The organism is Nocardia sp. NPDC050630, from assembly GCF_044457245.1.
Classification (GTDB): domain Bacteria; phylum Actinomycetota; class Actinomycetes; order Mycobacteriales; family Mycobacteriaceae; genus Nocardia.
In genome coordinates this window covers 168234-223230 of sequence record NZ_JBITGN010000007.1, presented here as the reverse complement: position 1 = coordinate 223230, position 54997 = coordinate 168234, and the positions used below count along the sequence as shown (strand labels likewise).

Sequence of the window (54997 nt, the reverse complement as noted above, 5' to 3'; positions counted from 1 at the left end):
TACTTCTCCGACGAATTGGCCGCCGACATCGCCGAGGTCATCGCGAAGGCCGTGGGCCGCAGCCCGACGGTGGCCGACCTGGCCGGGGTCGACCCGCGGCGACTGCCGGATGCCGGTGCGGCCGTGGGCGCCGCGATGCGTGAGTACGCCGAAACCTGGGGTTCGGCCGCGTATCTGCTCGCGCCCTTCGCTCCCGTAGTGGACGGTGAAGTCCTGCCGACGACACCGTGGCAGGCGATCGCGGACGGTGCCGGCCGAGATATCGACCTCATCATCGGACACAACCGGAACGAATGCCAGCTCTTTCTGGTGCTGACCGGAGAACTGGAAGCGATCGATGACGAGCGCGCCGAATTCGACCTGCGGCGCTACGGCCCGGGGCCTGACAGCGAGCGGGCCTATCGTGCGGCATTCCCGGATGCCACTGCGGCGCAGTTGTGCGAACTGGTGCAGTCCGACAACCAATACCGCATGCCCGCAGTACATCTCGCGGAGGCCCAGGCTGGGGCCGGCGGACGCGTCCACATGTATGAACTCACGTGGGCGGCGCCCAACCGGCGCGGGGTTTTCGGCGCATGTCACGCACTCGACGAAACGCTGCTGTTCGGTACGTACGAAACACATCTCGGGCCACTGCTGCTGGGTTCCGAGCCCTCAGCCGAGGCGCTCGAGCTGTCGGTCCGGATGCGCGCCGCCTGGGGTCGCTTCGCCGCGACGGGCGATCCGGGCTGGCCCGCTTACGAGCCGGGTCGGCGGCTGGTTCAGCTCCTCGATGCGAAGCCGACCGTAGCCCCGTATCCGGAGGAGGCCTCCCGGCGGCTCTGGCAGCAATACACTTTCGGCGCCCTGCCTCTGCTGCAGCCGTCGCGGTAGCGACAGTGCCGAGCGCGACTCGGCGAAGGACGTGCAGCAGGCCCGAACGGCTCGATCGGTACATGCAGGCACCCGCAAACCACGACCGTTTCGAAAGCAACACCGCGGCAGCGCATTCGGGCAATCGGGCGTAACTGGCGGCCTACCTCGGAATCATACTTCGCCCGGCGTAGGCCCCTCGCCCTTGGGCGCGGGTTGGTAAGTGGTGCAGTCGGCTACTGACGTTGTGTCCAGGGCCGGTCGTCCCAGGCGCGGTCGAGCGGTTCCATGCCGCCGCCGAACGGAAAGAATTCGCGCTGTGCGTAGGTTTCCAGCGCGGTGCCTTGGTTCATCTGAGCCAGGAATGCCTGTTTGAGCTGATGAGTGAACAAGCGGCGGGTGTATCGCAGGGTCAGCGGTGGCCGCTTGGCCAGTTCATGTGCCAGCTCCCAGGCGCGGTCGAGGAGTTCGTCTTTCGGATGCACCTCCGCGACCGCGCCCCACTCCATGGCCTCCCTGGCGGTCAGCTTCTTACCGGTCAGCAGGAGGTATCGGCCACGGTTGTGCCCGACCAGGAAGTTCCAGATCACGTGTTGGCCGTCGCCCGGCACCATGCCGCGCGGAAAGTGCGGAACGTCTTGGAACCAGGCGTCTTCGGACGCCAGCACTATGTCACCGAGTAGGGGTACCTCGGAATGGAGGTTGCAGGGTCCGTTCACCGCACTGATCATCGGAACGTCGACGTCGAGTACGTTGAACACCAGATTCTGGCCGTACCAAGCCTTTTCATCGAGCTTCCGTAGTCCGTCCCGGCCCGGCATAGCCTGGTATACCGGCTCTGCGGGCGAGGTGCCGTCGGGGAGCAGGCCCCAGTCGGCGTTGTAGTTGGTGCCCGTGCCGGTGTGGATGAGCACCTTGATCTCCCGGTCACCGGCCACGTCGGCGAAGGCGTCGGCCATGTCGTCGTGCGCGCGCCAGTCCCACACCAGCGGACCACCATTGGTGTGGCACTGCATGAGCAGTACGCCATCGTCGCTCAGCTCGAAGCGGTAGTTGGCGTAGCGGTCCTTGTACTCGGCGAATCTCGAACGTTTGACCACGGCCGCTCCTTCGGAAACGTTGGCTACGCGCTGGGTGTGAAGGTGATGTGCAGTTCGCGGAGTCCGCGCAGCAGGAAGGTGGGTTCGTATTTGTAGCTGCGTTCGCCGCTGGGACCGTGTGCGGTGTCGTCGATGCTGATGTCGTAGGCACGGTCGAGGAGGCGGTTGAGGGTGACCTGGCCTTCGACTCGGGCCAGTGGTGCGCCGGCGCAAGTGTGGATACCGCGGCCGAAGGCGATGTGTTCACGGGCGTTGCGGCGGTCGATGTGGAATTGATCCGGATCCTCGAATTTGCGGGGGTCGCGGTTGGCGGCACCCAGGCACAGCATCACCACGGTGCCCGCGGGGATGTCGACGCCGCCGAGTGTGGTGGTCTTCTTCACGAGCCGGAAGTCGACTTTCGTCGGGCTTTCCATGCGCAGCGACTCCTCGATGAAGCCACCGATCAGGCTGCGATCGTCGCGAACCCGCTGTTGCAGGTCGGGCCGCTCGCCCAGCACCCGAACGGCGGAGCTGAGCAGTTTGGTGACGGTTTCCTGCCCGGCGGCGAACAGGAAAGTGGCGGGGCGGACGAGTTCGATGACCGAGGGGTTGGTCCCGTCGGGGTAGGTGGTCGATGCCAACACGCTGAGGATGTCTCCGCGCGGAGTGCGCTGCCGGTCGGTGATGTAGGCGCTGAACTGATCGTCCAGCCACTGCAGCGGGTTGGTGCCCACCGGTTCGCCGTCGAGCGCACCCACTCGGCTTCCTGGAGTCTTGTGCCCGGCCAGCGTGGCGCGGAATTCGTCGCGGTCGTCGTCGGGGACGCCGAGCAGGTCGGCGATGACGAGGGTGGCGAAGGGTTTGGCGTACTCGGCCAGGAATTCGCACTGCCCGTTGGCGAGGAACTCGTCGAGCTGGCGATCCACCAGCTGCCACATGTAGTCCTCGTTCTCTTTCAGCCGTTTGGGGGTGATCAGTCGGCTCAGCAGCGCCCGGGTCCGTGTGTGGTTCGGTGGATCCATCGTCACCATGAACTCGTTGATCGGGAACTGGTGCCGGTGTTCTTCGATTTGGGCGCTGATGTCGTCGCCTTCGGGTTCGAAGGGCAACGGCGGGAAGGGGCCGCCGATGGAGACGGCGGCGGAGTAGGTATCCGTGTCGCGGAAGACCTCGATGACTTCCTGGTATCCGGTGACGGCGATGACGCCGTAGCGGGGTTCGCGAAACACCGGGTTCTGACTACGCAGGTATTCCAGGTAGGGGTAGGGGTTCTGGGTGACGGCGGGGTCGGAGAAGTAGTCGACTGCGGCCAGATCGGTCATTTTCTCGCCGGCCTTTCGTGGCGGGTGGAGCGCTCGATCAGTCGACACAAGACTGAGCGATCGATCAAACTGTTAGGATGATGCATGCTTACCATGGCTCGAAGTGAGCGGTCAAGGGACACAAATGTCCTTGAAATACCTTGTCTTGGTGTTCTTCTCGAGAGGTTTCACTGATGCCCAACAAGCGTGCGGCCACCGGCAAGGATGCGGGAGCACGTAGCCGACTGATGGAGGCGACCGCTCAAATTATGCGCGAAGAGGGGTACGCCGCGGCGACATCGCGCAGGGTGGCGGCCAAGGCTGGGGTGAAGCCCGCATTGTTGTACTACTACTTCCCCACGATGGACGACCTGTTCCTCGACGTCCTGCGTGCCGGCGCCGAGCGCGAGCTGGCTCGGGTGCGTCGGGTGCTTACCGACGAGGATCCGTTGCGGGCATTGTGGTCGATCAACACCGACTCCCGGTTCATCCAGCTGAATACCGAATTCATGGCATTGGCCAACCATCGCAAGGTGATCGGTGCCGAGCTCAAGGCGTATGCGGAACGGGTGCGTGACATCGAGACCGCCGCCGTCACCCTGGTCCTGCGCGCGTACGGCATGGACCTGGACGAGTTTCCGCCGGTGGTGATGTCGATGCTGCTCACCGGGGCGGCGCGCATTCTCGGTAACGAGAGTGCGGTGGGGGTCGAGCAGGGCCATGCCGAATTGCGTGCGTTCGTCGAACGCTACCTGCGACGTTTCGGCACACCGCTGCCGCCGCGTGAGCCGGCTGTGGCCCTCGCACCAGCAACACGAGAGCCGGTCGGTGACGAGTAGCTGATTGCGGGAACAACGACCGGTTCCATGCCCGCGGTATCGCCGTCGGTCCTGACCGGCGTGAGGCCGGCTCGCCGCCCCGCTCGTAATCCCCAGGTCGATCCGAGTGCGCGGGCTGTAGAACTCGGTGTGCTCACGCCCCAGACCGGTCGTCCCGGGGCGTGATCACCAGTTTCATGACAACCTCCAGCAGACCGAGGGTTTCGCGGGACGGGTCGAGCAGGGATTGGATGCGCAGGCCATCGATCATCGCCAGCACCAGGGTGACCTTCTCGTGGGCCGAAAGGTATTCGCTGTCGTGGGCGGTGGGCAGCGGGCTGTTGGCCAGGTGTGCGCGCAGCCGTTCACGACGACCTGTGAAGAACTCGTGCGCCGGATGCGCCGGGTCGGTCGCCGCGACAGCGAGCGCCATCCAGTTGCGCTGGTAGCCGGGGTCGTCGAACTCGGCGCGGAGCACCTCACCCAGCACGCTCTCCCCGGCCGTTCCGGCCTCGAGGATCTGTGCCGCCAACTTCTCCTCGTCCTCGTCGCGCTGGTTCAAAGCGGCGACGAGAAGCTCATCCTTGCCGGAGAAGTGCCGCAGCAGCGCCGCATGCGTCACCTGCGCTCGCGCGGCGATGTCGCGCAGGGAGGCGCGCTCGTAACCATGCTGGGCGAAGCTCTCCAGCGCGGCGCGAACGATCTGCGCGCGCCGCGCCGGGGTGGCCGCGTTCGGGCCGCGGCGGCGCCGCCTCGGACCAGTCTGTTCGGCGGGGTTATCGGCCTGCGCGGAAGGGGTCACGAGCGTCCTTCGGTCGGTTCTCGGGGCAGAGTCTCTCGATCGCCGTAGTCTAGTATTGCAAAAAGTAACCACCATGGTTACTTTTGCTGCGAAGGTGTCGACTCGGTACAGCAACAGGAGGCCATGTATGTCCATCGCGGACGTATCGAGCAAATCTCTCGTCGACCTCATTTCGTTGCGGGGCAGGCGGGCGGTCGTGACCGGAGGTGCTCGTGGGCTGGGCAAGGCGATCGCGCTGCGCTTGGCGGAGGCCGGGGCCGACGTCCTGATCGGCGACATCGAGGAAGAGCTTGCCGTAGCCACCGCCGAGCAGCTGGCTCGAGCGCACGGCGTGCACGTGATCGGCGCCGCCATGGACGTGACCGACGCGACCTCGGTGGCGGCGGCGGCCGACCGTGCGGTCGCGGAACTGGGCGGCCTGGAGATCTGGGTGAACAACGCCGGCGTCTTCCCGAGCATTCCGCTGCTCGAGATGGGCGAGCAGGACTGGGAGAAGGTGTTCGCTGTGAACGCGTGCGGCGTCTTCCTCGGCGCACGCGAGGCGGCGCGGCGCATATCCGATGCGGGTACCGGCGGCGTCATCGTGAACATCGTCTCGACCGCCGGATTCCGTGGTAGCGCACCGGGTTTGGCCGCCTACGTAAGCTCCAAGCACGCTGCGCGCGGCCTCACCCGCGAGCTGGCGCTCGAACTCGCGTCGCTGGGCATCCGAGTGCTCGGAGTCGCGCCGAGCTTCGTCCCCACGGAGGGCAATATGAAGATGGCCGCGGCCACCGCTCCGGTTGCGGACAGCGCTACGCCGCCCACTCCCTTGATGCTGAACGGGCCGGTCGGCCGTATCGGCGTTCCGGACGACATCGCCCGAGTCGTGCTGTTCTGCGCGTCCGACCTGTCGGCCTTCATGACGGGCAGCACGCTACTCGCCGACGGCGGCAGCACCATCTGATCACGAGCCCGCTGCTGAGATTTTCTGTTGTAGAGTCTTGCACTCTTCGGTATCGAGTGCTAAAACAAATCTATGCCAGATGGCACAGATTATCTGCCTCGACAATGGAGATTGGAGTGAGTTGGAGGTGGCGACCATGCTGATGCGCACCGATCCCTTCCGTGATCTGGATCGTTTGACCCAGCAGGTGTTCGGCACACCGGCCCGTCCGGCGGCGATGCCGATGGACGCTTGGCGCGAGGGGGACGAGTTCTTGGTGGAACTCGATCTACCCGGCATCGACCCGGACTCGCTGGATCTGGATATCGAACGCAACGTGGTGACTGTGCGGGCTTCGCGACCGGAGCTCGACTCGGAGCGGTCGATGATCGCCGCCGAACGCACCCGTGGAGTGTTCGCCCGCCAGCTTTTCCTGGGCGAGAACCTCGATACCGATGCGATCCGCGCCGACTACCGCGACGGGGTGCTGCGTCTGGTGATCCCGGTGGCGGAGAAGGCGAAACCGCGCAAGATCGAGATCGCCCGCCACGACCACGAGCGCCAAGCCATCAACGCCTGACACCCGGCCCGGCGCTTCTCCCTGCAGGAGGCAGCGTCATGATCCACGCCCAGTCGAGCCCTTCCGGCACTGAACCACTCGGTCCCGTGTTGCTCGATCTCGACCCGGACCTCGAGCAGCTTTTCGCAGAGGTCGATCAGATCCTGCGCGAAGCCCTCGCGCGGGTACCGGGTACGCCGCGGGTGCCGGTGCCCAGGCCAGGGCCGCGGGGGCGGCCGGTGAACCGCGAGTACTTCGCCCGGTTGCGGGGCCGGCGCCCCACGACCGGGCGAGCCACCCAGCGCAGCCCTCCGCTGATCGCGGGCCCCTGCGTGGTACCGGCAGCATGGTTACCAGCATGAGAGCGAGGTGATGCCCGTCCTACAACAAGAAATCATTCTCGCTGGGTGGCGGACGCGCGGCCCCGAGCCTGCACACCAGCACCGACCCGCGCCCTGAGGTCCCCGGTTGGTAGGGATGGCCGTGGCCGGGCGTGCACAGCCACCGGATGTGGCAGCCAGGTAGACACCGCGTCGCGCCCGCCCGCGAGAGCGCGTCACATAGTTCCAGACTCCTTCCATCTACGGGTGGGCCCGGTCAGCACCTTGTTCGGGCCCACCCGCCCGTTCGCCAGATGATGACCACGCGACGACGAGAGGCCGAGCGTTATGGCCACAGCCTTTGCGTCGATGATGGCGAACCGAAAGTTGGATTCTTCGGTCTTATCGTTCGGCAGGTCCGTTCTTTTCATTCGTCTGTTCTCGGCCGAGTGGATCGCCGATACTTGATTCGGTCCTGGCTCGAGTGCTGGCCATCGGAGCGATTTGGCCTGGTCGGCACAAACGTAGTATTTCAAGCATGCCCAGCGGACTTTGCCGCGCTATACCGAAGACGCGCACAACTTTCGGAATCAGCGATTAACGCAAGCGGGTATGGATCGGCGAGTAGCCCGCCGCTGCGCCAACAGTGATCGAACCAGGACAAGCCGAAACAACTGTCTCTATCAGTCAGCACGTCAGGAATCCGCACCGACAAAAGGAGCAGAGAATGACACAGAGGACGAAGAGGGACCAGTTCGATGAGATCGACGTCGACGGCGACGGTGTTATCACGGTGGACGAGTTGAAAATGCACCTCCAGAGTGATCCGAAGATCACCGCCGCTGAAGCAAGCAGAATCGTCGATTTCGCCGACGCGAACAGCGACGGTGCACTCAGTTTCGAGGAGTTCGAGGCCTTCACTCCGTAACCGCAGTCCACCGGGATCGCGGGGGCTACCTCCGAAGATCTCCATGGAAGGTTACGAGGCCGCCCGGAGTAATCTCCGGGCGGCCGCTTATGTCGCCGAGGAGTTGTGGTTTCGGTCGCGCGACGGCCACGACGTCACCATGGCGTGGCCGGAGGGCGACCTCTACGGCGAAGAACCTGCCGACGCGGCGGCCCTGCTCACCCATGCGATGCCCACCGTTTCGCAGATTAGGTTTGCCCATGCTGAATGTGCGGTGTTATTTTCCCTGCGCATCGGCCATTTCGGCGTATTGCTGATAGTTTGCCGATAAGGTCGCACGTGAGCTCGAACTTGCTGGTCAAACGGACACCGTGAACTACCCATGGAGGTCATGGTCTTGACTCGTCAGTTTCTTCGCTTTCTCTGCGGCAGGCGCAGCGGTTCGCTCCAAGCCCTGAGTGCGCTCGCCAGCGTGATATTCGGGCTGCTGCTGGTGACGACGGCAAGCGCCGAGCCGTTGTATCCGGAGCCCGATCCGGACCCGTTCTACTCCGCCCCGACGGATCTGGCGGCGCACCGGCCCGGTGATGTGCTCGACGTGCGGGCGCTGCCGCCGGTGGTCCTCTTCCCCGGCGCCACCGTCACACTGGTCTCCTTCCGCTCCACCAACTCGCATGGCGCACCGATCGCGGCGACTACGACGGTCATTACACCTCTCGGCCATCAGCCCGACGGGCCGCTGCTGTCGTACCAACATTTCATCAATGCGCTCGGCACCGACTGCTCGGTATCGCACCAGCTCTACACCGGCGATCCGAATCTGGTGACGACAGCGGCGATGCTGAACACAGTGCTGGCGCAGGGCTGGAGTATCGCGCTGCCGGATCATCTCGGCCCGAACTTCGCTTTCGGGGCTGCGCGTTTGGGCGGCCAGATCGTATTGGACGGTGTGCGCGCGGTGAAACACCTGCCCGAACTCGCCGTGCAGCACAGCCCGGTCGTCCTCGCCGGTTACTCCGGCGGCGGCATGGCCACCGGATGGGCCGCTGCGATACAGCGGTCGTACGCGCCCGAACTGAAACTTGCGGGCGCGGCCATCGGTGGCGCCCCGATGAACCTCGAGCAGATGGCGGAGGCGGTGGGCATGGAGACCCATCCGGCCTTCGGACTGGCCATGGCCGCGGCGATCGGTCTGGAGCGGGAGTACCCGCAGCGGATGCCCGTCAGTGCGTATCTCAACGAGCGCGGCCTGGCTATCCGGGACGCCATGGCCAACAGCTGTACCAACCAGATCCTCGTCACCGGTGTCGGCGGCAGCGCCCGCGAATTCCTCGCCAGCAGCCCTACCCGTGCGCTGCCCGAGGCTCGGGCGGTGTTGAGGGAGAACAGCCTCGAATTCTTTGCGGGGCTTCCGGAAATACCGGTGTTCGAATGGCATTCGCCGACAGACCCCCTTATTCCGATCGACGCGATCGACAATCTCGATGCTCGCTGGTGTGCGGCCGGGGTGCGGTTGCAGACGCTGCAAGTGCCTGCGTTAGAGCATCTGTCGGCCGCGGTGGTCGGCGCCCCCGAGACACTGAGCTGGCTGAACGCCCGGATCCTCGGCGAGCCCGCGCCCGCCAGCTGCTGAGAGATCGCCACTCGTCCGCCCACGTGTGCGCTGCGGCGGCGTAGTACCCGCGGTCGGGCCGCAGTGCTGCGTGTGCTCGTCGGAAAGATCGTGAAAGTGGTTGTGGCCGAAGCGGATTCGGTCCATTGCATAACGATTCGATCGGTGGACAAGAAGCCCCTTCCGACATATTCGGAAGGGGCTTTCTGGTGTTCGAGCGACGAGCGGATGAGACGATGCCATGGCAGGATGGTCTTTTCGCCGGTCGAGGATGAAGGTGTGACGCGGCTAGGTGCGGGTACGACCGAGATGGTGATGGCCGACCGCATCCGGGTTGCGCAAGTGGGTGAGTGATCATGAAGACGAGATCGCCGGAGACGGTGAAATGCCGGGGATGTCGGTGCTGGTGGCCATTGAGCGCGCACAATGTGTGCCACTGTTCGCAATGCCATCAGACGTTCACGGGGGAGAAGGCCGCGACTCTGCACTTGGTTGTGGACTATCGCCACAAACCACACGTCATCTGCCGAACACCGCAGAGTGTCGGCCTTGTCGATGCCGGACGTGATTATCCCTGTTGGGGCTTGCCGCAGCATTAGTGTCAATCGCTGCGGGTGTGCGAGCGTTCGGCGCGAGGTGCAGCGACATCCAATCCCGTTGGGCCACATCCGAGTGCGTGTCAACAGCCTGGGGCGCTGTGCGCCTATCCAGCCATGCCGAGGTGCGAGGGGCTCGTTGTGCGTGGGCGGTTCGCCCAGTTTGCCGGGAATCGGCGATCCCGGAAGGCCTACCTCGGCGGCCAGGAGGAGTGCGGTGGGTACTGGTGCTGCGGGTATTGGGCGGGTGGTTGCTGCCACTGCGGTGGGTACGGCGGGGTCGGGATTCGTGGCGCGGACGACCGAGCCGAGATGATTGCTGTCACCGAAGCGCCCAAGGCGAGTAGTGCGGCGGGGATGCCGAGAGCGAAATCTTTAGCCTCGGTGAATTCCGAGTGACGCGCCATGCCGATCACGAACGAGAGACCGGGGGAGAACAGCGCGCCCGCGGCGACGGCGGCGAGTGCACGGAACGCGCCGTTCTTGGCACCGGCGCCGGTCACCAAGATGATGGCCGCCAGCACGGCGATCGCGGCGATGAGCAGGAACGGGATGTGGTCCCCGAAATCGAGGTAGTCGTTGGTGAACCGCCAGATTCCCATCAGAATCGCGGATACGACGAGCAGTCCTGCGGTGATCCAGTCCAGTGGCGCGGCCCCCGCGCGCGGCGGTGCACCGAACCCGGGGCGCGGATACTCCGGACGCTGCTGCGCATACGGATATCCTTGTGGATCAAGGTAATTCCCTTGCGGCGGAAAGGATTCGGGTTGGTGTGGCGTAACCACGGCGAACTCCTTGCTGACCCCCGGGGCCGACGTGGAATCGATCAGGTCGGTCCAGCAACCATACCGGACGGGCGCCGATGGCACCCGGTTCTAGGGTCCGACGTATAACTCCTCGTTCGGGAGTCGCGGCAGTCCGCGCCCGTCGCCCGGGATTACCGAGACCGAGTCGACATAGTGGTGGGTCCTGTGGTCCTCGATGAACTGCTCGGCGGCGCTGGCCCGGGCTATGAAGTCCAGGATCACTCCACGCAGGTTGACTTGCAGGTGTACATCGGGCTCATGGGGCGGTCTTGCAGTCGTTGGATTTTCCAGCGATGTGCACGCATCGGTAAGCATGGTCGACCGTGGTACGGGGTGCCAGATCATCGTCACGCAAATTCCGAACAGATAGTTTCTCGGGAGGCGGTATTCCAATATTCGCTCAGGCCGGTTGCCTGACCCTTCCCACCGCTGGTGAACGCGATCCGTGTCGAGGCAGCCATCCGGCCGGGGTGGCTCCGGGATGCCATTCTCGGATCGGTTCTGAAACTGGCTGCGCGCCGGCTATCCGCACGGCGTCCCAGCCGAGGACTACGTCGCCTTGCTCGCCGTACTGCATCCGCGAGTTGACCGAGGACGAGGTCGGTGCGGTTGTCGAACAGTTGATTACGGCGGATACCGACGGCGTGATCGACCCCGGTCAGGTCCAGGACGCGATCGGCGAACTCGCGCCCGAAGGGTCTGGCGAGGATGATATGAATCGAGTCGCGGCCCGGCTCGCCGCGGTCGGGTGGCCGCTGGCCCACCCGTCCGACGCCTGAGACCTCCTATGGCCCTATCCGATCTGCTCACCAGAATCGTCGCGTGGCTGCGTGCCGGATATCCGCACGGTGTGCCGGATCCGGACTATGTGCCGTTGCTGGCTCTCTTGTCACGGCGGCTGCCCGAAGCGGATGTGCGGCAAGTGGCGGGCGAGCTCATCCAGCAGGGGGCGATTCCAGCTGACCGGGTGGATGTCGGCGTGCTGATCACCAAGCTCACCAATGAGATGCCGCTCGAATCCGATATCGCCCGCGTCCGAGCGCATTTGTCGGCCGCGGGTTGGCCGATCGATGACGCATGGTCCGATCCGGACGGGGAAGAAGGCTGATCGACCCCGCACAGACGGCCGAGTGTCATGCCAGGTCGGTGGCGATCATTTTTTCGATATTGCGTTCGGCGAGACCGGTAATCGTCAGGAAGGGATTGACGCCGGTGTTGCCCGGAATCAGCGATCCGTCGATGACGTACAGCCCGGAGTAGCCGTTGAGTCGGCCATAGTCATCGGTGGCCTGTCCGAGCAGGCAGCCGCCTAGCGGGTGATAGACGAAGTCGTCGCCCCAGACCTTGTAGACGCCGAACAGATCGGACCGATAAACCGTGCCAGCCTTGGCATTGATGGCATCGAAGACGCGTTTCGCCGCATCGATCGAAGGCTGGGTGTACGAGGCCTGCCAGGACAGATCTACCCCGCCGGTGGCGGAGTTGTAGGTGAACTCGGCGCGGTTGGGGTTCTTGGTGATCGCCAGATAGAGATTCACGCCGTTCTCGGTGCTCGTTGGGAACGGGGCGATTTCGGCGAATACCGGACCATTCGAATCGGCCCAGTTGTCGATGCCCATGCAGGGAATCGCGGATTGGAGCGCGCCGGTCAAATCCAGTCCGGCTCGGCCGACCATTACATTGCCGTTATTGCCCCAGCCCGCGCCGACCGAATCGGCCAGGTTGGGCAGCTTACCCAGCGCCTTCATGGTGACCAGCAGTTTGCTGGTTCCCACGCTGCCCGCCGCGAAGAAGACTTTGTCCGCGGTGACGGTCTTGGTCGCCACCGTATTGCCCAGCACGTCGATCTGGGTGATGACCACGGTGTAGCCGCTCGCGGCCGGTGCCACACTGGTGACCTTGTGCAGCGGGGAGATACTCAGCTTGCCGGTCGCGGCTGCCACCGCCAGATAGGTCTTGTCGAGTGAACGTTTTCCGTAGTTGTTGCCATAGATCACCTCGCCGCCCAGCGCCGAGCGGGTGACAGTATTCGCCTGCTCCTTCTGCATGTAGCTGAAGTCGTAGACGTTGGGCACGAATGTCGTTGTGTAGCCGGCGTTATTGGCGGTCTTGCGACTGACGCGCGCGTATTTGTAGCATTCGGCGGATTCGAACCAGGCCGAGTCGACATTGTTGACGCCGAGCGCGGCCTGTGCCCGGGGAAAATAGGTGGAGTACATCGTCGTCGCGTCGACCGATGGCAGGATCTGTTGGAAGTAGTCCTGTTTCGGCAGCGGAGCCATACCGCCGTTGACCAGCGAGCCGCCGCCGACCCCGCGGCCCTGATACACCCGCGTCGCCGCGAAATGCTCCGAATCGAGCACACCGGCGTCGCTCGGGCTGATATTGCGGTTGATATCCGCCCCGACGAAATAGCCGACCGGCTGCTCGGTTCTGGTCCGGAACCAATATGAGCGCTCGTCGGGATCGAGCATGGTGCAGAATACTTTTCCGTCCGAGCCGGGTGTGGTCCAGTTCTGTCCCATCTCGATCATCGCCACCTGCTTGCCCGCCTGACACAGACGCAGTGCGGCGACCGCGCCGCCGTAGCCGCTGCCGATAATCAGATTCGGCACGTGATCCCCGTTGCCGATGGGTGCCGCCGACGCCTTGGCGGTCCACGCCGCGGGGCTGAGCGCCATCGCCCCGGCCGCGATTGCAGTGCCCGCCAAGAATTTCCGGCGATTCATCCCTTGGCGAACGCCGGTGTTGGCCGAGGGGCGTCGGTCGTACATGAGCGAAACCTTCCGATGTGAGGCGTAGGAAAGTGCCTCGAATCGGCAGACTGTAACAGGTTCTAGTTGAGCATTTGAGTGAATCCTGATGTTGACGTGTCACGCGTGTGCGAGCTCGTTTCGATGGATCAATAGCGTTGGCGCACAAAGAATTCGATAAACCGCTGATATTCGGCCATGCATTGGAAGCGCGGCGGCTCAACTGGCGATTTCGCGGCCGCAACGAACATGGTCACGAGTCCAGGTGTCGCCTACGCAATCGGTACTCGAACACACCGCGAGGTTCACCCGGCCCGAAATACTGGTCATCATGTTCGACGAATTCAAACCCGGCACGCTTGAACAAGTTCGCCGCGGTCTGATTGTCGGGTCGAACCGTCAGATAGACGACCTCGGCTCCATCGGTCCGGCACTGTTGCAGCATCTGGTGCAGCAGAGTGGGACCGTAGCCTTTGCCCTGATGTTGCTCGGCCACCGCGAACGTGAAGAGCAGCGCCCGACCCGCCTTTCGAAGCGTCAGCGCATAGCCGATCACCCGGCCGTCCAGCTCCGCGACCAGCCAATCGGATCCGTGCAGGTCGTAGAGCTGTCGCAGCATCAGATACAGGTACGGCTCGGCGAACACCTCGGCCTCGATGGCCGCGATATCTTCGATATCGGCGAGGCGTGCCTGCCGGTATTGCGGCTGCGGCGCTCTTACGATGTCCATGAGCTTCCTAGTGCCGGGCAAGGTCATCGCGGACCACCAAGAACGATACTCGGCTGACCAGTGTTTATGAGAACGGCAGTAGACCGGATGTGGCGGCAGGGCCGACGTTCATCGGAGGTTGTTTGTGCGCCAGAGGTTTTCGGAAATTTGGGGTCGGCCAGCATGTCGGGCGGGCGCAGTCGTGACAAATCCAAACAGATCCGAGGAGTGATTGCGCCGCGACATAGTCTGGCCTTCGTCGGGGTGTCGAATTCGGGAGGTGTCAGATGTCGAGTCTCCGAGCTGTCGTCGTCGCGAGCATGGTGGGTTGCTCGCTGCTGGTGGGGCAGGTGCCCGCACACGCCGACCCGACCAACGGCCCGGCAGCGCCGGTGTCGCCCGGCCCGTCCGATCTGCAGCGGTGGATCGACGCCCATATCCCCGCGCCATCGTTTCCGCCCGCCGCGTCACCGCCGTCCGGTGCCGTGCCCGCGGACTTGGCGGCGTTGTGGCAAGCGGTGCGGTCCACACCGTCGGGGGATCGGATGTTCGACGCGTGGCCGGATGGGCTCGATGGTCTCGCTCCCGGGGATATCGTCGAGTGGCGTGATGTGACAGCGACTTCCGCACCGCTGGCGATTGTGCCGATTCAGCGTGCGATCCTGATGAAATTCCGGACGACGGACGCATCGGGCGTGCCATCCTTCGGGACCGCGACATTGGTGATTCCCGCCGCCGCATGGACGGGTCCGGGGGATCGGCCGGTGCTGGTGAATGCGTTGCCGATCAATTCGCTCGGGCTGAACTGCACGCCGAGCTACGCGATGGCGCACGGGTTGCACAGCAAGTTCAATGTGGGTGATCTGTTTCCACCGAACACAGGATGGGGGCTGAGTCGCGGCTACGCGGTGCTGATTCCCGACCACGAGGGTCCGTGGATGGCCTATGCCGAACCCAGGGTTGCCGGGCATGTGGTGCTGGATTCCATTCGCGCTGTGCGCAACATATTGCCGACCGAGTTCATCGATAGCCGTTTTGCGATCACCGGATATTCCGGCGGTGCGATCGCATCGTATGCGGCCGCCATGCTGCTCGACGAGTATGCGCCGGAGCTGTCGGGTTCGGTGGTCGGGGCGGCCATGGGTGGACTCGTCACCGATTATCGAATGGTCGCCAGCCGGTTCAACGGAAACTCCGCATCCGGCATTCTGCTGGTTGTCGCGCTTGCAATGGGCCGGGAGCATCCGGAGATCCTCGGCTACCTGAACCATCTGGCGCAGTGGGCAGCGACCTCACCGATCAAGGACACCTGTGGTGACAGCAACGGCCCGCTCGGTGTGGTTGGTGTCCCGATCGACGCCGCCGCGAATATCAGTGCCCCGCTGACCAGCGGTTTCGCGGATCGGATCTTCGGGCAGCTCAACCTGACGGACCGTAAAGCGGGTGCGCCGCTCTACATCTATCACGCCGCGAGCGACTTCTGGATCCCGCACGAGAACGGTGACGATCTCTACCGCGACCAATGCGCGCGCGGTGTCCCAGCGGTGCACCGCACCGAACCCGGCGAGCACATCATCGCCCTGTTCACCGGGTTTCCCGGGGAAATCGGCTGGATCGACGGACGTTTGCGCGGCGAGCCCGCCCCGAGTGAATGCCCAGGGCGGTGAGCTCGGACCAGCGGATCGCGGGCCGAGCCCAGAACCGGCGCAGAGCGCAGCGTCAAGACGGCGAAGCCGCCGAGACCGGCCTCGACCTGCCCTGGTCGGACCAGCTCCTCGCCCAACGGGCCTGATCCTCGGCGCCGCCTACCACTGCGCCGCCGTGATCACCGACGGGGGCACGCCACAGAACGCCGGACGGTACCCGCTAGTGCGTGGCGGTCGCGAAAGGCGTTGCTACCGGCCCTGATTCGGTGCGGTTCGGGTGCGTCCACAGGCCACGGCGTTCCAGGATGGGCAGCACGCCCTCGCCGAACCAGTAGGCCTCCTCGATGTGGGGATAGCCGGAGAGGATGAAATGGGTGATGCCCAGGTTGGCGTACTCGGTCAGACGGTCGGCGACCTCTTCGTGTGAGCCGACCAGGGCGGTGCCCGCCCCGCCGCGTACCAGACCGACGCCCGCCCACAGGTTCGGCGCGATCTCCAGACGATCGGTGCGGCCGCCGTGCAGATCGAGCATGCGGCGCTGTCCTTCGGATTCGCTGCGCGCGAGACTGGCTTGCACACGGGCGATTTCGGCGGGGTCGAGGCCGGACAGCAGTCGATCGGCGACGGCCCAGGCTGCTTCGGAGGTGTCGCGGCTGATGACGTGAATGCGTAGCCCGTAGCTGAGTTCTCGGCCTTCGGCGGCGGCGAGTCCGCGGATCCAATCGAGTTTCTTGCCGACCGCCGCGGGCGGTTCACCCCAGGTGAGGTAGGTGTCGGCATAGCGGGCCGCGACGGGTCCGGCGGGGCCGGAGGAGCCGCCGAAGAATACCGGCGGGATCGGGTCCGGGTGGTTGTTGAGCAGGGCGTCGCGAATCTGAATGTGGGTGCCCTCGAAGCTGATCGGTTCGCGGGACTGCCACAGCTCGCGTACCACGTGCAGGAATTCGGCGGTGCGTGCGTAGCGCTGTTCCTTATCGAGGAAATCGCCGTAGGCCTGTTGCTCATGCGGTTCGCCGCCGGTCACCACATTCAACAGCAGGCGGCCGCGGGAGTGGCGCTGATAGGTTCCGGCCATCTGCGCGGCCAGCGTCGGGCTGAGCAGGCCGGGGCGGAACGCCACCAGGAATTTCAGTGTTTCGGTGGTTTCGACGAGCATGGCGGTGGTCAGCCAGGCATCCTCGCACCAGGCGCCGGTCGGGGTGAGAACAGCCTCGAATCCGTTGTCCTCGGCTGCCGCGCCGATTTGGTTGAGATAGCGCAGCGATGCCGGACGGTCACCGGACATCGAAGTGCCGTGACCACCGGCGATCAGGCCACGCGAATCGCCGTAGGTGGGCAGAAACCAATGGAACGACAGTGACATCGACAACTGCTCCTCGCCGGTTCGGATGCCGTTTTCGGGCACGGATAACGGCGATGCTGCCAGCGTCGCCGAGCCGTGTCACCGGTTGGAATCTGTGTGGTTCTTACCCCCGAGCAGCACGTTTAGATCGCAGTGCGGATAACTGGTGAGCTGACGGTGTCTGCGCGCGATTGTGGTGTGATGACATCCATCGAGGCGAAATCCACCACAGACTCCGACCTGGATGCGATCTTCGGGCCGATCTTCGACCGCATCGCGCAGGGAGCGGTCGAGCGCGAGATCGATCGTCGGCTGCCCTTCGAGGAGGTGGGCTGGCTGCGCGAGGCTAAATTCGGTGCGCTGCGGGTGCCGGTCGAATTCGGCGGTTACGGCGTCACGGTGCGGCAGCTGTTCCGCTTGCTCATCGAATTGGCGGCCGCGGAATCGAATCTGCCGCAGGCGTTGCGGGTGCACTTCTCCTTTGTCGAAGACCAGTTGCTCGCCGAGCCGGGTGAGAACCGTGCGCAGTGGCTGCGTGCCACCGCCGCAGGCACGCTCGTCGGCAATGCGATCACCGAACCGGGCGTCGGTGCGGTCGACCATTACCGCACGCGGCTGACCAAGGATGGTGATCGCTGGCTGCTCAACGGCACCAAGTACTACAGCACCGGCTCGCTCTACGCGGACTACATCCTGGCTGCCGCCGATCGCGACGGTGAGCGGGTGGGCGTGCTCGTCGATGCGAATGCCGACGGCGTCCGCCAGCACGACGACTGGGACGGCTTCGGCCAGCGGCTCACCGCGAGCGGCACAACGGAATTCACCGATGTCGCGGTCGAGCCGGAGCACATTCTCGGGCCCGGCTACGGCGCGCCTGGACCGACCTATGCGACCTCATACCTGCAGTTGGTCCAGCTGTCGGTGCTCGCCGGTATCGCCAAGCGGGCCGAGCGCGATGCCCGCGAGTGGGTGGCGGCGCGCACCCGCGGCTACACCCATTCGGCCGCCGACCTGCCACGCCAGGATCCGTTGGTGCAACAGGTGATCGGACGGCTTTCCGCCGCCGCCTTCGCCGCCGAGGCCACCGTGCTCGCCGTTGCTGATGTACTCGACAAGGTGCTCGCCGGCGGTGCGCAGGACGAAGGGGCCATCGTGGCGGCCGAACTCGCCGCCGCGCAGGCACAACTTTCGGTCATCGATCTCGTATTGCCCGCCACCACACTGCTGTTCGAGGTGGGCGGTGCATCGGTCGTCTCCGAGCGCCTGCGGCTGGATCGGCACTGGCGCAATGCCCGCACCATCTCGGTGCACAATCCGGCCATCCAAAAGGCCAGGGCGATCGGTGATTATCTGCTGAACGGCACGCAACTGCCGTTCGCATGGAGTGCGGGTGAGCGCAAGCCCGCGACAGGAGACCAGCAGTGACGCGCCGCATTCGCTTCAACGCCTTCGACATGAACTGTGTCGCGCACCAATCACCCGGTCTGTGGCGACATCCCGACGATCAGTCGCATCGGTACAAAGAACTGAGTTACTGGACAGAACTGGCGAAGCTGTTGGAGCAGGGGCGTTTCGACGGCATCTTCATCGCCGACGTGCTCGGCACCTACGACGTATACGGCGGCAACGATATCGCCGCACTGCGCCAGGGCGCTCAGATTCCGGTGGCAGATCCGCTGCTGCTGGTCTCGGCTATGGCCGCGGTAACCGAACATCTCGGCTTCGGCATCACCACCGGCACCGGCTTCGAACACCCCTATCCGTTCGCGCGTCGACTCTCCACCCTCGATCACCTCACCGACGGCCGCATCGGCTGGAACGTAGTGACCGGCTACTTGCCTTCGGCCGCAAGGAATTTCGGTGCCGACGACCAGCTGGACCACGACGAGCGCTACAACCAGGCCGATGAATACCTGGAGGTCCTGTACAAGCTGTGGGAGGGCTCCTGGGAGGACGATGCGGTGGTGCGCGATGCCGCGCAAGGCATCTACGTGGACCCGGCGAAGGTGCATCACATCGGCCATCGTGGCACGCACTATCAGGTGCCGGGCATCCATCTCTCGGAGCCGTCGCCGCAGCGCACACCGGTCATCTACCAGGCCGGGGCATCGCCGCGAGGTGTGCGCTTCGCCGCCGAGAACGCCGAGGCGATTTTCGTAGCGGGACCGTCGAAACGGATTCTGGCACAGACTGTTTCCCGGATTCGGGATGCACTGGAGGCGGCGGGCCGGGATCGGTATTCGGCCCGGATCTACGCACTGGCCACGATTATTACCGACGCCACCGACGAGGCGGCACACGCCAAACACGAGGAGTATCTGTCCTACGCCAGCGTCGAGGGCGGGCTGGTCTTCATGTCCGGCTGGATGGGCATCGACCTGTCCAGTTACGAACTGGACGATCCGATCGGCCAGGTGCAGAGCAATGCCATCCAGTCCGCCGTGGCCGCGTTCCAGGAATTCGACGACGACGGCCGGGAATGGACCGTTCGCGATATCGGCCGCTGGGCCGGGATCGGCGGTATGGGACCGGTATTCGTCGGCTCAGGTGTCACGGTGGCCGATCAACTCCAGGACTGGGTCGCCGAGACCGATCTGGACGGCTTCAACTTGGCCTACGCCATCACACCTGGCAGCTTCGAAGATATTGTCCGCCATGTTGTTCCGGTGCTGACCGAACGCGGCGCCTATGCGACCGACTACCCGCCAGGCACCCTGCGAAACGCCTTGTTCGACAAGGGAGATCGGTTGCCGCAGGAGCACCGCGGCGCTCGCTATCGCCTCGGTGGTGCATTATCGACGGCCTTGCCCGATGCCGTATCGAGGCCGGGCGCCAGCGTCACAGCGACCTAGTCGAGCGAATTCAGGAAGGCCTGGGCGATGGATTCCAGGCCTTTTCTGTCGATATCGTCGAAGCGGTTCGCTCGCGGACTGTCGAAATCGAAGACGCCGACAAGGATATTTTCGCGCACCAGCGGGATCACGATTTCCGAGCGGGTGTCGGCATCACAGGCGATATGTCCGGGAAAGGCGTGCACGTCGGGCACCAATTGGGTCTCCCGGACTTCGGCGGCGGTGCCGCAGACACCCTTGCCGATGGCGATGCGCACGCAGGCCGGTTTGCCCTGGAACGGCCCGACCACCAATTCCTGTCCGTCGTAGAAATAGAATCCGACCCAATTCACCTCGGTCAGCGCGTGGAAGACCAGCGCGGCCAGGTTCGCGGCATTCGCGATCCGGTCGGTCTCACCCGCGACCAGCGCCTCGGCCTGCGCGACGAGTTGACGGTACTGTTCGGACCGGTCACCGGTCAGTTCGGAAACAGTGAACGACATGGCTGAATCGTAGGGCAGCTACGATCGGGCGCGTTCGGCGCGATCGCGAATTCCAGGTCACCCCATTGATTCTCGATGATCGCAACACTGCAATCATCGCGGCGGTAGACGGACCATGATTGGCATGACATCGCAGAATACCCGCTCCACACGTTCGGCCGCGGTAATCGGTGCCGGTCAAACCGGCGTCACTGCGGCTCTAGGATTACTCGACGCCGGATTCGACGTCACGCTCTACAGCGATCGCGATCAGCGTTCGTTGCGCGAAGATGTACCGGCCACCGGCACCGCACTCGAATTCGGGGAGACCCAACAGGCCGAATCCGCGCTCGGTCTGGACACCTACACCGGTCGCGCACCCCGGCATACCGGGCTGAGCGTGCGCATTGCCGGACCCGAGCGCGAGGAATTGATCCAATTCGACGGTCATTTCGACGGATTTGTCGGAGTTGCGGTCGATACTCGTTTGAAGGCCGACGAACGGCTGACCGCATTCCTGGAACGCGGCGGACGTTTCGTCGTCGAGCAAGTGACGCCCGACAAACTCGACACCATTGCCGCCGCCGTCGATCTCACCTTGGTCGCCACTGGACGCGGCGGCCTGTCCGATCTGTTCGCGATCGATCAGGCACGCACCCCCTACGACGCGCCACAGCGGTCGCTGCTCACCGTCACCGTGACCGGAATCGGCTATGACGAAAGCGTTTTCGCGCACCGCAGCCGGGCCGGTGGCGCGCACAGCGGCTTCTCCATCTTCGCCGAGCAGGGCGAGGGCTGGTGGGGACCGTATCTGCACAAGGACGCGGGTCCGAGCTGGGCATTCCTCGGCTGGGCGCGGCCGGGCAGTGAGTGGGAAAGTCGTTTCGCCGCAGCGGATTCGGCCGAATCGGCGCATCGGATCGTGCAGGATCTGTACCGCGATTTCATCGATTGGGATCTGCCCGAGGTGCTCGAAACCCGGGTTATCGCCGAGGATCCGCATTCCTGGCTCAAGGGTGCGGTCCGGCCGGTGGTCCGGTCCGGCGTCGGACGTACCGCCGGTGGTCATGTCGTTGCCTCGCTCGGTGATACCTCGGCCGCCTACGACCCGATCGCGGGGCAGGGGGCGCAGAGCGGACTTATCCAGGCGCAACGACTGGTCGCGGCGGCCGCCGTGCACGAGGGGCCGTTCGACGCGGACTGGATCAGCGCACAGTACGCCGCATTCCTCGCCGCGCGCGGGGATGCGGCGAATAAGGTCACCCGCTTGTTCCTCGGCGATCCGGAATTGGCCGATATCGGCAATCAGCTCTTCGCCGCGGCCGCGGTCGATCAGCGCTTCGCGAACGCACTCGTCGGACTGCTGCACGGCCCGCAGCCATTCCTCGGTGTCGATTCGCTCGAAGCGGCCGCCGAATTCATCACCCAGGTCACCGGTGCGGATGCCGAGGCACTGCTCGGACGGTTCACACCGGCCGGTCGATTCAGCCGGTCCGGTTACAGCCTCGCCAACGCCTGATCGCTACACCCATCCGATCGCACAGATTCAAACCCTCCTGTCGGTGGGCTTGCGGTGCTGGAGTGGAAGGGGCGCATGGTGCGCCCCTTCCTGGCGATAGACGGTTCCCCGACACCAATGGAGTAACTATGACCACAGAGCACATCGCCGATCAGATCCGGTTCGCCTACTGGGTGCCGAATGTCAGCGGGGGGCTGGTCACCAGTGATATCGAACAACGCACCAGCTGGGACTTCGAATACAACAAGAAGTTGGCGCAAACCGCGGAGAACAACGGGTTCGATTACGCGCTGTCCCAGGTCCGCTACACCGCGTCCTATGGCGCGGAATACCAGCACGAGTCGACTTCGTTCAGTCTCGCGCTGCTCGGTGCGACCGAGCGGCTGAAAGTGATCGCCGCGATTCATCCCGGTCTCTGGCATCCGGCCGTGCTGGCCAAATTCGGCGCCACCGCCGATCACCTCTCCAATGGTCGTTTCGCCATCAACGTCGTATCCGGGTGGTTCGCAGGGGAATTCACCGCACTCGGCGAGCCGTGGCTCGAACACGACGAGCGGTACCGGCGCAGCGCCGAATTCCTCGAGGTGATCCGCAAGATCTGGACAGAGGATGATGTCAACTACGGCGGCGATTTCTACCGCATCCGCGACTTCACGCTGAAGCCCAAGCCACTGAATACCCCCGAGCGTCCGAATCCCGAACTGTTCCAGGGCGGGAACTCGACGGCGGCACGTCGCAATGGTGGTCGCTACGCCGACTGGTACTTCTCCAACGGCAAGGATTTCGACGGTGTCACCGAACAATTGGATGAGCTGCGCAGTATCGCCCAGGCGAATCAGCGCGAGGTCAAATTCGGTCTGAACGGTTTCATCATTGCTCGCGACACCGAGAAGGAAGCCCGCGATACCTTGCGCGAAATCATCGAGAAGGCGAATAAGCCTGCGGTGGAAGGCTTCCGGGACGCGGTGCAACAAGCCGGTGCGTCGACGAAGGACCGCAGGGGGATGTGGGCGGATTCGACGTTCGAAGATCTCGTGCAGTACAACGACGGATTCCGGACCAAGTTGATCGGCACACCCGAACAGGTCGCCGAGCGCATCGTGGCCTACAAGGAACTCGGCGTCGACCTGATTCTGGCCGGTTTCCTGCACTTCCAGGAGGAGGTCGAGTACTTCGGCGCCAAGGTGCTGCCGCTGGTCCGCGAACTGGAGGCCGCACGTACGCCGGCCACTGTGGGGCACTGATGACCGCCGTCGTCGCCGACCGGATCGAATCCGCCGCGCAAGCGTATTCGGTTGCGGCACAGCTTGCTTCGGAATTCGCCGACGGCGCGGCGGCGCGTGATCTCGGCCGGGAGCTACCCTTCGCCGAGGTGGATCGACTCGCGGCGAGTGGATTGCTCGCGATCACCGTGCCCGCGGCATTCGGGGGCGCTGATCTGCCGCCGAGTGCGGTGGCCGAGGTGGTGCGGATTCTCGCGGGCGCCGACCCGAATATCGCGCAGATTCCCCACAGCCACTTCGTATATCTGAACCTATTGCGCTTGGCGGGTACCGCTGATCAGCAGGCGCGGTACTTCGGGCAAGTTCTCGCGGGGGCTCGCATTGCCAATGCGCAGTCCGAGCGCGGCACCGCGACTGTCGCCGACATCGCCACTACGGTGCGTCCGGTGGGGAATCGGTTCCGTATCGATGGCGTCAAGTTCTACTGTACGGGTTCGCTTTTCGCGGATTTGCTCGCGGTGCTGACCCGGCTCGATGATCCGGAGGGCCGCAGTGGACTGCCTGCGGGGGAGTACATCGCATATCTGCCAGCCGATACCCCGGGTGTGCGGATCATCGATGACTGGAACGGCATCGGCCAGCGCACCACTGGCAGCGGGACCATCGAATTCGCCGAGGTGCTCGTCGAGCCGGACCAGCTGATCGCCCGCTCGGCGGCTGTGCACGCGCCGACCGGCTACGGTGCCTACGCGCAACTGCTGCATGCCGCCATCGACACCGGCATTGCTCGCGGCGCGCTGAGTGCCGCAACCGAATTCGTGCGCACCTCGAGTCGCCCGTGGTTCGAATCGGGTGTCGAAAGGGCTATCGACGATCCGCTGCTCATCCAGCGTTTCGGTGAGCTTTCGGTCGCGGTGACGGCGGCCGAGGCCACGCTCACCGCCGCCGGTGTCGCCGTCGACGCCGCCCTCGAATCCGTCGGCGCGGCCTCGCTTGCCGTAGCCACCGCCAAGGTGCTCGCCGATCGAGCGGCCAACGAGGTCTCGGCCGCACTGTTCGAGGTCGGCGGAACACGCAGTGCCGCAGCAGATTTGAACCTGCACCACTTCTGGCGAAATGCCCGCACCCACACCCTGCACGACCCGGTCCGGTGGAAATATCAGCACATCGGCCGGGCACTACTGCACGACACCGCGCCACCGTTGCACGGCGTGATCTGATCGAGCGAGAAGAGGATACGGAAGTGACAGTTACAGTCGTCGTCGGGAATCCGAAGCCAGCCTCTCGTACCCTGACCGCGGCAACGCTGGTCGCCGCGGGATTACGCCCAGACGTGGAACCGGAGGTGATCGATCTGGTCTCCTACGGTGCGAGCCTGCTGTCCTGGGGTGATCCAGAGGTCGCGGCCGCTGTTCGCGCGGTGGCGAATTCGGAGCTGGTGGTCTTCGCCAGTCCCACCTTCAAGGCCACCTACACCGGGCTGTTGAAGCTGTTCCTCGAACAGTTCGAGGGCGGTACCGGCCTGGCCGAGGTGGTGGCGGTGCCGCTCATGCTCGGCGCGGGCCCGGCCCATGCGCTCGCCCCGGATCTGCTGCTCAAGCCGGTATTGGTCGAACTCGGCGCGACGGCGGCGCTGCCCGGTCTCTACCTCTCGGACAGTACATTTCAGGAAGACGGCGCCATCGCGCGCTATACCGAACGCTGGCGCCCGGTCGCCGCGGCCCTGGCCTCGAAGGCGGCCGAGCATGCATGAGCTCTTCGAATTTCCGTCCGACGGTTCCGGACTACGTCGCGTCTTCGCCAGCTTCCCCAGCGGTGTCGTCGCGGTGTGCGCCGAAATCGAAGGGACGCCACATGGTTTGGCGGTGAGCACCTTCGTCCCGGTCTCGCTGGACCCGCCCCTGGTGTCGTTCTGTGTGCAGAACAGCTCGGCGACCTGGCCGAAGCTGGATACTGCAACGCACCTCGGTCTGAGTCTGCTCGGCACCGATCAAGAGCACGCGGCTCGGGCACTGAGCAACCGCAATGGCAATCGCTTCCATAATGTGGATGTGCACCGTGGTGCGGCCGACGCGATCTTCATCGATGGTGCGACGGCGTGGATCGAGGGCGCGGTCGAGGCACGTATCCCCGCGGGCGACCACACAGTGGTCATCCTCCGGATCAATCGCCTCGCCGCCCGTGCCGATGCCGAACCACTGATCTTCCACGGCAGCAAATTCCGCAGCCTGCACCCGCACCGGGAGATCACCGAGATCGCCAGCTGACATTCGATGAGCTAGCGCCTGGTCCAGATAGCTTGTGCGCCACCCGCTCCGGCTGTGTGCCGAGCCAAGTGATGTGGCGGTCGAATGTGGCGTGGGCGACCACGATTGGACTGCGTTCGACGGAACCCTCCGAACCGAGGCTCGATACGGCAGAAGCTATCCGGCGAGAGACTAGGTTGGGCGGGGTGCGGTGCCGCCTGGGAAGGTGGCGACGCGGACGCCCGCGTATTCGGCCTGGACCTTGTAGTAGCGGTTGGTCGGGCCGTAGGCGGCATAGAAGACGAAGCCGCGGGTTTCGGGGTCGGCGAATGGTGCTTCGGCGACGAAACGGGCCAGGACCGGGTCGAGGTGGGTTGGGAAGCTGGACGGTTCGCAGCGCACCGGGAAGCAGATTCGCTCCATCTGCGATGAGGTCCAAGAGAAGGTGCGGTAGAGGTTGAAGGTGCGGGCGAGTAAGGCGAGTTCGGGGTCGGTGGCCGCGGTGAAGTCGAGTTCGGCCAGGATCCCGGTGATATCCGCGGGTGTGAGATGGCCGGGCTCGAAGACATTCGAGTAGAGGTTCATCGTGCGGGCATCGAAATCTACCGCGAGAATCCCGATTCGGCCGCCGTAGCGGTATAGATGGTCGGCGTGCGCGCGTGCCGACTCCGGAATTCCTGTGAAGCCGAGAACCCGTTCCACGCTGAGCAATTCGGGAAAGACCAGCCAGATCTTCTGCACCCCACCGGAAAGTGCGAGGTCGACGCCCGAATTGACCGGCACCTCGGCCGATATCTCGGCCAGCAATTTCTCCATCGGATGGCCGGTGTAGGTGAGAAGCCCTGCGCCGAGCAGCTTCTCGATGAGCTCGCTCGGCTCGCCCTGATGCATCACCCGGGCGTTGACCTCGCGCTCACCCACCGGATGTGTGGTGGTGCGCACGCCGACAACGGAGTTGGTCCACAGTTCAGCGAGGGTTTCCAGTACCGGATCCACGATCGTGGAGTCGTAGCGAACCTCAGCCAGGCGCGCATACTCTCGCAGATCCTTGCGGAGTTGATCGAGTGTCCTTGCCATGACGTTCATCGTCCCGGAAACCTCCGCGCGACCGCAGCGCTTCGCATGATCTCGCGGGCGGTTGCATGCAGTGGGCAGCCTGTCCCACTGCATGCGCTCGATGTGTGCCCACATTGCGGTAGGTTCCGCCCGTGGCTTTGAACTGGAAACTGGTCATCGACACCAGGAACGCCCCCGCCCTGGCCGACTTCTGGGCCGCGGCACTGGACTACGAGGTGGAAGACCCGAGCGCCCTCGTCGAGCGACTACTGGCCGCCGGGCAGCTCCCCGCGGACGCGGTCGTCGACCATGACGGCCGCAAGACATTCCGCGGCTACTCCGCCATCCGTCATCCCGACGACCCCTTCGACCCGATCAGCGGCGTCGGCCAAGGGCGGCGACTGCTCTTCCAAGACGTTCCGGAGGAAAAATCCGGTAAGAACCGTCTACACATCGACGTGCACAGCGAGCCCGGCACCCTTGATGCGCTCATTGCGCGGTTGGAAGCGCTGGGCGCAACCCGGGTCCGCGAAATCGATAAAGGACCGGCCGGTCACTGGTGGGTTATGCGCGACCCCGAAGGCAACGAATTCTGCGCCGCATAGGCCTTCAGTGGTCAGGCCGGAACCCTGTCGGCGGCGAGGAAATCGTCGACGAAGCCCAGCGCCCGCTGTTCCAAGCCCGCATAGTGGGCTTCGCGGACCGCGCCGGTGAGGGCTTCGTCGAGCAGGAGATTGCCTGCGGCATCCAGGCGCTGCCGCTTTTCTTCCGCGCCGGCCAGCAACCCCACCGACGACTGTGTGAGGCCGCAGTAGTAGGCGATACCGTCGTTGAGTTGCGCGCTCAGCGCATCCTGCATGAGCTCGACGACCGCGTCGTCGTCTGCCGCGCCCGCCAGGCCCAGCCACAGCATCCGCTTGCCCGCGAGCCGGGATTTGCTGCGGCCGTAGGCGAATCCGTAGTTCCACACCCGATCGATCCAGCCCTTCAGAATCGCCGGGACCTGCATCCAGTACACCGGGAACACCGCGACGATCACGTCGGCGGCGAGGATGCGCCGCATGTGGTTCTCGACTTCGGGGGAGTATGCCTTGTCCCGGTTGCCCCATTCCGGGAGGTCGGCGGCGGTCATCCGGGGATCGAAGTTCTCGGCGTGCAGGTCCAGTAGATCGATCCGGTAGCCGAGCGCGGCGAGCCGACGGGTGGCTAGTTCGGCGATATGGGCGGTCAGCGAATCGGGCCGGGGATGAGCGACGACGACCAGCGCGGTGCGGGTGGTCGCGGTGTCCACGGTCGAGTTGTGCTGCACGGGGCCTCCTCTGTGGGTCCGGAGTTCCGGACGATCGGTTGTGCGGTCCGGATTTCATTCCACACGCCGGGCAATGGACGATCTATGGGTGAGGATCTACATTCGATAGGAGTTCGTCTACCGTCGATGGTGTGGATCCATTGAGCAAACTGCTGAGCGGTATCCGGGCCGAGGGAGCTGTGCTCACCAACGCGGTCTTGGAAGCACCGTGGAGCATCCGGTTCGCCGACGAGGCACCGCTGACTATGGTCACCGTGCTGCGCGGTGGGGGAACACTGCTGCTGCCGGGCGGTCTCGAGCATCGGATCACGGTGGGAGACACCGCGATCGTGCGCGGCCCGGAAACGTTCGTCCTCGTCGACCGCGCGGATACCGTCGGCCTACCGCACGAGGAATACGAAGTCGCCTGCTTCGCGCCGGACGCGAAATGCGATCCCGCGCTGGACGGCGGTCGCTGGGGGAACGGCCCCGCCGGTGAGACCGCTCTGATTGTCGGCGCCTATCGGGCCTCCAGCCGGCGCCACGAACGGCTGCTGCGTGCTCTACCACCCGTCCTGGTCGTGACCGACGATGTGGAGGTGTGCGCGTGGATGGAGTCGGTCGCCGCGGATGCGGCCCGACGTCCGGCCGGAGCGCAGGCGATGATGGACCGGCTGCTCGACTGGGCGTTGGTGTGCACGCTACGCGACTGGTTCGACGGGCTGGATGCCGATGCGCCGGGTTGGTATCGCGGGCCGGCCGATCCGGTGGTCGGGCCGGCGTTGGAGGCCATGCACGCAAGGCCGGCCGCCGGTTGGACGGTCGCGTCGCTGGCCGCCGAGGCGGGGGTATCGCGGGCGCTGTTCGCCCGGCGGTTCTCCGAGGTCATGGCGCAGTCGCCCCTGGCGTATCTCACCGAATGCAGGATGGATGAGGCGGAAGAACTCCTGGCCGACCGGAGTCTCACCGTGGCGCAGGTCGCGAAGGCTGTCGGTTATGCGGACGCTTTCGGCTTCAGTGCGGCGTTCAAGCGCCATCGAGGTATCCGCCCCAGCGATTTCCGCGCCACCGCCGATCTGGGAGCGTGAACCGCTACCCAGCCATCGGGGCCTGCACGATTGGGCTGTCACCGACTCCGGCACTGAAGTCCGCGCGCTCCGCATTCACCGACCGTCAGGCTTCGAAGTGCCGCCGGGCGGACTCGATGTGCTGGAAGTACCGGTAGGTCCACTCGCACATTCCGTCGACCGTCGCTCGAAGTCCGTGGCCCGCTTCGGTAAGGGTGTATTCGACCCGGGGCGGGACGGTGGGGTGGACGGTCCGCTCGGCCAGGCCGTTGCGCTCCAACATACGCAGGTTCTGGGTGAGCATCTTGTGGCTGATGCCCTCGACTCGGCTGCGCAGCTCGCTGAAGCGCAGGGTGCCCTCCCCTAGGGCCTCGATGATCAACAGCGCCCACTTGTTGGCGACATCAGAGAAGATCTCGCGCGCCAGGGAGTCGGCTCGCCGCAGGTCGGCATCCTCGGCCGAGCCGCTGAGCTGCTTGGTCACCATAAGGTTCCTCAGTCACTGAAAAGTGCGTTCTTCCATGTCAACGCACACTCTCCTACAGTTCCTGAGTAACTACAAGAGACCAAAGGTCGTTTGACGAACACGGGCTTACAGGAGCCCTGACAAGGAGGCGGACAGCATGGCCATCACCCTGAAGAATCCCGATGGACTGCCGAAAATCGATGTCTACCGGCAGGTGGCGATCGCCTCGGGTTCGAAGTTGGTCTTCATCGCCGGGCAGGTCGCCTGGGACGCGGAACGGGTCACGGTTGGCGAGGGCGACCTCGCCGCGCAGGTTGAGCAGTGCTACCTCAACATCGCCACCGCGCTGGGCGAGGCCGGCGGTTCCTTTGGCGACGTAGCGAAACTGACCTTCTATGTCGTCGACTGGACTGCCGACAAGATGCCCGCGCTCCTGGAGGGAATCTCCCGGGCGACCGAGAAGTTGGGGGTTACGCCGGTGCCGCCGACCACGCTGATCGGCGTCGCGGCGCTGGATGTCCCCGAGCATCTGGTTGAGATCGAAGCCACCGCAGTCCTCGACTGAATACGTACCGCTGAGCGGCCAGCTACCGCACTCACTTGATGACTGGACCGGCCCACCGCGTCGCATTGCCAATGGAAACCGGCTCTTTGTCCAACGGCCTGGAAACAGCCGCTGAAACCGCGGTCCGCCGGATTCTGGACCTGCTCACGGGGGTCGATGGCGTGGCCCGAACCGACGAGAGACCGGACGCCGACCGGATCCGCCCATCCGAGCCGACAAAGCGGATCGGAATGAACACACATGGTCCGATCAGGCGTCGAGGTCGGTGGCTAGGAGTTTGGCTACGAGCTCGAGTGCGTTCGGATCGTCACTGGTGACTACTACGTCGGTGCCGTGGGCCGCGCCAAGGGTCATGATCATGAGGGCCGAACCCGCGTCTACAGGGTCGCCGTCGACGAGGGAGAGGGTGACCTCGGCGCCGGAGTCGGTGACGGTTTCGGCGATGATGTTGGCGGGGCGGGCGTGCAGGCCGATGGCGGAGGCGACGGTGACGGTGGTGCTGGCCATGGGGGATTCTCCTTGGGTGAGAGGGGATTTCAGGCGGTGGCGAGGACGGGCGTGCGTGGCTTGATGAATTCCTTGGCGGCGGTGACGCAGAGGGCGGCGACGGCCGTGCCCGCGACGAGGGCGGCGAGGAACCAGACGATGTGGCCGACGGCGAAGAAGACGAAGATGCCGCCGTGCGGTGCGCTGAGGGTGGTGCCGGTCGCCATGATCAGCGCACCGGTGGCTGCGCCACCGGCCATCATCGAGGGGATCACGCGCAGCGGATCGGCGGCCGCGAAGGGAATCGCGCCTTCGGAGATGAAGGAGGCACCGAGAAGCCATGCGGCCTTGCCATTTTCACGTTCGGCCGTGGTGAACAGCCGGGGCCGCAGAACCGTGGCCAACGCCATGGCCAGCGGCGGGACCATGCCGGCGGCCATGACGGCCGCCATGATGCGCAGCGAGGCCGGATCGGTGACCGACAGTCCGGCTACGGCGAAGGAATACGCGGCCTTGTTGACCGGTCCGCCGAGGTCGAAGCACATCATGAGGCCGAGAATGGCGCCGAGGGCAAGCGCGGAGGTGCCGGTCAGGCTGTTGAGCCAATTGGTGAGTCCGCTGGTGATCGCGGCGAGCGGCTTGCCGAGGAAGATGAACATCAACGCGCCGACAATCAGTGAGGCGAACAGCGGGATGACCACCACCGGCATGAGCCCCCGCGCCCATTGTGGGGCAGGCAGTTTCGCCACCCACAGGGCCGCGAATCCGGCGATCAGACCACCGACGAGGCCGCCGAGGAACCCTGCGCCGACGAAGACGGCCACCGCACCGGCGGTGAATCCTGGTGCCAGGCCTGGTCGGTCGGCGATGGCGAAGGCGATATATCCGGCGAGGGCCGGTACCAGGAAGCTGAATGCGAGCGAACCCAGTTGGAACAGCACCGCGCCGAGATAGGTCGGTAGGCCGCCGTCGGGTAGTGCCGTCAGCGAGTTGTCGAGCACGATCTTCTTGGCGTGGTCGGCGATTTCGTAGCCGCCGAACAGGAATCCGAGCGCGATGAGCAGGCCACCCGCGGCGACGAACGGGATCATATAGCTGACGCCGGTGAGCAGGATCTGGCGCAATCGGGTACCCCAGCCGAGTGTGGCTGGTGCTGAATCGCCCTCGCTGCGTACGGATCCCGCGACGGTCGCCGCCGTGGGGTCGAGGGCGGCGCGCAGTGCGTCGGCGACCATGGTGTCGGGCTCGTTGATCGCGCGCTTGACCCCGGACTCGACTACCGGCTTGCCCGCGAACCGTTCCCGACCGCGCACGCCCACGTCGGTGGCGAAGATGACCGCGCTCGCGGCGGCGATGGTTTCGGCGCTCAGCGGGGTGCTGCCGCTGGAACCCTGGGTCTCGACGTGCACCGTGACGCCCGCACGATCACCGGCGGCGACCAGCGAGTCGGCGGCCATGTACGTGTGGGCGATGCCGGTGGGGCACGCCGTGACGGCGACGATCGTTTGACCGGCTGCCGCGTTTATCGCCTCGTCCGAAACACCATGGGGTGCAGGCGTTATCGCGCTGTCAGCGCTGCTGAGTCCGGCCGCCGCTGGAGGTGTGGCGTTCGAATCCGGCTTGTGTGCGGGTGTGGTGCCGTATCGAGCCGCATCGGATGCGGGTGCGCCGTTTGAAATGGCTCCGTGTGCGGGAGTGCGGTTCGTATCCGGTTCGCTTGCGGGCGCGGCACCTTTCGAAGCCGCTTGGGATGCGGGTGCGCCGTTCAAAACAGATTCGCGCGCAGGTGTTTTGGGCGTCATAGCAGGTTTCTGCGTAAGCACATCCGTAACCAGCGAAACTACCTCATCAGCGCTGGCGGCACCCCGCAACGATCCCACGAACTCCGGCCGCACAAGCGCCCGAGCTAAACTCGACAACAACTTCATGTGCTCAGCCCCGGCCCCCTCCGGCGCGGCAATGAGGAAAACCAGATCCGCAGGCCCATCGGCAGCGCCGAAATCCACTGCGGGCTCGAGCCGAGCGAACCCGAGGGACGCGCTGGTCACGGCCGCATTTCGGCAATGCGGTATGGCGATCCCACCGGGAAGCCCTGTCGCGGACTGCGATTCGCGCGCCAGCGCCGCATCACGCAGTGCCTCGGCGGATGTAGCGCGCCCATGGTCGGTGAGTCGCTGTGCGAGCGTCGCGATGACCGTTTCCTTGGCGCTGCCGAGGTCGGTATCGAGGCTGATCAGCTCGGTGGTGATGATCGAATCAGGGGAGTGGGCCATCGCAGTGTCCTTCAGCGACTGTGCAGGGATTCCAACGTCGTGACGGCCACGGCGCGGGGGTCGGTGTGGTGTGGGCCGGGCAGCCCGGTCCCGGGCAGCGCGGCGGCGGCGCTGCCATAGGCGACGGCGCGGCGCAGCCGATCCGGCGGGTCCAGCCCGTCGAGATCGGCGAGCAGGTATCCGGCCAGTGCGGAATCGCCTGCGCCCACGGTGCTGCGCGGGGTGATGGCGGGCGCGGCGGCATGCCAGGCACCATCCGCGGTGACCAGCACGGCTCCGGCCGCGCCGAGAGTCGCGAGCACGGCGTCGACGCCGCGAGCAACCAGAGTGCTCGCCGCACGCGCGGCGGCGTTGGGGTCCTCTAGTTCGGCGGGGTCGCCGTGGGTGAGTTGCGCCAGCTCTTCGGCATTCGGCTTGAGCAGTTGCGGCGCAGCCGATTCCAGTTCGGCGGCCAGTGCGAGCAGGGGAGCGTCGGAGGTGTCGACCGCGACCCGAGCGCCGCGCAGCCGGTGCAGCAGATACGCGTACCAATCCGTGGGGACGGCCGGCGGCAAGGATCCGGACAGCACCACCCAGCTCGCTTTATCGGCCAGCTCATCGAGTTGATTCGCCAGTGCGCCAAGGCATTCGGCGGACAGCGATGATCCGGGCTCATTGATCTTCGTGGTGGTGCCGTCGCGTTCGGCGAGGGTGAGATTGGTGCGCGCCGGGGTGGCGCACGGCACCGCACGGTGCTCGATATCGGCATCGGTGAGCATGTGCAGCAATGGATCACCGGCATTGCCGGGCAATACCGCAACGGTCTGGACTCCGGCGGCGGCGATCACGCGAGAGACATTGACCCCCTTGCCGCCGGGCTGCGACAGCACGGTTTCGGCACGATGCACCGCACCGCGCCGCAATGGGTCGGGCAGGCTGACGGTGCGGTCGATACTGGGATTCGCGGTGAGCGTGACGATCATGCCGTGACCACCTCGATGCCGTATTCGGTGAGTTCGTTGTGCACCGAAGGCAGCAGTCCGGTGTCGGTGACCAGCACGTCGAACTCTTCGACCGAACCGAAGCTGAGCAGATCCTCGCGCCCGACCTTGGTCGCATCGGCGACTACTACGACCCGATGCGCGCTGGCGATCATGGCGCGCTTGACCGCCGCCTCGTCGGGATCGGGGGTGGACAGTCCGTGGCCGATGGTCAGCGCATTGGTCCCGATGAATGCCACATCGACCCGCAGTTCGCCGAGTACCCGCAAGGCCTCCGCGCCGACCGCGGCCTGGGTGACACCCCGCACCCGACCGCCGATCAGATGCAATCGCACCCCGCCGAATCCGCTGAGCCGCGCGGCGATGGGCACCGAGTTCGTCACGGCGACGAGTTCGCGGTCCGCGGGCAGGGCGGCGGCTATCCGCGCGGTGGTGGTCCCGGCGTCGAACAGTACGCTGCCGCCGGTCGGCGGCAGATAATCCAGGGCTGCCTTGGCGATGCGGTCCTTTTCGGCGGCCCGCGTATGTTCGCGCTCGGTGGTGCCCAGTTCGATCGCGGTGAGCGCCGCCGCGGGCACCGCACCGCCGTGCACCCGGCGGATCAGCCCCATCCGATCGAGGACCGCCAGATCCCGGCGCACGGTTTCGGTGGTGACCCCGTATTGCTCGGATAGATCGGCGACCGATACGCGCCCGCGTTGCCCGACCAGGGCGGCGATGGCCTGCTGGCGCTCCTCTGCGTACATCCGATCCTCCGATTGGCAATGTGTGTTTATGTTGTTTTATGCCCGTCTATGTTGCTTTGTCAAGAGATTTGAGTAGTCTGGATCACATCGAGCCGAGCTGAGTAATCGGTCGCACTCGCTCGACATCGGCGTGGAGGAGGAATCGAATGTCCGGATCACCGCAGGCCGCAGGCCCCGCGCGGGTAGCTCGCAGTGCTATGACATTGCGCGGCACCCCGGCGGTGCCCGGAATCGCCGCCGCGCCCACCGTGCGTCCGGCGCCGCGGATCCGCGTGGACCTTCGTTCCGACCCGGTCGCCGAGTCCGATCGGGCAGTCCAATACGAGGCCTTCCTGGCCGCGACATCGGTGGTTGCCCGGCGCTTGCGTGAGCGCGCCGCCCGTGCGAGCGGTGCGGCCGCCGAGGTGCTCGCCGCGAATGCCGCCATGGCCGCCGATCGCGGCTGGCTCGGCGCCGCCGAAAAATTGATCACCGCGGGCAGTCCCGCCGCCGTCGCGGCGGCCGCGGCAACCGATCAGTTCGCCGAGGTGTTCACCAAGCTGGGTGGGCTGATGGCCGAACGCGTCACCGACCTCCGCGATGTATGCGACAGGGTGATCGCCGAATTGGCTGGAGCGCCCGAACCGGGCATTCCCACGCCGACCCGGCCATCGATCTTGCTAGCCGAGGACCTCGCCCCCGCCGATACCGCCGGTCTGGACCCGAATCTCATTGTCGGCCTCGCTACTTCGCGCGGCGGCCCGACCAGCCACACCGCTATCATCGCCCGCCAGCTCGGCATCCCGTGCGTGGTCGCGATCGCCGGACTCGACGATGTGCCCGCCGGAGTCGAGGTGCTGATCGATGGCGCGGCCGGACAGGTCGCCATCGGTCCGGACCCGGAAACCGCTGCTCGCGCAGTCGCCGAGTACCGCGCGCAAGAATCGCGCACGGCGGCTTGGACCGGTCCGGGCGCGACCGCCGACGGACATCGGGTCGAAATTCTCGCCAACGTCCAGGATGGGGCCGGAGCCCGCGCGACGCGCGCACAACCGGCCGAGGGCATCGGACTGTTCCGCACCGAATTATGTTTCCTGGACCGCGAATCCGAGCCGAGCATCACCGAACAGGCGGGCATCTATCGCGAGGTCTTCGATGCCTACGCCGGGGCGAAGGTGGTGATCCGCACGCTCGACGCCGGATCGGATAAACCACTGCGTTTCGCCGACCACGCCAACGAGGCGAACCCGGCGCTCGGCGTGCGCGGCATCCGGATCGCCGCCCATGACAGCGCAATCCTGGACCACCAACTCGACGCGATCGCCCAGGCCGCCACCGACCGCACGCCGACACCGTGGGTCATGGCCCCGATGATTTCCACTGCGGCCGAGGCGAAGTCGTTCGCCGCCAAGGTACGAGCGCGCGGATTGGTCCCGGGCGTCATGATCGAGGTTCCTGCCGCAGCCCTACTGGCCGAGGCCATTCTGGAACATGTCGATTTCCTGTCGATCGGCACCAACGACCTCGCCCAATACACCATGGCCGCGGATCGCATGTCCGCCGACCTCGCCGCACTCACCGACCCATGGCAACCAGCGGTCCTGGCACTGGTGGCGCGCACCGCGGCCGCGGGAGCGACCGCGGGCAAGCCGGTCGGGGTCTGCGGTGAAGCTGCCGCTGATCCGCTATTGGCCTGCGTCCTCGCCGGATTCGGCATCAGCTCACTCTCCGCCGCTGGTGCCGCCGTAGCCGCGGTAGGCGCCGCGCTGGCCGCGGTCACCCTGGAAGACTGCCGCCGCGCCGCGGCCGCCGTCCTGTCGACCTCCGATCCCGACAGCGCTCGCGCCGCCGCTCGCGCCGTCCTGCGGCCCACCGAATGATCGGCGGTTGTGTTTGCTGGATGCGTCACTTGGTGATCCGGCAAAACTCGGGCGAAACGGTCAGGGGGGTCGGTGCGATCTGGTGAATATGGCCACCGACACCATGAATCTCGCCGAGCGACGTCAAGCGATCCGACGACTCGTCGCGGTCTGCCACGTAGTCAATAAGCTGGTAGAGCTAGCCGAGACGGAATCGTCCGAACCATTGATCGCCCAAGCCCACGCCACCCGCCGGGTACTCCAGGATCTGGTGCTCGACTTGGTGGCGATCGAGCCGCGAACCGAAGCCTGAGCCGGAAGCGGCAGGGCCACAGCAAAAGTTAGCTGTCAAGCCGAGGGGCGCGTTCGCGGGACCGGGCAGGCATCGGCTGCCTCGGCGACTACCTGCGGTTCGCTCGACACCGTAGGACGTTCCTCGCGCTCCCAGCCCGCTCCCGTCACGGGTTCGATCGCGGCCAGCGCAACGAGCTCATCGTCATCGAAAACCCGTCCGCGACTGAGGAATCGGAAACCTTCCGGCGATTCCAGACTGAAGCCGGAACCGCGACCCGGCACGACATCGAGGACGAGCTGGGTGTGCTGCCAGGCGGCGAACTGCGGTCCCGAGATCCACACCGGCGCAAGGTCGTCCGGCTCCGGGGCGGAAGCTGGCATCTCGTCGACCAGCAACCGCAGATCGAGCAATCCGAGCAGTACATCGTGATCGCCGATGATGAATTCACCTGCGGGATAACACATCGGGGCCGATCCGTCACAGCAACCACCGGACTGGTGCAGCATGAGCGGTCCGTGCAGCCCGCGGAGGCGACGGAGCAGATCCATCGCCGCCGCGGTGGCGCGCACGCGCCGGGGGACTGCGGCCATCAGAAGAAGCCTTGCGCCTTCGACGCATAGCCGACCAGCAGGTTCTTCGTCTGCTGATAGTGGTCGAGCATCATGCGGTGGTTCTCGCGGCCGATACCGGACTGCTTGTAGCCGCCGAATGCCGCATGCGCCGGATACTGGTGGTAGGTGTTGGTCCACACCCGTCCAGCCTGGATATCGCGTCCGGCGCGGTAGGCCACCGAACCGTCGCGCGACCATACGCCCGCGCCGAGTCCGTAGAGGGTGTCGTTGGCGATCTTGATGGCTTCGTCGTAATCCGCGAACGAGGTTACCGAGACAACGGGTCCGAAGATCTCCTCCTGGAAGATCCGCATCGAGTTGCTGCCCGCGAAAACCGTTGGCTGCACGTAGTATCCGCCGGACAGATCGCCGCCGAGATCGGCGCGCTCGCCACCGGTCAGCAATGTCGCGCCCTCTCCTTTGCCGATTTCGAGATAGGACAGGATCTTTTCGAGCTGATCATTGCTGGCCTGTGCGCCGATCATGGTTTCGGTATCGAGCGGATCGCCTTGGCGCACAGCCTTGGTGCGCACCACCGCGGCGGCGAGGAATTCGTCGTAGATATCGGCCTGGATGAGCGCGCGCGAGGGGCAGGTGCAGACCTCACCCTGGTTCAGCGCGAACATGGTGAAGCCCTCGAGCGCCTTGTCCTGGAAGTCGTCATTGGCGGCGAGGACGTCGCTGAAGAAGATATTGGGGCTCTTACCGCCGAGTTCCAGCGTGACCGGGATCAGGTTCTGCGATGCGTACTGCATTATCAGGCGACCGGTGGTGGTCTCACCGGTGAAGGCGATCTTCTTGATTCGCGGGCTGGAGGCCAGCGGCTTACCCGCCTCGACACCGAAACCGTTGACGATATTGACCACCCCGGGTGGCAGCAGATCCCCGATCAGGCCGATCAGGAACATGATCGAGGCGGGAGTTTGCTCGGCGGGCTTGAGCACGACCGCATTACCGGCGGCGAGTGCGGGCGCGAGTTTCCAGGTGGCCATCAGAATCGGGAAGTTCCACGGAATGATCTGCCCGACCACACCGAGTGGCTCGTGGAAGTGATAGGCGACGGTGTCGGCGTCGATCTGCGACAGCGAACCCTCTTGTGCGCGAATGGCACCGGCGAAGTAGCGGAAGTGGTCGATGGCCAGCGGGATATCGGCGGCCAGGGTTTCCCGGATCGGCTTGCCGTTGTCCCAGGCCTCCGCGAGGGCGATCGCCTCCAGGTTCTCCTCGATGCGGTCGGCGATCTTGTTGAGGATGACGGCGCGCTCGGCGACCGAGGTCTTGCCCCAGGCGGGTGCGGCGGCGTGCGCGGCATCGAGGGCCAGTTCGATATCTTCCGCGGTGCCCCGCGCGACCTCGCAGAACGGCTGACCCGTTACAGGCGTTGGGTTTTCGAAGTACTGCCCCTTGACGGGCGCGACCCATTCGCCGCCGATCCAGTTGTCGTATCGCGTCTGGAACGACATGGCGGCGCCGGGTGTGCCTGGGCGGGCGAAGACGGTCATCGAATGCTCCTCGATCTGCTGACTTCCTATGTCAGGTGTGATCCGGAACACTAGAAGCGTCCATGTTGCACGACAGTTGCAAGAAACTGGTCAGATGCCCAATTTGTGGTCGAGCAGTTGCAATTGGGTCTTCACCTGGGCATACAGTGACGATCGTCGGTCCAGGGAGGAGAGGTAGGCGGTCCAGGCGGCAACGTCCTCGCGACCCTCGGCCGAACCGGTCCAGCGGGCGAGCAGGCGGCGGTCACCGGCCGTCAGCAGGGCCGCGCGCAGGCGTCCGCGCAACTCGACGCGCAGTTCATTGATGCCCGGTGCGAGCGATCGCGGCAGGATCGGGCCGGGATAGGCGCGCAATGCCGCCGACGTATCGCCGCGGGCAAGTGCGCGCCGCACCTCGTCGACATCGGTATCGAGATCCATCAGCAGCCGATACGGACGCGAACCGAGACCATTGGCGCCCAACATCTTTCGCACCCGCGACATCTCCGCGCGCACCGTCACCGGATCCAGTTCGGACTCGTCGAGCAGCATGGCGAGATGGTCGGCGCTCAGTCCCTCCGGGAAGTTGGCCAGCAGCAAAAGGATTTCGGCATGCCGCTGCGATAGGCGGATGCGCTCACCATCGCGGACCAGGGTCGGCCGAGCCGGACCGAGTACCTCGAGGCGTGACGCCGTCGACGCGAGCGGGTTCGGCGCGTCGAGCATCAGCAGGCGCAGTTCGGATTCCGCGGCCGAGACCGTCGCGCGGATCAGTGACAACACCTCCGGTGCCGCGACACGCGGTCCGCCGGTGATATCGATGGCGCCGATGATCCGGTCACTGCGCGGATCATGTACGGGGGCAGCGGAACAACTCCATTCGTGCACCACGCGGCTGAAGTGTTCGGCACCGAAGATCTGCACGTGGTGATCGAGGGCGAGTGCGGTGCCGGGGGCATTGGTGCCGACCCGGTCCTCGCTCCAGTCCGCGCCCTCGACGAAATTCATGGCCAGCGCCCGGTCCTTGACCTTCGAATCGCCCTCCACCCACAGCAATCGGCCCTCGGCATCGCTGATCGCGACGAGTAGTCCGGCATCGGCGGCGTCTTCGACCAGCAGTTTGCGCACCACCGGTCGGATCAGCGCGGTCGGATGCGTGGCCCGATACCGTTGCAGCTCCAGGCCATCGAGGTCGACACCGGCGCCGAAGCGGTCCGGGTCGACGCCGTTGCTGAGGCTGCGTCGCCACGAATCCAGCACCACCGGGCGCACCGGATCGCTCGGCAGCCCCACGTCGCCTTCGATGAAGCAGCGATGCGCACAGGACACCTGTCGCGCCAATTGCGCGAGATCATCCTCTGGTCGAACGGCCACCCAGGGATTGCCGTGCGCTGCTGTGCTCAATCGGTGTCCTCCGTGTCGGCCCCTCTCCACTGTAATGCCCGTCACATCTTGTATGGCCAAGGGTGGTGGCGCTCGATACGCGCCGACCGAGTCGCCGACGTAGGCTGAGTCTGCTCTGCGCAGGCGCACGGATGCGCCTGCGGTCGCGCACCATGCTCATCGCTTCTGCACAACGACTGGAGTCACGTCTCTTGACCACGCCAGAGTCGGCAACCACCACCACTTGCCCGTTCCCTGTCGCGCACGGATCGCCGATTGATACCGACGGCCCCCGAATCTCTTTGTTCTCACCGGAATTCGCCGCGAGCCCACATGAGGCGTACCGCGAGATGCGCAAGAAATACGGTTCGCTTGTGCCGGTGGAATTGGCGCCGGGTGTACCGGCGACCCTGGTGATCGGCTACTACACCGCGCTGCAGATCCTCAATGATCCGGACCATTTTCCGCACGATTCGCGAAACTGGCAGAAAGGTGTACCCGAGGATTGCCCGGTGCGGCCGATGCTCGAATATCGTCCGGCGGCGATTCGTACCACTGGCCTCGAACACGCCCGCTACCGGGAGACGACTGTCGCCGGCCTCGGTGTCGTCGACCTGTTCGCTCTGCATTCCACTGTGGAGCAGATCGCCATTCCCCTGATCAACACCTTCTGCGAGGACGGTACGGCGGATTTGGTCGGGCAGTACGCATTGCCGCTGGCCTTCGCGGTGATCAACGCGATACTCGGTTGTCCGCAGGACATCGGCCAGCGTGCCGCAACCGGTCTGGCTCGCATGATGGAGGGTGCGGATGCAGCCGTCGAGGGCGGCAAAATTCTTGCCGATGCCATGTTCGAACTGGTCTGCCTCAGGCGTGACCAACCGGCCGACGACATCGTGTCCGTGCTGCTCGCCCATCCGGCGAAGCTTGATGACGCCGAGATGATCCAGCAGGTCCTCCTCCTGTACGGCGCCGGAATGGAACCGACTCAGAATCTGATCGTCAATACGCTGCGACTGATGCTGACCGACAATCGGTTCGGTGGTGGCATTCTCGGCGGCACTCTATCCACGCGCGACGCGTTGGACGAGGTGCTGTTCACCGATCCGCCGCTATCGAACTACTGCATCACCTTCCCGAAGCAACCGGTCCTGATCGAGGGCTCGTGGCTGCCCGCGCACCAACCGGTCGTCATCAGCATGACCGGCTGCAATAACGATCCCGCGATCACCACCGGCGAGTACACCGACAACAGCTCCCACCTGGCGTGGAGTGTCGGCCCGCATGCCTGTCCGGCCCGCTCGATCGCGACCCTGGTCGCACAGGACGCCATCGACCAACTACTCGACGCTATCCCGGAAATGCGGCTGGCCGTCCCGGTCGAAGAACTGGAATGGCGACCGGGTCCGTTCCACCGCGCGCTGGTCGCGCTCCCGGTCACCTTCCCGAAATCCCCTCCGCTGCAAGTCTTCTGACGCGCCCTGCGGTAACGCGGTGCGTTTGTCACAGCTGTCTCCGGCGGTGTCCCGATCGATGTCGTGCGCGGTGCGGCCTATCGTGACGAACGCACGTTGCTGAAGATCGGGCACCCGCCGGAAACGGAGAATCCGCTCCCACGGATCGAAGATCTGGCGGTAGTCGGGTTCGGATGCTTCGATCATGGCATGACCGATGACAGCGAGGTGCCACGCATTGTCTCCGCCAGCCGCGAGATCGCGGCCGGGGCGGCGGAAATCTTCGAGTTGATCGCCGATCCCGCGCAACAGCCGCGATGGGACGGCAACGACAACCTGGCCGAAGCCCCGGCGGGGCAGCGCGTACGGAAGGTCGGCGAGGTCTTCGCCATGACAACCACCAAGGGGCCCATCCGCGAGAACCACATCGTGGAATTCGAAGAGGGCCGCCGGATCGCCTGGCTACCAGCGGAACCGGCGAGCGAACCGCCGGGTCACCTGTGGCGCTGGGAGCTCGAGCCGGTGGACGCGGTACACACTCGGGTCACGCATACCTACGACTGGTCGCGATTGAACGACGAGAACCGGCTCCCACGCGCCCGGTCCACCACGCCGGACAAGCTGCAAGCGTCCGTGGACCGACTCGCCGCCATCGCCGAAGGGTAGGCATTGCTGCCTTTCGACCAACTCTGTGCCGAAATCCCGAGGCAGACCGGCACACTCGCATCGCTCGCCGAGGATTTCGATCCGACGCTTCCGGTGCCGGACTGTCCGGGATGGAACCTCGGACAGCTGCTGCGGCACATCGGCGGGTACCACCGCTGGATGGAGACGATCGTGCGCACCCGCGCCGCGGAACCGGTCTCGGACGCACAGTTCAACGATCTGTCCGACTATCCGAGCGCGGTCGTGCCGTGGCTCACCGAAGGCGCCGCCCGGCTGGCCGAAACCCTGACGGCGGCCGGGCCCGAGGCAAAGGTCTGGACGCCGGGACCCGGTGGCACGACGGTCTTCTGGGCGCGGCGCGCACTGCACGAGGCGGTGGTGCACGGCTGGGATGCCGCAGCGGCGGCGGAGGCCGAGCTCGACGTGCCCGAAGATGTCGTGGCAGACGGCTTCGAAGAGTGGCTGGAGGTCGCCGCCGCGCCGGAAGCCTATGAACCGCAAGACGGTCGGTCCGGTTTGCTGGGGCCGGGGCGGCGGCTTTCGTTTCACACACCGAACCATGACTGGCTCGTCGACCTGACCGGCTCGGCACCGATCTGGCGTCACGCCGACGAACCGGCATCGGTGGTGGTACACGGTAGTGCCGCCGATCTCCTTCGGTTCGTCTACCAGCGCCCGGCCTTGGGCATGCTCGAAATCAGCGGCGACAGCGCCCTGCTCGACCTGTGGCGCGAGCGAACCGGCTTCTGGCTCACCGAGGACGGCTCGTGACACAGTTCGCCGACCGGTAACCCCGGGAGTGCGCGGCGCGAATAGTTCCGGCGATCCGGACATTCGGCCACCAGGATCACCTGCACCGCAGGCAATTGCGCCGGCATCCTACCGAGCGCGGGCGGAATCGTCGCGACGGGAATATGCTCGAAGTAGCTGGCTGGTAGTTGTAATCGGGGTCGTCGTGTCGCATATCGATCCGCTTTCCACGCAACGCGACCTCACCTCAGGGTTCGCGGCAGAGCTGGCCGCTGCCGGATTCACCGATGCCGCCGAGATCGGACGTGGCGGATTCGGTGTTGTCTATCGGTGTGCCCAGCCCGCGCTCGAGCGCATGGTGGCGATCAAGGTGCTGACCGCCGATCTGGAATCGGAGAATCTCGAGCGCTTCGTCCGCGAACAACTCGCCATGGGCAAGCTGTCGGGCCATCCCAATATCGTCGGCGTCTTCGAGGTGGGCTCCACCGCGACCGGCCGTCCCTACATCGTGATGCCGTACCACCCGCACGGCTCCCTGGACACCCGCATCCAGGAGCATGGGCCGATCGGCTGGCAGGATGCGCTGCATATCGGCGTGAAAATCGCGGGCGCACTGGAGACCGCGCACCGGCGCGGCCTGCTGCACCGTGATGTGAAGCCCGGCAATATCTTGCTCACCGAATACGGTGAACCACAGCTGGCCGATTTCGGCATCGCTCGGTTGGTCGGCGGCTTCGAGACCACCGCGGGCACGATTACCGGTTCACCCGCTTTCACCGCGCCCGAAGTGCTGCAGGGGCATGTTCCCGACGTGACCTCCGATATCTACAGCCTGGCCTCGACTCTGTTCTGCGCCAGCACCGGTCACGCGGTCTTCGAACGACGCAATGGCGAGCAGTTGGTCGCCCAGTTCCTGCGCATCACCAAACAGCCGATACCGGATCTGGGGGAGGCGGGCCTGCCTCCGGATGTGACCGCCGCGATCGAAGGCGCGATGTCGCGTGAACGCGCGCAACGACCATCCAGCGCAGGCGAATTCGGTGAGCAACTGCGCCAAATCCAGGAGCGGCACGGTCTGCCGCCCGACGATATGCCGGTTCCGGTGCCTGCGGCCGAACCCGTCGGACACCGGCCGTCACCAACGCCCACCTCCGGTCGCCGCCGCACCTCGGCGACGTCATCGACCATCACCCCGCCCGTGCCCGCCACCCGCTTGCGGCCACCGGTGGCCAATCGCCCACTGGTCGATCGCCACCGCCTGCTCGCACTGCTGCGAGACGGACGCAACCGCCGGCTCGCGGTCATCCACGGGCCCACCGGATTCGGCAAAACCACCCTCGCCGCCCAATGGTGCGAGGCGCTGACCGCCGAGGGTGTTGCGGTGGCCTGGCTGACCGCCGACCACGATGACAACAATGTCGTCTGGTTTCTCTCGCATCTGATCGAAGCCATTCGCCTCGCGCGCCCCTCGCTGGCGCGCGAACTCGGCGAACTGCTCGAGGAGCATGGCGATGAATCCGAACGCTATGTGTTGACCTCGCTGATCAACGATATCGATCGGCGCGGTGAGGACCTCGTCGTCGTCATCGACGACTGGCACTGCGCCACCGACCCCGCCACCACTCGCGCACTGCGCTTTCTGCTCGAAGGATGTAGTCCCACATTGCATCTGGTGGTTGCCAGTCGTAATCAAACAGGGCTGCCCATGAGTTCGATGCGAGCCCGCGACGAACTTGTCGAAATCGCCCCCCGCGCATTGCGTTTCGATGTCACGGAGGCGTATTCCTTCCTGGTCGAGCTGGGCGGACTCGAATTGGATCGCGCCGATGTCGAGGATCTCACCGAATCCACCGAAGGCTGGGTCGCGGCACTGCAGCTGGCGGCACTGTCCTTGCGCGGCAGTGACAATCCTGGCGAGTTGATCAGCCATCTGACCGGCCGCCACCACGCCATCAGTGAATTCCTGGTGGAGAACGTTCTGGACACCCTCGAACCCGGAATTCTCGACTTCATGGTGGCGACCTCGATCACGCAGCGGATCTGCGGTGAACTCGCCTCGGCGCTGACCGGTGCACCGGACGGGCAGGCGATGCTGGAGCAGATCGAACACCAGGATCTGTTCCTGCGCAAGCTCGACGACGGCAATTGGTTCCGCTATCACCACCTGTTCCAGGATTTCCTGCAGCAGCGACTGGAACGCGATGGGCCCGAACGGATCACCGAACTGCATCGTTCGGCTTCGAGGTGGCTGGCCGAGCATCGACAGGTCAGCGAGGCGGTCGATCACGCCCTGCTGGCCGGGGACGAGCAGCGGGCCATCGAGATAGTCGAGCGGGACGGGATGTCGCTGCTCGAATACGGGCAGTTCGCCAGTCTCATCGGTCTGGTCAACAAGCTGCCAGCCACCATCATCGAAACGCATCCGCGGCTGCAATTGGATCTGGCCTGGGCGAATATTCTGCTGCACCGGGCCGCACCGGCCGAACGCGCACTGCGCCTTGCGGAATCGACGCTGAACCTCGGTGAACTCGACGAAGCCGATGCCGCGCGACTGCGGGCCGAGGCCGGTGTGCTGCATGCGGTGGTCGCGGTGCGCGCGGATGTGCTGGCCGGAGTCGACGACCTGCTGGCGCCCTGCTTTTTCCGGGCCGAGGAACTGTCACCGTATGTGGTGGCGATCGGCGCGAATGTCGCGACCTTCGCCGCTGGCTATCGCTACGACTTCGAGGAGGCGCTGCGCATCCAGGACTGGTCGGCACCGTATATGCGCCAGAACAAGGGCTTTTACAACAACATTCACGGCCTGTGCTTTCTCGGGCTGGCCGCGAGCCTGCAACTCGATATCGCCAGTGCGGAGCGGTACTTCCGCAAGGCGATGAAGGTGGCCAAGCAATCCGGCGGCAGCCATTCCTACGGCGCGCGGTTGGCTGGGTCCCTGCTGGGCGAATTGCTTTATGAGCGTGGGCAAGTCGCGGAAGCGGAGCGGCTGCTCGATGACGGCTACAAGTTGGGGCCCGAGGCCGGTGTCGTCGATTTCAAATTGGCGCGCTATGTCGTCGGGGCCCGGATCAAAGCATTGCGCGGCGATCGCGCGGCCGCGATTCGCAGATTGAACGAAGGTGCGCGGGTGGCCCGTTCGATGTCGTTACCGCGACTGGGCGCCGAGGTGGAGAACGAGCGGCTGCGACTCGGATTGCCGCCGCATCCGGAATTCGGTCCGCTACCCGTGGTCGAATACGGAGATCGCCGCGAGCCGGTCGATCCGATCGACGAATTCACCGTACTGTACGAGGAATTCAGCGCGATCCGGCTGCTGCTCGCCGCGGAAACGCCGGAAAAGACCGAACTTGCCTGCGCATGGGCGCAGGAATGGGTGGATCTGCTCGAAACAGTCGAGCGGCCGAGGGAATTGCTGAAGGCGCGCCGAATGCTGATCGCCTGCCTCGCCGCCGCAGGCCGCATCGATGCGGCAAAGACCCTGTTGGCAACGGTTACCGCCCAGTGTGCCGAACTCGGATCGGTCCGCTATCTGCTGGATGGGGGACCACACGTGGTCGCCACACTCGCTGCCGTATACGAAGACCAGCTCGCTGGTCGTTGGCGCCCGGAATGGCCCGATGTGCCAACGGAATTCTTGCTCACATTGGTCAATGCACATGCGGCGCAACGAATCTGAGATCGTCAGCGGGACAGTAGTTCGGTGATCTCCTCGACCGGCATGGGACGGTGGAAAAGCCAGCCCTGCGCGCTGTCGCAGCCGAGCGATTCCAGCCGCTCAGCCTGATATTGCGTCTCGACGCACTCCGCGGTGAGTGTGAAACCGAGGGCATGGATCAGTTCGATAATGGATTCGAGCACCAGCAGATCGGTGGCACCGGGCGATTCCGGGGTGCGGATACAGCGGATGAACGGTCCTGCGAGTTTGACGACATCGAGCGGCAGCTGGCCCAGGTAGGCGAGATTGGAGTAGCCGGTACCGAAATCGTCTATGGCGATACGCACACCGGCCTCGGACAACGTGCGCAATGCCTGCAGTGGGCGACCGGTGGTGTGCATGAATGCCCGCTCGGTCAGTTCGAGTTGTAGCCGATCCGGCGGGATGCCGGTCTCGGCGATGACGTCCTGTACCCGGTCCAGCCATGTCGGATCGGCGACCTCGGCGGCGGAAACATTGACGCTCACGATCGGCGTCCGGTCGGGAAAGCGGTCATGCCAATCCCGACTGTCGCGACACGCGCGCTCGAGCACCTGCGCGCCCAATGCGCCGATATGGCCGTTGTCCTCGGCGAGGTCCACGAATTGCGCCGGGGCCAGTACGCCGAGTTCCGGATGCCGCCAGCGCACCAGCGCCTCCACCGCGATCATCCGCTGGTCGGGCAGGGCGACGATGGGCTGGTAGTCCAGAAATAGTTCGTCGCGGAGAAGGGCGGCGGGCATGGCGGCCGAGAGTTCGGCGCGGGTGTGTTCGCGGCGGCCACGATCGGCATCGAAGACCGCGTAGCGACCGCGCCCGGCGGCCTTGGCCCAGTACATGGTGGTATCGACAGCCTGCAGGAGTTCGTCGGCGGTGGTGTGCTCGGTGCGTCCCGCCATGACACCGATGCTCGCGGTGACGGTGAGGTGGTGACCGTCGATATCGAACGGTTGAGCCACGGCCTCGAGCATTTGCTTCGCGAGGGTGGTAACGGTTTCGCTGGATTGCGGGACCAGGGTGACGAATTCGTCGCCGCCCATACGTGCCACCAATTGACCGGATCGGGTGCATGCACGTAGGCGGGCTGCGACCTGGATGAGCAGTTGATCGCCGAATGCGTGTCCGAAGGTGTCGTTGACGAGTTTGAAATGGTCGAGGTCGAGATAGCAGAGGCCGAATTCGGCGCTCGGATCGGCGAAGGCAGCGGCGAGTGCGTCGATGAATTTCGTGCGATTCGGCAGGCCGGTGAGGTGATCGTGATGGGCGCGATATAGCAGCCGCGCCTCACTCGCACGCAACTGTTCGGCGACCGCGCGTCGGGCGGCGATTTCGGCGGCGCGGACGCTTTCCTGTTCGGCGAGCAGCCATGCCCGGAATGCGTGGATATACCCATTCGTGAAGGCGGCGAGCAAATCGGCGAGCCGCTCCGCCGTGATGGTGCCCGTTTCGGTGAAATGCGCGGTGAGCGCCGCGATGCTGCCCCCGAGCACCTCGTCGCCGACACAATGCGACTGCGCCAACTCCGCACCCAGCTCCGCCACTCGATCGGTGGATTCTGTTGGCTGCATTGCGATTTCGAATTCCATGGCCAGCCGCGTCAGCAGCATGCGCGCCTCACCCGCACTCATTGGTACCACATGATCACGCGCCCCACCTGTCAGCGCGGCGGTCCGGCGTCCGGTCAGGTCGCCGCCCGAGCCGTCTGCTGAACCGGGCCCGGCTTCCCAACCCATGAGGCCCGATCATACAGCGCATCCGGTGACCGATGATGTTGGGAGACACCGCCGTTCCCGGTCGGGCTCGGGGTCACTCGCACGACGCGGAACATGCGCGATCGGCAACGGATTCGCCGCCGTACTACACCATGTGCGTCGGTGCGATAGCCGTCTAGGTGATCGACGGCGACCCGACTCGATGGCACAATTCGTGCGGCTGCGCGTGCTCTATGACCCGCCCTCGACCTGCAACCGCATCGATTTCGATCACGAGCCGGAGGAGCTCTCGTGGCAGCGCTGCAGCCATCCGCCGCCGTCACCGACCCGACGATATTCGAGATTCGCGACCGCGTAGCCCGGTGCGGCCAGCGCCTGCGCTTCCGGCCGGGCATGTGTGCGGTCGAACTCCGCGCACCAGAAATCCGCCGTGCAGCACCACCACGAGCGGTGCCGGACCGTCCGTGGCGGGCAGGTACAGGTCGGCCACCTGGTCGCGGTGTGGGCCGTAGGCGATGGGTTGCATCGCTTACAGGCTGAAGAAGATCTGACGCAGGACCAGGGCGACGATGAACACCACGGTGAACGCCAGGTCGATCGACAGTCCGCCCAGCCGGACCGGCTGCAGGTACCGGCGCACCGGGGCGATCACCGGTTCGGTCGCGCTGTGGCTCAGGTCGCGGGCGCGATTCACCCACTCGGGATGCCTGCCATCGGCGAGCACCCCTACCCAATCGAGTACCAGCCGGGCGAGTAGCAGCAGGATGAATACCGTCAGGGCTAACCCGAGCAAGGTTCCGATAAGGCTCATGTCGAACTCCTTCGTGGGTGGCCAACATCAGTATCAACGGTCGGCACCGGCTGGGAAGTGTCCCATTCGCCGGGTTCTCAGTCGACTATCAGGTCGGTTAGCCTGTCTCGATGCGCCGACCGCTCCGATATCTGCCGATAGCCGTCTTGTCTACCCTGAGCTGGCTGCTCGCCACCGGGCCCGTCGCCACCGCGCAGGAGGCGTCGCATCTGATCACCGTGCAGCAGTCCGGCGTACTGCGCGTCTGCACCACCGGCGACTACCCGCCCTATACCCTGCGCGACGACGACGGCACCTACCGCGGCGTCGACATCACCCTCGCGACCGATCTTGCCGCGACCTTGCGTGTTGTCCCGCAATGGATTCCGACCACCTGGTCCACCCTGACCGACGACTTCCTCGCCCGCTGCGATATCGCCGTCGGCGGTATCTCCGACACCCCGGTCCGCCGTATCGTCGCCGACTTCTCCATCCCAACCTCCATCGACGGCAAGACCCCCGTCGTCCGCCGCTCCGACGCCGCCGACTACGCCACCGTCGACCAGATCAACCGTCCCGAGGTCCGCGTAATTGTCAACCGGGGCGGCACCAACGAGGCCTTCGCCCGCACCAACTTCCCCGCGGCCCAACTGACCATCTGGCCCGATAACCTCACCATTTACGACCAGCTCGAACAGCACAACGCCGACGTCTTCGTCACCGACTCGGTCGAGGGCCGCTACCGCCAACGCACCCACCCGACCCTCCAGGTCCTCCACCCCGACACCCCTTTCGACTCCGCTCCCAAGGCCTACCTCCTGCCCAAGGGCGACACCCTCTTCAACACCGTCGTCAACACCTGGCTCGAATCCGAAATCCGCACCGGCAGAAGCGATCAGCTGCTGACCGACTGGATCGGCTGATTTCGAGCGCGAGCTCCGGTCGTTCGGAATGCGCATCCGGGTATCGAGCCGAGTCGAATGGCGGTTCCGGATAGTCTTGGGCCGTACCGCCATTCGACTCCGGTCGATGGATGCCCCGCCACTTCGAGACAAGACATGGACCTCGGATTTCGTGGCCGATTGTGTGTTGTGGATCGGAAAGGTGCGGGTGTTACGTCGCCGTACAGGCGATTGTCCCCGGCCGACCCAAGTTTTGGCCGGGGACAACAGGCGGATAATTCAGCTGTCCTGCTGAGCTCAAACGGCGACGCCGAATGCGCCTCTGAGACCACCGGCGACCAAGGTGGGGTTCCCGCCACTGATCGGCGCGGACACCACCCTCAGGTTACCGCTGTCGGCGATGTAGAGCCTTCTGCCGGAAACCTTGACATCGGTCGGGCCCGACAGACCGCTCGCGGCCAGGCGGCTTTCCTGGCCACCGTTCGGCGGCACCAGCGGGGTGACCGCGCCACCGGTCGTCGGCACCGACACCACCCGGTTGGCCGCGTATTCCGCGATGTAGAGGGTGTTTTCGACGCGGGCGATACCCATGGGTTGACTCAGGCCGGTCACGACGGGCGTTGCCGTGCCGCCGGCGGCCGGAATCGAATACACCGTGTCTATGCCATCGCTGACATAGATGAGGCCCTGGGCAGGAGTGTCATAGGTGTAGGGCATCGGGTTGCTCGTGCCGTCGAGCAGTGCGGCGACGGTGACGTTCACAGTGCCGGTCCCCGGCGGGACGATGGCCGTGATCTGGGTATCGGAGTCGATGGTGAAGGTCGTTGACGTCGTGCCGAAAACCACGGTCAATGGACCGACGTTGGCGAATCCGGAGCCGGCGATCACCACGGAGTTGAGACCCGCTCCGGGGCCGGAGGAGGGGGTGAGTGAAATGATTTGGGGTGCCATCGTACGCCTTCCTAACGGCGGCAGGATGAGAAATAGTTGTGCTGCAACGGATCTTGTCGCGAGCCCGCTATATCAAGTAACTCTCCGAGGAGGCGCCTCGGCAATGAATCCCCGGTCCGTTTTCGTGCGGTTTCAACCGGGCCTGTCCACAAGTCGGAGCCGTCAACGGATCGGTGTCTCACCTCCAGGCTCGAGATAGAGCCTCTCGCACGGCAGCCGCGGATAGCCGCTGGTATCGCCGAGGTCCATAGTCACCGCATCGGCGTAGTGGCGTGCCTGGTACTCGCGCACGAAGACCAAGGCGGCGGTGAGGCAGGCGGCGAAGTCGAATCGTGCTCCGTGCAGGAATACGCTCAGGTGCACATCGGGCTCGCCTGGGTTGGGGGAGGTGTTCGCGCTCATGATGTTTCGCGATCTTCGACCCTGGACGTCGATCGCATCCCGCTCGTCCATGTTGTCGTAGTCGGTACACCAACCGTCCTCGTCTACCTCGACTATCCCGGTGGTCAAGTGACACAGCGCGACACTGTCGACCGGAGCGATCGCCAATTTCTCGGACGTCTGCTCGTGAAAGACCTCGAGCAGCGCCGCCACCGATGGCGCGATCTCTGTGTTCGGTTGCGGCTCGACCTCATTCATCGAAGATCACTTCGATGGCGTTGCGCGCGTGGTCGGCTCCGCGCCGCGCGGGTCGATACGGCGCTGAGCATGCGCGGATCGCGTCGACCACAACAAGGCCGGACGGCCGGAATGTGCACCGGGGTGGTTCGATCCAGCGCCGGAACTGCGCGCCCTTGTCGGTCGGTGACGGCAGCGCGACGGTGCCACCGGTTCGCACCACCGACACGTTCAGGCGGAACATCTCGGCGAACAGGCGCACGTCGTCTGGGATGTCCGGTCGAACGAGCAGTGTCCACCGGTTCGAGCGTGGATGCGACAGGACCGGCCCGATATCCGAAGCACGTTGTTGCATGCAGCTTTTCACCGCTTGGCCGAGCTGAGTAGGCAGGATGAGTGCCCATACGTGCTCGGCCTTCATGATGATCCGCCCGAGGTGCGGCGGGTCGACGGTCGCGGACAGATCGCACACCCGCCGGTAGAAGTGACAACGAGACAAGGGGGTGTCGCCAAAAGCTATGTGGTCCATTGGTGATCCTCCATCGACGCGACCGCAACGATGGGGTGGGCAGCACCAGGTGGAGCGGATTCGGTAGTGGCCCACTCGCGCACAGCGTCCGCGAAGCGTTCTACCAACTCGACGGGACAGCCGACGGCCACGGGTGGCGGCGGACCAGCCCACGGAGTGCGTTTCGGCAGTTCTGGGTTCAACATCGATGCCCCTCTCTACGACGGTGAGGTAGATGCGCCCCGAACCTGACAAGCTCTCGCCCCTCAGGAAGAGGCGGTGTCGTCGCGGACGCATATCCAGAACACCACCCGTTGGAGTCGTACGGAACCGTTTGATCGCGAACGTACGCAAAAAGCTGGTGCTGTTTGACTATTCGCGTCATCCTTGTTTGAGAACAAACGACTCCCGGGAGGATTGAATGGGCTCCGATTCGACGATCGCTCGGCGGCTCTTGAGCATCCAACTAGAGCGGCTGAGAGAACGGGCGGACATCACCCGCGAAGCCGCTGCCAGCGCGATCTCTGTTGCGCGGTCAACAATTTGGAAGATGGAGACCGGGCAGTCGGTGCGGTTGAACCCGGTGCTGATAGAGCGACTGTGCAGCCTCTACGGGGCGTCCGAGAAGGAAACCCGCGTTGTCCTCGCTTTGGCAGATGAAGCCAAGGGGGCGACCAAGGGATGGTGGCAGGCGTTCACCGATGACGAGATCCCCAAGGACTTCGAACTGTTCGTGAGCTTCGAGAGCGCCGCGAATCGGATCACGTCGTACCAGACCACGTTCTTGCCTGGTCTGCTGCACACCGAAGAGTACCGGCGTGCACTGATCTGGATCGAGTTTCCGAATAAGCCGACGCACGATGTCGAGCGGATGCTACAGGTAGGCATGAAACGCCAAGCGCGCCTTACCGATCGAGAGAGTCCGACATCGATGGATGTGTTCGTCGATGAGTCGGCTTTGCGACGGACGGCGGGTAACGCGCAGGTCATGTCTGATCAGATGCGACACCTGGCGGACATCGGGCAGTTGCCGAATATCTCGATCCGGATTGTTCCCCACACGGTAGGCGCGTATCGCGGGCTCATGGTTGGAACATTCGTCATGCTGGAGTTCCCGCCACACCCGACGGCCGAGCTGACTATGCCGCCCATAATCTACGCGCAGGGCTATCTGGGGGACCTGTACCTCGAGAAACCCGGAGAGATACAGCACTATCGTGAAGCTTGTGCCGACCTTGACCGGTTGGCGCTGGATGAAGAGAACAGTCGTGCTCTCATCCTCGAGATTGCAGAGGAGTATGCCCAGTGAATGTTGACCTGTCCGGCGCTGCGTGGTTCAAGAGCAGCCGAAGCACCGGGTCCAAGGATTGCGTGGAAGTCGCACACCTGGCCGGGGGCATGATCGGCGTCCGCGACTCCAAGAATCCGACCGGCGCGGCGCTCGTATTCACTCCGGCCGAGTGGGACGCGTTCACCGCTGGTGTGAGCTTTGGCGAGTTCGATCGGCCATAGAGTCGTAGACGGTCTACTGAGCCGCAGACTCATCCTCGAGATTGCAGAGGAGTTTTGACCCGGTGAGTGTCGATCTGTCAGGGGCACGATGGTTCAAGAGCAGCCGGAGTTCGGCTAACCAAGAGTGCGTAGAAGTTGCGTTCCTCGATAGTGGCATGGTTGGCATGCGCGACTCCAAGAATCCGACCGGCGCGGCGCTCGTATTAACTCCCACCGAGTGGGATGCGTTCACCGCTGGTGTGAACGATGGCGAGTTCGATCGGCCGTAGCACCGTAGACTGCTCTATGGGGCGTGCTCGAGCCGCAGCGCCCCAACTCAGAAAGCCCCTCAGCTGCCCTTGGCGCTGAGGGGCTTTCGTGTGGCCATGGTGTCGAATTTTGTTGTGGCTCAACATGATCAGGTCGGTGGGTCGTGATGATCACGGATCAGTGCCGAGTCAACCCCTGGAGACGGCGCTGTCACGGGTAGGTCGGTTGTCGCGGTGTTTCGGGGGACCAGTCGGCGCTTCGAGCATGGGGACGAGGAATTGGCGCGCGATCATGGCGAGTTGCTCGTCGTCGTCGAGGTCGACAACCTGGCTCGGGATCGCCAGGAACGAGGCGCAGATGCGGACCATCAACTCGGCGACCAGGTCGGTGCGCAGGTTCGCGGAGATGGTGCCAGCACGCTGCTCTTGGCGGAGTTGGTTGGCGACGAACTCTCGGACCATGGCCACCGCTCGTCCGCCGTCACCGATCAGTGAGCTGACGAAGTGGTCGGGTTCGGTGGTGATCAGCGCGCCGATCAGCGGGTTGCCGCGCAGTGCGCGCAGGGAGCTCACGAAACCGAGCACGACACGATCGGCGGGGTTGTCGGCGGCGGCGACGTCGACCAGGAACGTGTCGAAGTAGCGCCGGAATTCGCGCAGGATGACATGTTCGACCAGAACGTCCTTGGTGGCGAACCGGCGGTAGACAGTAATGCGTGACACGCCCGCCTGTCGGGCGACGTCCTCCATGGTCGACCGCTGGGTACCCCAACGCCGGAACTGCTCGCCGGCCGCGTCGAGGATGCGCGCGCGGATGCGATCGGTGTCATCGGTCTGTTCGACGGCCTCCCGGTACGCCCGTTCGATCAGTGATTTCCCGGCCTCGGATGGGTTCGTGGGCAGCGCGGATTCCACGGCGTCCTCCTGCGGCATCTCATTGCGCGTCAGTCGTCCGACTGCGCCGCCATCGCGCTCCTGCCTGATTGCGTGGCATTTTCCCATCGTCGATGGTATGCGGGTATGTTAGCTGTTTCTTTGCATCGACGGTTCGCCACGGGGAGTGTCGGTTTCGGTGACCGCGCTGGCCGCTCGAACCAGCGCAAGGCATTGGCGGGGACAGAGTTCGATGGTCTCGATGGCCAGCGCGGGATCGACACCGGCCTCGCGCGGAATGGGATAAACCCAGTGGTGTGGGCGTCGGCCGCCAGGTGTGCGGTGGTCCCGCCGACTGCGGTGGTCCCGCCGACTGCGGTGGTCCCGCCGACTGCGGTGGTCCCGCCGACTGCGGTGGTCCCGCCGACTGCGGTGGTCCCGCCGACTGCGGCG

58 protein-coding genes (1 of these 58 running past the window's edge) are annotated in these 54997 nt (G+C 65.0%); 32 read left to right on the top strand and 26 right to left on the bottom strand.

The genetic code is table 11. The features are described from left to right. Positions 1-873 carry the 3' portion of a carboxylesterase/lipase family protein gene (locus ACIBG0_RS20265; protein WP_397034488.1) on the top strand. The gene continues 672 nt to the left of window position 1, outside the view, so 873 of the gene's 1545 nt are visible here — the last part of the coding sequence; its start codon lies beyond the left edge, outside the window; it ends in the stop codon at positions 871-873. 215 nt (positions 874-1088) lie between these two features. Here ACIBG0_RS20265 and ACIBG0_RS20260 read toward each other — a convergent pair whose 3' ends face one another. Further along, positions 1089-1952 carry an enoyl-CoA hydratase/isomerase family protein gene (locus ACIBG0_RS20260; RefSeq protein WP_397034487.1) on the bottom strand — a complete coding sequence of 288 codons (864 nt, stop codon included), beginning with the start codon at positions 1950-1952 and terminating at the stop codon, positions 1089-1091. 23 nt (positions 1953-1975) lie between these two features. Further along, a complete protein-coding gene (locus ACIBG0_RS20255) occupies positions 1976-3256 on the bottom strand; it encodes a cytochrome P450 (protein WP_397034486.1) in 1281 nt (426 codons plus the stop codon). Positions 3257-3429: 173 nt separating this feature from the next. Between ACIBG0_RS20255 and ACIBG0_RS20250 the strand changes: the two genes are divergently transcribed. Continuing rightward, positions 3430-4074: a TetR/AcrR family transcriptional regulator gene (locus tag ACIBG0_RS20250; RefSeq protein WP_397034485.1), complete on the top strand. Its 645-nt coding sequence runs from the start codon at positions 3430-3432 to the stop codon at positions 4072-4074. Positions 4075-4207: 133 nt separating this feature from the next. Here the strand turns inward: ACIBG0_RS20250 and ACIBG0_RS20245 are convergent, their stop codons facing one another. After that, positions 4208-4855, bottom strand: coding sequence for a TetR/AcrR family transcriptional regulator (locus tag ACIBG0_RS20245; RefSeq protein ID WP_397034484.1), 648 nt, complete (start codon positions 4853-4855; stop codon positions 4208-4210). Between the two features lie 127 nt (positions 4856-4982). Between ACIBG0_RS20245 and ACIBG0_RS20240 the strand changes: the two genes are divergently transcribed. The 6 genes from ACIBG0_RS20240 (at position 4983) to ACIBG0_RS20215 (ending at position 9199) form a co-directional block, all read left to right on the top strand. Beyond that, positions 4983-5801, top strand: a complete 819-nt coding sequence (locus tag ACIBG0_RS20240; RefSeq protein ID WP_397034483.1) for an SDR family NAD(P)-dependent oxidoreductase — start codon at positions 4983-4985, stop codon at positions 5799-5801. A 136-nt stretch (positions 5802-5937) separates the two neighbouring features. Further along, complete coding sequence (locus ACIBG0_RS20235) at positions 5938-6360, top strand: Hsp20/alpha crystallin family protein (protein WP_397034634.1); 423 nt, start codon at positions 5938-5940, stop codon at positions 6358-6360. 38 nt (positions 6361-6398) lie between these two features. Further along, the gene (locus tag ACIBG0_RS20230) at positions 6399-6701 is read left to right on the top strand and encodes a hypothetical protein (protein WP_397034482.1); all 303 of its coding nucleotides are present in this window, start codon (positions 6399-6401) and stop codon (positions 6699-6701) included. A 685-nt stretch (positions 6702-7386) separates the two neighbouring features. Further along, a complete protein-coding gene (locus ACIBG0_RS20225; protein ID WP_397034481.1) occupies positions 7387-7587 on the top strand; it encodes an EF-hand domain-containing protein in 201 nt (66 codons plus the stop codon). A 43-nt stretch (positions 7588-7630) separates the two neighbouring features. Then, positions 7631-7897 carry a hypothetical protein gene (locus tag ACIBG0_RS20220; RefSeq protein ID WP_397034480.1) on the top strand — a complete coding sequence of 89 codons (267 nt, stop codon included), beginning with the start codon at positions 7631-7633 and terminating at the stop codon, positions 7895-7897. 66 nt (positions 7898-7963) lie between these two features. Continuing rightward, positions 7964-9199, top strand: coding sequence for a lipase family protein (locus ACIBG0_RS20215; RefSeq protein WP_397034479.1), 1236 nt, complete (start codon positions 7964-7966; stop codon positions 9197-9199). A 766-nt stretch (positions 9200-9965) separates the two neighbouring features. Here ACIBG0_RS20215 and ACIBG0_RS20210 read toward each other — a convergent pair. Both ACIBG0_RS20210 and ACIBG0_RS20205 read right to left on the bottom strand, forming a co-directional pair. Next, complete coding sequence (locus tag ACIBG0_RS20210; RefSeq protein ID WP_397034478.1) at positions 9966-10559, bottom strand: hypothetical protein; 594 nt, start codon at positions 10557-10559, stop codon at positions 9966-9968. 90 nt (positions 10560-10649) lie between these two features. Next, positions 10650-10802 carry a hypothetical protein gene (locus tag ACIBG0_RS20205; protein ID WP_397034477.1) on the bottom strand — a complete coding sequence of 51 codons (153 nt, stop codon included), beginning with the start codon at positions 10800-10802 and terminating at the stop codon, positions 10650-10652. 362 nt (positions 10803-11164) lie between these two features. Here ACIBG0_RS20205 and ACIBG0_RS20200 point away from each other — a divergent pair, with 362 nt between their 5' ends. Both ACIBG0_RS20200 and ACIBG0_RS20195 read left to right on the top strand, forming a co-directional pair. Beyond that, entirely contained in the window at positions 11165-11359 is a 195-nt protein-coding gene (locus tag ACIBG0_RS20200; protein WP_397034476.1) for a DUF3349 domain-containing protein, read from the top strand. A gap of 8 nt (positions 11360-11367) precedes the next feature. Further along, the gene (locus ACIBG0_RS20195; protein ID WP_397034475.1) at positions 11368-11688 is read left to right on the top strand and encodes a DUF3349 domain-containing protein; all 321 of its coding nucleotides are present in this window, start codon (positions 11368-11370) and stop codon (positions 11686-11688) included. A gap of 25 nt (positions 11689-11713) precedes the next feature. On the opposite strand, the gene ACIBG0_RS20190 is transcribed toward ACIBG0_RS20195, so the two are convergent. Together ACIBG0_RS20190 and ACIBG0_RS20185 are read right to left on the bottom strand one after the other, a co-directional pair. Further along, positions 11714-13354, bottom strand: coding sequence for a GMC oxidoreductase (locus ACIBG0_RS20190; RefSeq protein ID WP_397034474.1), 1641 nt, complete (start codon positions 13352-13354; stop codon positions 11714-11716). A 232-nt stretch (positions 13355-13586) separates the two neighbouring features. Beyond that, positions 13587-14063, bottom strand: coding sequence for a GNAT family N-acetyltransferase (locus ACIBG0_RS20185; RefSeq protein ID WP_397034473.1), 477 nt, complete (start codon positions 14061-14063; stop codon positions 13587-13589). 266 nt (positions 14064-14329) lie between these two features. Here ACIBG0_RS20185 and ACIBG0_RS20180 point away from each other — a divergent pair, with 266 nt between their 5' ends. After that, a complete protein-coding gene (locus ACIBG0_RS20180) occupies positions 14330-15709 on the top strand; it encodes a lipase family protein (protein ID WP_397034472.1) in 1380 nt (459 codons plus the stop codon). Further along, a complete protein-coding gene (locus ACIBG0_RS20175) occupies positions 15706-15834 on the top strand; it encodes a hypothetical protein (protein ID WP_397034471.1) in 129 nt (42 codons plus the stop codon). The genes ACIBG0_RS20180 and ACIBG0_RS20175 overlap by 4 nt, the downstream gene beginning before the upstream one ends. A gap of 74 nt (positions 15835-15908) precedes the next feature. On the opposite strand, the gene ACIBG0_RS20170 is transcribed toward ACIBG0_RS20175, so the two are convergent. Then, complete coding sequence (locus ACIBG0_RS20170) at positions 15909-17051, bottom strand: LLM class flavin-dependent oxidoreductase (protein WP_397034470.1); 1143 nt, start codon at positions 17049-17051, stop codon at positions 15909-15911. A gap of 180 nt (positions 17052-17231) precedes the next feature. Between ACIBG0_RS20170 and ACIBG0_RS20165 the strand changes: the two genes are divergently transcribed. Next, complete coding sequence (locus tag ACIBG0_RS20165; protein ID WP_397034469.1) at positions 17232-18455, top strand: acyl-CoA dehydrogenase family protein; 1224 nt, start codon at positions 17232-17234, stop codon at positions 18453-18455. Continuing rightward, on the top strand, positions 18452-19882 hold the full coding sequence (locus ACIBG0_RS20160; protein WP_397034467.1) for an LLM class flavin-dependent oxidoreductase: 1431 nt from the start codon (positions 18452-18454) through the stop codon (positions 19880-19882). The genes ACIBG0_RS20165 and ACIBG0_RS20160 overlap by 4 nt, the downstream gene beginning before the upstream one ends. Here ACIBG0_RS20160 and ACIBG0_RS20155 read toward each other — a convergent pair. Continuing rightward, positions 19879-20364, bottom strand: a complete 486-nt coding sequence (locus ACIBG0_RS20155) for a GAF domain-containing protein (protein ID WP_397034465.1) — start codon at positions 20362-20364, stop codon at positions 19879-19881. The two genes, ACIBG0_RS20160 and ACIBG0_RS20155, sit on opposite strands and share 4 nt — an antisense overlap. Before the next feature lie 124 nt (positions 20365-20488). Between ACIBG0_RS20155 and ACIBG0_RS20150 the strand changes: the two genes are divergently transcribed. The 5 genes from ACIBG0_RS20150 to ACIBG0_RS20130 all read left to right on the top strand — a co-directional run bounded on the left by ACIBG0_RS20150 (position 20489) and on the right by ACIBG0_RS20130 (position 25352). Then, a complete protein-coding gene (locus ACIBG0_RS20150) occupies positions 20489-21862 on the top strand; it encodes a styrene monooxygenase/indole monooxygenase family protein (protein ID WP_397034463.1) in 1374 nt (457 codons plus the stop codon). A 128-nt stretch (positions 21863-21990) separates the two neighbouring features. Continuing rightward, positions 21991-23106 (top strand): dimethylsulfone monooxygenase SfnG, encoded by a 1116-nt coding sequence (sfnG, locus tag ACIBG0_RS20145; protein WP_397034461.1) that lies wholly within the window; start codon positions 21991-21993, stop codon positions 23104-23106. Further along, positions 23106-24305 (top strand): SfnB family sulfur acquisition oxidoreductase, encoded by a 1200-nt coding sequence (locus tag ACIBG0_RS20140; protein ID WP_397034459.1) that lies wholly within the window; start codon positions 23106-23108, stop codon positions 24303-24305. The genes sfnG and ACIBG0_RS20140 overlap by 1 nt, the downstream gene beginning before the upstream one ends. 23 nt (positions 24306-24328) lie before the next feature. After that, entirely contained in the window at positions 24329-24838 is a 510-nt protein-coding gene (locus ACIBG0_RS20135; protein WP_397034457.1) for an NADPH-dependent FMN reductase, read from the top strand. Beyond that, the gene (locus tag ACIBG0_RS20130) at positions 24831-25352 is read left to right on the top strand and encodes a flavin reductase family protein (RefSeq protein ID WP_397034455.1); all 522 of its coding nucleotides are present in this window, start codon (positions 24831-24833) and stop codon (positions 25350-25352) included. The genes ACIBG0_RS20135 and ACIBG0_RS20130 overlap by 8 nt, the downstream gene beginning before the upstream one ends. A gap of 171 nt (positions 25353-25523) precedes the next feature. On the opposite strand, the gene ACIBG0_RS20125 is transcribed toward ACIBG0_RS20130, so the two are convergent. Continuing rightward, entirely contained in the window at positions 25524-26408 is an 885-nt protein-coding gene (locus tag ACIBG0_RS20125) for an aromatic prenyltransferase (RefSeq protein ID WP_397034453.1), read from the bottom strand. Between the two features lie 131 nt (positions 26409-26539). Here ACIBG0_RS20125 and ACIBG0_RS20120 point away from each other — a divergent pair, with 131 nt between their 5' ends. Then, on the top strand, positions 26540-26992 hold the full coding sequence (locus ACIBG0_RS20120) for a VOC family protein (protein ID WP_397034451.1): 453 nt from the start codon (positions 26540-26542) through the stop codon (positions 26990-26992). Positions 26993-27003: 11 nt separating this feature from the next. Here the strand turns inward: ACIBG0_RS20120 and ACIBG0_RS20115 are convergent, their stop codons facing one another. Beyond that, positions 27004-27696 carry an NAD(P)H oxidoreductase gene (locus tag ACIBG0_RS20115; RefSeq protein ID WP_397034449.1) on the bottom strand — a complete coding sequence of 231 codons (693 nt, stop codon included), beginning with the start codon at positions 27694-27696 and terminating at the stop codon, positions 27004-27006. 131 nt (positions 27697-27827) lie between these two features. On the opposite strand from ACIBG0_RS20115, the gene ACIBG0_RS20110 reads away from it, so the two are divergent. Continuing rightward, positions 27828-28763 (top strand): AraC family transcriptional regulator, encoded by a 936-nt coding sequence (locus ACIBG0_RS20110; protein ID WP_397034448.1) that lies wholly within the window; start codon positions 27828-27830, stop codon positions 28761-28763. Between the two features lie 85 nt (positions 28764-28848). On the opposite strand, the gene ACIBG0_RS20105 is transcribed toward ACIBG0_RS20110, so the two are convergent. Beyond that, complete coding sequence (locus tag ACIBG0_RS20105; protein ID WP_397034446.1) at positions 28849-29229, bottom strand: winged helix-turn-helix transcriptional regulator; 381 nt, start codon at positions 29227-29229, stop codon at positions 28849-28851. Positions 29230-29365: 136 nt separating this feature from the next. On the opposite strand from ACIBG0_RS20105, the gene ACIBG0_RS20100 reads away from it, so the two are divergent. After that, the gene (locus ACIBG0_RS20100; RefSeq protein WP_397034444.1) at positions 29366-29773 is read left to right on the top strand and encodes a RidA family protein; all 408 of its coding nucleotides are present in this window, start codon (positions 29366-29368) and stop codon (positions 29771-29773) included. Between the two features lie 249 nt (positions 29774-30022). Here ACIBG0_RS20100 and ACIBG0_RS20095 read toward each other — a convergent pair whose 3' ends face one another. Genes ACIBG0_RS20095 through ACIBG0_RS20080 form a run of 4 tightly spaced genes read right to left on the bottom strand, consistent with a single transcriptional unit; the run spans position 30023 to position 34258 of the window. Beyond that, positions 30023-30280 (bottom strand): HPr family phosphocarrier protein, encoded by a 258-nt coding sequence (locus ACIBG0_RS20095; RefSeq protein WP_397034442.1) that lies wholly within the window; start codon positions 30278-30280, stop codon positions 30023-30025. A gap of 29 nt (positions 30281-30309) precedes the next feature. After that, positions 30310-32532 carry a fructose-specific PTS transporter subunit EIIC gene (locus tag ACIBG0_RS20090; RefSeq protein ID WP_397034440.1) on the bottom strand — a complete coding sequence of 741 codons (2223 nt, stop codon included), beginning with the start codon at positions 32530-32532 and terminating at the stop codon, positions 30310-30312. 11 nt (positions 32533-32543) lie between these two features. Next, positions 32544-33494: a 1-phosphofructokinase gene (gene pfkB, locus ACIBG0_RS20085; RefSeq protein ID WP_397034438.1), complete on the bottom strand. Its 951-nt coding sequence runs from the start codon at positions 33492-33494 to the stop codon at positions 32544-32546. Continuing rightward, positions 33491-34258, bottom strand: a complete 768-nt coding sequence (locus ACIBG0_RS20080; protein ID WP_397034437.1) for a DeoR/GlpR family DNA-binding transcription regulator — start codon at positions 34256-34258, stop codon at positions 33491-33493. The genes pfkB and ACIBG0_RS20080 overlap by 4 nt, the downstream gene beginning before the upstream one ends. 146 nt (positions 34259-34404) lie before the next feature. Between ACIBG0_RS20080 and ACIBG0_RS20075 the strand changes: the two genes are divergently transcribed. Next, entirely contained in the window at positions 34405-36117 is a 1713-nt protein-coding gene (locus ACIBG0_RS20075; RefSeq protein ID WP_397034435.1) for a putative PEP-binding protein, read from the top strand. 82 nt (positions 36118-36199) lie between these two features. Then, entirely contained in the window at positions 36200-36409 is a 210-nt protein-coding gene (locus ACIBG0_RS20070) for a hypothetical protein (protein WP_397034433.1), read from the top strand. A gap of 35 nt (positions 36410-36444) precedes the next feature. Here the strand turns inward: ACIBG0_RS20070 and ACIBG0_RS20065 are convergent, their stop codons facing one another. The 3 genes from ACIBG0_RS20065 to ACIBG0_RS20055 all read right to left on the bottom strand — a co-directional run bounded on the left by ACIBG0_RS20065 (position 36445) and on the right by ACIBG0_RS20055 (position 39887). Next, positions 36445-36981, bottom strand: coding sequence for a DUF779 domain-containing protein (locus ACIBG0_RS20065; RefSeq protein WP_397034431.1), 537 nt, complete (start codon positions 36979-36981; stop codon positions 36445-36447). Further along, positions 36981-38504 (bottom strand): aldehyde dehydrogenase, encoded by a 1524-nt coding sequence (gene adh, locus ACIBG0_RS20060; protein ID WP_397034429.1) that lies wholly within the window; start codon positions 38502-38504, stop codon positions 36981-36983. The genes ACIBG0_RS20065 and adh overlap by 1 nt, the downstream gene beginning before the upstream one ends. A gap of 90 nt (positions 38505-38594) precedes the next feature. Then, positions 38595-39887 (bottom strand): transcriptional regulator, encoded by a 1293-nt coding sequence (locus tag ACIBG0_RS20055; protein ID WP_397034427.1) that lies wholly within the window; start codon positions 39885-39887, stop codon positions 38595-38597. Between the two features lie 329 nt (positions 39888-40216). Here ACIBG0_RS20055 and ACIBG0_RS20050 point away from each other — a divergent pair, with 329 nt between their 5' ends. The 4 genes from ACIBG0_RS20050 (at position 40217) to ACIBG0_RS20035 (ending at position 46412) form a co-directional block, all read left to right on the top strand. Beyond that, positions 40217-41341 carry a cytochrome P450 gene (locus ACIBG0_RS20050; protein ID WP_397034426.1) on the top strand — a complete coding sequence of 375 codons (1125 nt, stop codon included), beginning with the start codon at positions 40217-40219 and terminating at the stop codon, positions 41339-41341. A 189-nt stretch (positions 41342-41530) separates the two neighbouring features. Then, positions 41531-41986 (top strand): SRPBCC family protein, encoded by a 456-nt coding sequence (locus tag ACIBG0_RS20045; protein ID WP_397034424.1) that lies wholly within the window; start codon positions 41531-41533, stop codon positions 41984-41986. A gap of 3 nt (positions 41987-41989) precedes the next feature. Further along, positions 41990-42757, top strand: a complete 768-nt coding sequence (locus tag ACIBG0_RS20040) for a maleylpyruvate isomerase family mycothiol-dependent enzyme (RefSeq protein WP_397034422.1) — start codon at positions 41990-41992, stop codon at positions 42755-42757. A 184-nt stretch (positions 42758-42941) separates the two neighbouring features. Next, positions 42942-46412 carry a protein kinase gene (locus ACIBG0_RS20035; RefSeq protein ID WP_397034420.1) on the top strand — a complete coding sequence of 1157 codons (3471 nt, stop codon included), beginning with the start codon at positions 42942-42944 and terminating at the stop codon, positions 46410-46412. A 5-nt stretch (positions 46413-46417) separates the two neighbouring features. Here the strand turns inward: ACIBG0_RS20035 and ACIBG0_RS20030 are convergent, their stop codons facing one another. The 3 genes from ACIBG0_RS20030 to ACIBG0_RS20020 form a co-directional block, all read right to left on the bottom strand. Then, positions 46418-48163, bottom strand: coding sequence for a putative bifunctional diguanylate cyclase/phosphodiesterase (locus tag ACIBG0_RS20030; protein WP_397034418.1), 1746 nt, complete (start codon positions 48161-48163; stop codon positions 46418-46420). Between the two features lie 298 nt (positions 48164-48461). Next, positions 48462-48668 carry a hypothetical protein gene (locus ACIBG0_RS20025; protein ID WP_397034416.1) on the bottom strand — a complete coding sequence of 69 codons (207 nt, stop codon included), beginning with the start codon at positions 48666-48668 and terminating at the stop codon, positions 48462-48464. A 3-nt stretch (positions 48669-48671) separates the two neighbouring features. Next, positions 48672-48953 carry a YggT family protein gene (locus ACIBG0_RS20020; protein WP_396958837.1) on the bottom strand — a complete coding sequence of 94 codons (282 nt, stop codon included), beginning with the start codon at positions 48951-48953 and terminating at the stop codon, positions 48672-48674. Between the two features lie 110 nt (positions 48954-49063). Between ACIBG0_RS20020 and ACIBG0_RS20015 the strand changes: the two genes are divergently transcribed. Continuing rightward, positions 49064-49855, top strand: coding sequence for a transporter substrate-binding domain-containing protein (locus tag ACIBG0_RS20015; RefSeq protein ID WP_397034414.1), 792 nt, complete (start codon positions 49064-49066; stop codon positions 49853-49855). Between the two features lie 276 nt (positions 49856-50131). Here the strand turns inward: ACIBG0_RS20015 and ACIBG0_RS20010 are convergent, their stop codons facing one another. From ACIBG0_RS20010 to ACIBG0_RS20000, 3 genes are all read right to left on the bottom strand, one after another. Next, the gene (locus tag ACIBG0_RS20010) at positions 50132-50785 is read right to left on the bottom strand and encodes an IPT/TIG domain-containing protein (protein WP_397034412.1); all 654 of its coding nucleotides are present in this window, start codon (positions 50783-50785) and stop codon (positions 50132-50134) included. A gap of 162 nt (positions 50786-50947) precedes the next feature. Then, positions 50948-51424, bottom strand: coding sequence for a hypothetical protein (locus ACIBG0_RS20005; RefSeq protein ID WP_397034410.1), 477 nt, complete (start codon positions 51422-51424; stop codon positions 50948-50950). Beyond that, complete coding sequence (locus tag ACIBG0_RS20000; protein WP_397034408.1) at positions 51417-51932, bottom strand: DNA-directed RNA polymerase subunit beta; 516 nt, start codon at positions 51930-51932, stop codon at positions 51417-51419. Before ACIBG0_RS20000 ends, ACIBG0_RS20005 begins: the two co-directional genes overlap by 8 nt. Before the next feature lie 400 nt (positions 51933-52332). On the opposite strand from ACIBG0_RS20000, the gene ACIBG0_RS19995 reads away from it, so the two are divergent. The 3 genes from ACIBG0_RS19995 (at position 52333) to ACIBG0_RS19985 (ending at position 53692) form a co-directional block, all read left to right on the top strand. Beyond that, positions 52333-53220: a helix-turn-helix domain-containing protein gene (locus ACIBG0_RS19995; protein ID WP_397034406.1), complete on the top strand. Its 888-nt coding sequence runs from the start codon at positions 52333-52335 to the stop codon at positions 53218-53220. Then, positions 53217-53423, top strand: coding sequence for a DUF397 domain-containing protein (locus ACIBG0_RS19990; protein ID WP_397034405.1), 207 nt, complete (start codon positions 53217-53219; stop codon positions 53421-53423). Before ACIBG0_RS19995 ends, ACIBG0_RS19990 begins: the two co-directional genes overlap by 4 nt. A gap of 62 nt (positions 53424-53485) precedes the next feature. After that, positions 53486-53692, top strand: coding sequence for a DUF397 domain-containing protein (locus ACIBG0_RS19985; protein WP_397034403.1), 207 nt, complete (start codon positions 53486-53488; stop codon positions 53690-53692). A gap of 168 nt (positions 53693-53860) precedes the next feature. Here ACIBG0_RS19985 and ACIBG0_RS19980 read toward each other — a convergent pair whose 3' ends face one another. Then, positions 53861-54604 carry a TetR/AcrR family transcriptional regulator gene (locus tag ACIBG0_RS19980; RefSeq protein WP_397034401.1) on the bottom strand — a complete coding sequence of 248 codons (744 nt, stop codon included), beginning with the start codon at positions 54602-54604 and terminating at the stop codon, positions 53861-53863. Between the last annotated feature and the right edge of the window lie 393 nt (positions 54605-54997).

What these genes read in the sequence shown, in the direction of transcription:
- ACIBG0_RS20255 (WP_397034486.1), bottom strand. Translation starts at nt 3,256, where the DNA reads ATGACCGATCTGGCCGCAGTCGACTACTTCTCCGACCCCGCCGTCACC.
- ACIBG0_RS20250 (WP_397034485.1), top strand. Translation starts at nt 3,430, where the DNA reads ATGCCCAACAAGCGTGCGGCCACCGGCAAGGATGCGGGAGCACGTAGC.
- ACIBG0_RS20240 (WP_397034483.1), top strand. Translation starts at nt 4,983, where the DNA reads ATGTCCATCGCGGACGTATCGAGCAAATCTCTCGTCGACCTCATTTCG.
- ACIBG0_RS20235 (WP_397034634.1), top strand. Translation starts at nt 5,938, where the DNA reads ATGCTGATGCGCACCGATCCCTTCCGTGATCTGGATCGTTTGACCCAG.
- ACIBG0_RS20230 (WP_397034482.1), top strand. Translation starts at nt 6,399, where the DNA reads ATGATCCACGCCCAGTCGAGCCCTTCCGGCACTGAACCACTCGGTCCC.
- ACIBG0_RS20225 (WP_397034481.1), top strand. Translation starts at nt 7,387, where the DNA reads ATGACACAGAGGACGAAGAGGGACCAGTTCGATGAGATCGACGTCGAC.
- ACIBG0_RS20220 (WP_397034480.1), top strand. Translation starts at nt 7,631, where the DNA reads ATGGAAGGTTACGAGGCCGCCCGGAGTAATCTCCGGGCGGCCGCTTAT.
- ACIBG0_RS20195 (WP_397034475.1), top strand. Translation starts at nt 11,368, where the DNA reads ATGGCCCTATCCGATCTGCTCACCAGAATCGTCGCGTGGCTGCGTGCC.
- ACIBG0_RS20190 (WP_397034474.1), bottom strand. Translation starts at nt 13,354, where the DNA reads ATGTACGACCGACGCCCCTCGGCCAACACCGGCGTTCGCCAAGGGATG.
- ACIBG0_RS20185 (WP_397034473.1), bottom strand. Translation starts at nt 14,063, where the DNA reads ATGGACATCGTAAGAGCGCCGCAGCCGCAATACCGGCAGGCACGCCTC.
- ACIBG0_RS20180 (WP_397034472.1), top strand. Translation starts at nt 14,330, where the DNA reads ATGTCGAGTCTCCGAGCTGTCGTCGTCGCGAGCATGGTGGGTTGCTCG.
- ACIBG0_RS20170 (WP_397034470.1), bottom strand. Translation starts at nt 17,051, where the DNA reads ATGTCACTGTCGTTCCATTGGTTTCTGCCCACCTACGGCGATTCGCGT.
- ACIBG0_RS20165 (WP_397034469.1), top strand. Translation starts at nt 17,232, where the DNA reads ATGACATCCATCGAGGCGAAATCCACCACAGACTCCGACCTGGATGCG.
- ACIBG0_RS20155 (WP_397034465.1), bottom strand. Translation starts at nt 20,364, where the DNA reads ATGTCGTTCACTGTTTCCGAACTGACCGGTGACCGGTCCGAACAGTAC.
- ACIBG0_RS20150 (WP_397034463.1), top strand. Translation starts at nt 20,489, where the DNA reads ATGACATCGCAGAATACCCGCTCCACACGTTCGGCCGCGGTAATCGGT.
- sfnG (WP_397034461.1), top strand. Translation starts at nt 21,991, where the DNA reads ATGACCACAGAGCACATCGCCGATCAGATCCGGTTCGCCTACTGGGTG.
- ACIBG0_RS20140 (WP_397034459.1), top strand. Translation starts at nt 23,106, where the DNA reads ATGACCGCCGTCGTCGCCGACCGGATCGAATCCGCCGCGCAAGCGTAT.
- ACIBG0_RS20130 (WP_397034455.1), top strand. Translation starts at nt 24,831, where the DNA reads ATGCATGAGCTCTTCGAATTTCCGTCCGACGGTTCCGGACTACGTCGC.
- ACIBG0_RS20125 (WP_397034453.1), bottom strand. Translation starts at nt 26,408, where the DNA reads ATGGCAAGGACACTCGATCAACTCCGCAAGGATCTGCGAGAGTATGCG.
- ACIBG0_RS20105 (WP_397034446.1), bottom strand. Translation starts at nt 29,229, where the DNA reads ATGGTGACCAAGCAGCTCAGCGGCTCGGCCGAGGATGCCGACCTGCGG.
- ACIBG0_RS20100 (WP_397034444.1), top strand. Translation starts at nt 29,366, where the DNA reads ATGGCCATCACCCTGAAGAATCCCGATGGACTGCCGAAAATCGATGTC.
- ACIBG0_RS20095 (WP_397034442.1), bottom strand. Translation starts at nt 30,280, where the DNA reads ATGGCCAGCACCACCGTCACCGTCGCCTCCGCCATCGGCCTGCACGCC.
- ACIBG0_RS20090 (WP_397034440.1), bottom strand. Translation starts at nt 32,532, where the DNA reads ATGGCCCACTCCCCTGATTCGATCATCACCACCGAGCTGATCAGCCTC.
- pfkB (WP_397034438.1), bottom strand. Translation starts at nt 33,494, where the DNA reads ATGATCGTCACGCTCACCGCGAATCCCAGTATCGACCGCACCGTCAGC.
- ACIBG0_RS20080 (WP_397034437.1), bottom strand. Translation starts at nt 34,258, where the DNA reads ATGTACGCAGAGGAGCGCCAGCAGGCCATCGCCGCCCTGGTCGGGCAA.
- ACIBG0_RS20075 (WP_397034435.1), top strand. Translation starts at nt 34,405, where the DNA reads ATGTCCGGATCACCGCAGGCCGCAGGCCCCGCGCGGGTAGCTCGCAGT.
- ACIBG0_RS20065 (WP_397034431.1), bottom strand. Translation starts at nt 36,981, where the DNA reads ATGGCCGCAGTCCCCCGGCGCGTGCGCGCCACCGCGGCGGCGATGGAT.
- adh (WP_397034429.1), bottom strand. Translation starts at nt 38,504, where the DNA reads ATGACCGTCTTCGCCCGCCCAGGCACACCCGGCGCCGCCATGTCGTTC.
- ACIBG0_RS20050 (WP_397034426.1), top strand. Translation starts at nt 40,217, where the DNA reads ATGCGCAAGAAATACGGTTCGCTTGTGCCGGTGGAATTGGCGCCGGGT.
- ACIBG0_RS20045 (WP_397034424.1), top strand. Translation starts at nt 41,531, where the DNA reads ATGACCGATGACAGCGAGGTGCCACGCATTGTCTCCGCCAGCCGCGAG.
- ACIBG0_RS20030 (WP_397034418.1), bottom strand. Translation starts at nt 48,163, where the DNA reads ATGGGTTGGGAAGCCGGGCCCGGTTCAGCAGACGGCTCGGGCGGCGAC.
- ACIBG0_RS20025 (WP_397034416.1), bottom strand. Translation starts at nt 48,668, where the DNA reads ATGCAACCCATCGCCTACGGCCCACACCGCGACCAGGTGGCCGACCTG.
- ACIBG0_RS20020 (WP_396958837.1), bottom strand. Translation starts at nt 48,953, where the DNA reads ATGAGCCTTATCGGAACCTTGCTCGGGTTAGCCCTGACGGTATTCATC.
- ACIBG0_RS20015 (WP_397034414.1), top strand. Translation starts at nt 49,064, where the DNA reads ATGCGCCGACCGCTCCGATATCTGCCGATAGCCGTCTTGTCTACCCTG.
- ACIBG0_RS20010 (WP_397034412.1), bottom strand. Translation starts at nt 50,785, where the DNA reads ATGGCACCCCAAATCATTTCACTCACCCCCTCCTCCGGCCCCGGAGCG.
- ACIBG0_RS20005 (WP_397034410.1), bottom strand. Translation starts at nt 51,424, where the DNA reads ATGAATGAGGTCGAGCCGCAACCGAACACAGAGATCGCGCCATCGGTG.
- ACIBG0_RS20000 (WP_397034408.1), bottom strand. Translation starts at nt 51,932, where the DNA reads ATGGACCACATAGCTTTTGGCGACACCCCCTTGTCTCGTTGTCACTTC.
- ACIBG0_RS19995 (WP_397034406.1), top strand. Translation starts at nt 52,333, where the DNA reads ATGGGCTCCGATTCGACGATCGCTCGGCGGCTCTTGAGCATCCAACTA.
- ACIBG0_RS19980 (WP_397034401.1), bottom strand. Translation starts at nt 54,604, where the DNA reads ATGCCGCAGGAGGACGCCGTGGAATCCGCGCTGCCCACGAACCCATCC.